We start from the raw sequence: 53,901 nt of genomic DNA, 5'->3' as shown, positions 1-53,901 counted from the left end.
GCTTCGAGCATCCCGACCACCGGGACCGGTGCGATCTCCCGCAGGGCGAGCAGGCCGGGATCGCCGAAGCAGGCGAGGAACACCGCGTCGCAGCCGCGTCCGTGCTCCGCGAAGGCGTCGAGGGCGGCGTGGCCGGCGATCGCCAGGGCCGACCGGCTCGCGATGTAGGCGGCGCCGAAGCGCGCCGTGACCGGGACGAAGGTCGCGGCCGCGCCGGCGATCTCCGCCACCCGCTCGGCCACGAGGGCCGTCACCGAAGCGCTGGTATTCGGATTGAGCAGAAGGATCCGCATGGGGCGCCCTCGCGTGGCGGTGGGGGAAATCGGCGGATGCGGCGCGGATCGTGCCGCGCCGCCGCGATGGGTGCGCAGCCCCGGCTTAGGCGGGGCGCGCCGCGAGGGCGGGCCGCCGCCGCATGATGAGGGCGTAGATCCCGAAGCCCAGGGCGCAGCCGATGAACCACGTGAAGTTCGCCACGCCCTCCAGGCCGGGGAGGATCACGCACAGCACGGGGATCAGCGCGGAGGGGATGATGGCCCCCACGGCGGCGAGGTTGTAGCCGTTCTTGTACCAGTACGTCCCGAGGGGGCTCATCGTGTAGAGATCGTCGACCACGACTTTCTCTTTCTTCACGAGGTAGAAGTCGGCGATCAGGATTCCGAACAGCGGACCGATGAAGGCGCCGAGGATGTCAAGCGTGTAGTGGATCACGGCCGGATTGTTGTAGAGGTTCCAGGGGGTGATGAAGATCGAGCCCACGGCCGCGATCATCCCGCCCATCCGCCAGGAGATCCGCCTCGGCGACACGTTCGAGAAGTCGAAGGCGGGCGACACGAAGTTCGCCACGATGTTGATCCCCACGGTCGCCGTCATGAAGGTCAGGGCGCCGAGCACCACCGCGAAGGTGCTGTCGATGCGGCTCACCGTCTCGACCGGGTCGGTGATCAGGTGGCCGAAGACCGGCACCGTGGCCGAGGCGGTGATGACCGTCAGGAGCGAGAACCCGAGGAAGTTCACCGGCAGGCCCCAGAAGTTGCCCCGCTTCACCGCCTCGAAGCTCGAACCGTAGCGCGAGAAGTCGCCGAAGTTCAGCATCGGGCCGGAGAAGTAGGAGACCACGAGGGCGACGGCGTTGATCATCACCGGCAGGGCGTCCCAGCCGGTGTACTTCACGGTGCCGAGGGTCAGCCCGATCTGGCCGATGCCGGCCTTGGCGACGAGGTACCCGGCCAGCGCGATCATCACGACGTAGACCGCCGGCCCCGCCCAGTCGATGAACACGCGGATCGCTTCCATGCCGCGCCAGAAGACCAGCGCCTGCAGCACCCAGAGCGTCATGAACGCGGCCCAGCCGAGGGCCGACAGGCCGGCGAAGCCGTAGTGCCTGAGATCGGCGTAGGTGGCGAGTTCGGGGAAGAAGCGCAAAGCCACCACGGTGAGGGCCGCCGAGGCGAGGTAGGTCTGGATGCCGTACCACGCGACCGCGATCAGTCCGCGGATGATCGCCGGGATGTTGGCGCCCTTGACCCCGAAGGAGGCCCGGCAGATCACCGGATAGGGCGTGCCGGTCTGCTGGCTCGGCTTGGCGACGAGGTTGCAGAAGACCTGCACGATCACGATGCCGACCAGCAGGGCGATCAGCACCTGCCAGCTCACGAGGCCCAGCGAGAACAGGCTGCCGGCGGTCACGTAGCCGCCGACGCTGTGCACGTCCGACATCCAGAAGGCGAAGATGTTGTAGGTGCCCCAGGTCTGCTTCCGGAGGGGGGCGAGATCCTCGTTGACGAGATTGGGGTCGTAGCTCGGCTTGATCAGAACCGTCTCGCGCTCGTCGGATACGGCCGTACTGGCTCCGGCGGCCTCGATGTGTGCGTACATCGCGTTCCTCCCTGTTCGATGCAGCCCTGTTGCCGGGCCTTCTCGTGGACGTGACGGCCTGTCCCGGCGCGCCACGCAAGACTTGTGCTCCGCTGCCTGGAAACTCTGCGCGCCTGGATCGATGACCTGTTTCGAACTGCAGAGACGGTCCGGGCCGGTCCGGAAGACGGAGTTGATCTATCGGTCGATCAAGACTTCCAGCCTGCCGCGGATCGCCCGCTCGTCGGCCGGCGCTGACGCGGCCTCGGCGAGGCGCCGGGACAGGTTCGGGACCGTATCGTCCTCCGGTCCGAGGCCGGTCGCGTATACCCGCTCCGCCGTCGCCGCGCCGGCCTCGGGCGACCCGGACACGTCGGCGCAGACCGCACCGAAGACTTCGCGGAACAGGGCCGGACCCATGCGGCTCGGGCGATAGCCGCCGCGCGGCGGGTGCGCCGCGATCCAGTGCCGGGCGATGTCGAGCCGGGTGGTCACCCAGGCACCGGGATGATCGCCAACGTAATCGAGAAACCGTTCCAGGGCGGCGGCGCGGCCCGGACGTCCGACCAGGCGGCAGTGGAGCCCCACCGACATCATGCCGCCCTGCTGCATCCCGCCCTCGCGGTACAGCACGTCGAACGAGTCCTTGAGGTAGGTGAAGAACTGGTCGCCGCTGTTGAAGCCCTGCGCCGTTGCGAACCGCATGTCGTTGGCGTCGAGGGTGTAGGGGACCACGAGTTGCTGACGACCGCCGGCCGTCACCCAGTAGGGCAACTCGTCGGCGTAGGAATCGGCGAGGTAGAGGAAGCCGCCCTCGGCCGCCCCCAGGGCGAGCGTGTTGGTCGACGTGCGGCCCTGGTAGAGGCCGAGCGGCCTGCGGCCGGTCAGCTCGGTCTGGAGGGCGACGGCGGCGTCGATGTCTGCGCGCTCGGCCTGCGGACTGTAGTCGCGGTAGTCGATCCAGCGCAGGCCGTGGCTGGCGATCTCCCAGCCGGCCTCCACCATGGCCGCCACGGCCTCGGGGTTGCGCTGCATCGCGGAGGCGACGCCGAAGACCGTCACCGGCAGGTTCCGGCGCGTGAAGGCGCGCCAGAGGCGCCAGAAGCCGGCGCGCGCCCCGTACTCGTAGATCGACTCCATGTTCGCGTGGCGCTGGCCCAGCCAGGGCAGGGCGCCCACGATCTCGGACAGGAAGGCTTCCGACGCCGCGTCGCCGTGGAGGATGCAGTTCTCTCCGCCCTCCTCGTAGTTGACGACGAACTGGACGGCGACGCGCTTACCCGCCGGCCAGCGCGGGTCCGGCCGGTGCCGGCCGTAACCCACCATGTCGCGGGGATAGTCCTGGTCGAGATCGAACATGGTGTCAGCCCTCGTCCCGACGCGTGATAAACGCCTCGGCGTTCCGTGGTCCAATATGTTGTTCGGCTCGATTGATAGGTTGCGCGTTTGAATCCCGCTGCGGCGCGGGCCGTCCGGACGGCTTCGCGTCACCGGCCCGGAAGCCGCTCCGTCCATCGCGACGCCTCCTCGCGGATCACGTCCAGGAAGTTGTCGACCACGGGATTCTTCCGCTTGTGGTGCAGGGCGTAGACGTCCGCCGACAGGAATGGCGGATCGATCGGGAGGATGACGACGTCCGGATGCCTCAGGCGACCGACGAATTCCGGGATGATGGCGAGGCCGAAGCCGGCGGCGACCAAGCTCACCAGGGATGATGCCTCCCGGACCTGCTGCGAGATGTCCGGCGTGAAACCCCTGAGGACGCAGCCCTGATAGATCTCGTCGGCGAAGCGGGAGCTATCGAGGCGCAGCGAGATGAGACGCTCGCTCCGGAAGACGTCGATCGGCACGCTGCGGCCGGCCGCGAGGGCGTGCCCTGCCGGCAGCGCCACGCACAGACGCTCCCGCCACGCAATCTGTCCGACGAGGTCCGGATCCTCGGGCGGGCTGCGCAGGAAGCTGAGATCCGTCCTGTGCGCCTTCAGGGCCGCGATCTGATCGGCCGGCGCCATCTCGTGGATGCGCACATCCACGCCCCGGCATCGCTGCTCGAAGGCGCGGATCAGGCGCCCGAGCGGTCCGACGAGGACGGAGCTCGTCATGCCGATGTTCAGGAGGCCGGCCGTGCCCGTGCCGATGGTCCGTGCCCGATCGACGGCGTCGGCGGCTTGAACGAGGATCGCCCGCGCGTTCCGGAGGAAGTCTTCCCCCGCAGCCGTCAGGGTGACGCGCCGGCTCGACCGCTCGAACAGATTGACGCCGATCTCCAGTTCGAGGTCGCGGATCTGCTGACTCAGCGGCGGCTGCGAGACGCCCAGGCTGTTGGCGGCCGCGGTGAAGCTGAGATGCTCGGCGACCGCCACGAAATATCGGAGGTGCCGAAGCTCCATGCACCGAAGCCATATGTATTTGGTATCAATGAGAACACAAAAGGTATTTGACGTCTAGACCGCGGCTGCGGATTGTCGGCGCACCCGATCCCGCTTCGGATCGCGCCGTCCCTGCGGGCGGTTGAATCTTGGGGGTGCAGGCATCCGCTTCCCCCCGGAGCCACGTGCGGCACCTGCAGCCCTGGAGCCCGTGAGAGAGCGATGACGCATTCGCCCGACAACCCGCCCTACAACCCGCCGTGCGGCGGCCTGCCCCCCCAGACGGCGCTGATGACCGGCCGGGCGGTGTTCACCGAGAGCTACGCCGTCATCCCGAAGGGCGTGATGACCGACATCGTCACCAGCGTCCTGCCGTTCTGGGCGGACACCCGGGCCTGGATGCTGTCCCGCCCCCTCTCCGGCTTCTCCGAGACCTTCGCGCAGTACCTGATGGAGGTCGCCCCCGGGGGCGGCAGCGAGCAGCCCGAGCCGGATCCCGAGGCCGAAGGGGTGCTCTTCGTGGTCGCGGGCCGCCTGCGGCTCGTCCTCGGCGGGCAGGCGCATGCCCTGCGCCCGGGGAGCTACGCCTACCTGTCGCCCGGGGCGGCCTGGAGCCTGCGCAACGATGGCGACGCGCCGGCGCGCTTCCACTGGGTCCGCAAGGCCTACGAGCGCCTGCCGGGCCTCGACGCCCCCGATTCCTTCCTGGCCCACGAATCCGACATCGCGCCCGCCGCCATGCCGGGTACGGACGGGGCCTGGGCCACCACCCGGTTCGTCGGCTCCGACGACGTGCGCCACGACATGCACGTCAACATCGTCACGCTGCGTCCGGGCGCGTCGATCCCGTTCGAGGAGACGCACGTGATGGAGCACGGCCTGTTCGTGCTGGAGGGCAAGGCCGTCTACCGCCTCAACCGCGACTGGGTCGAGGTCGAGGCCGGGGACTACATGTGGCTGCGCGCCTTCTGCCCGCAGGCCTGCTACGCGGGCGGCCCCGGCCCGTTCCGCTACCTGCTCTACAAGGACGTCAACCGGCACGCGGCCCTGCGTCCCCGGGCGTCGCGATGACCGGGCGCAGCGTCACGGCGCAGCCTCTCACCGCAGAGGCCTTTGCACCCTTCGGCACGGTGATCGACAAGGCCGCCACGGCGCCGCGTCCGATGAATGCCGGCATGGCCCGGCGCTTCCATGACCTCGCGACGGTGCGGGTGAGCGGGGACGATGCCCAGGTCGTCGTCGGCCTCGTCGAGGCCCAGCCCTACGTCCTGCCTCTCGTGGTCCGCCTCGTGGAGCGTCATCCCCTCGGCAGCCAAGCGTTCCTGCCCCTCAGCGCGGCTCCGTTCCTCGTGGTGATCTGCCCCGACGAGGCCGGCCGGCCGGGCCGCCCGCAGGCCTTCGTCACGCAGCCCTGGCAGGGCGTGTGCTACGCTCCGGGAACGTGGCACGGCGTGCTCACGCCGTTCGGGCAGGCCCAGGACTTCGCCGTCGTCGATCGCGGCGGCGCGGGGGTGAACCTGGAGGAGCACCGGTTCGACGAACCCTGGACCGTCACCCTGGCGGCGCCCGCCCGGTAGCGGCGCGGCGGGTTACGGGACCCGGCTTTGCCGCCTCGGGCTGCGCCGCGTCAGTGGAGCCAGCCTTCTCCCGTCCCCTTCGCCCGGGCGATCGTGGCACCCATCCGGGTCAGAGCCTGCCGCAGTGGCGGCGGGATCCCATGCGCATCGTCCGCCTCGATCAGGCCGTGGGCCATGAGCAGGTGATCGGCCGCGAGTTCGAGGACCGACTGAGGCGGCGCTCCGCCGTCCCGCGGCGGTGGTACATATCGTCCGATCGTCCCATCGGCGGCCAAAGCCTCCGTGCGCTCGGACCGATCCGCGTGACCGAACCGAGATAGCCCAGAAACGTCCGTTCGGGCGGCCCGAATGACGGCACCGCACCGGCCGCGACCCAGACATGCCCGCCATCCGGAGTCCGCACCCGGTAGCGGCCGTGGAACTCCGCGTGCTCGCGGACCGCACCCTGCAGGAAGGTCCGGATGATCTCGCGATCGGCGGCGTGGAGGCACGCCAACCAGCCCGATCCCACAGCCTCGCTCAAGGGCTGCCCGGTGAGGTCCGCCCATTCCGGGCCGACATAGGCCAGGGCGCTCCGCGCGTCGGTGACGAAGATCATTCGGCGCGGTCCTGGCAAGCACGTCGCACGACCGCACGCCGGGTATACAAGTCGCGGGGCAACCGATCACCCGTATGGCGCATTAACCAGTCGAAGTGCCCGCCCAGGTTGCGAGCACCGGATACCGGGCGGTGTCCGTCGACATGACTCGGTCAGGTCTGAAGTTCGTTTCGCCCCCTCCAGCGGTCGCGTGCCGACGACCGGTGCCCGGGTCGGGAGCGCGCCGGTGATGAACTATCGAGACAGCAGCCGTCAGACCCTGCAACGCATCGCCGACGCGCTCGCAACCGACGTGGCGGTCTTCTCGGATGCGGCCGTGGGTGAACGACACGACGTTCGAGAGACGCTGGAACTCCTGGCCGCGTTCGCGCGCATCGCGGACGCGAAGGATCGGCGCGCCTGCGTGGATTTCGTCCGCGCGCTGGCGACGCGTCAACGTGCTTCCTGAAGGCGTTGCTCAGTGGCGTTCGCGATCGGGCTGCGCGTCCTGCGCAGCCAATAGCCTGCCGAATTCCAGCAGCGTCGCGTCGATCAGCAGGCGCAGCACCGGCGAGCCGACTTCGGTCACCAGCGGCCGGACCGCGATCAGCGCATCCACCACGCGGTCGATCGCGCGCATCCGCCGGGCCGCCTCGGTGGCGTCGTCCCACTGGGTCTCGGTGAGGTCCAGGACCACGCCCCTGCAGCGCTGGCCGCGGCCGTGAGCGTCCGCCTCGATCCGCCCGCGCGCGGCGACGCTGCGGGTGCCACCGACGCCGCCATTGGTCTGGAAGTCGGCCTCGAAGCGGCCTGCCGTGCGGTGTGCCTCCTGGATGAGATCGGCCACACGCTCGCGATCCTCGGGATGGATGCCGTCCAGGAACGCGGAGATCGGCACGCCCGTCGCAGCCTTTTTCGCGTCGACGCCGAGCAGATCGGGGAGGGCGCCCGTCAATTCGATCGTCTGAGTCGCGAGATCCGTCTCCCAGAAGCCGACATACTCGGAGGCCGCCAGAACAGATCGAAGCGATGGCGCCATCGGCAACCCCCCGGGTTGTGTCGACTTGCTAAAACGCAACTTGAGGCTTCAACGGTAGCCCCGCGCATCTGTTCCACCCGTGATCGCCAGCCGATAAGGCCGTTCTCGTCGCCCCCGATGGGACGCGCGGAGCGCAGGACGCCGTGACGCCGGCCGTCGGGATCCCAATACGCCGCGGCCGGTCTCCGGCCCGCCGAGCGACGTCCGGAACGGGCGGCGGCACCCAGGCCGGCGAGAGGGGACCGCGAAGGAGCGACGCACCGCGCACGCCACGTAGAGGGCGGCGGACCGCGAGGACCGTGAATGGCGAGGAGCAACCCGCTGCCTCGGTGCGATGGTCATTCTGCCGCACAGCACAGATCTCGTTCTCGGCCTGTTGAATCCTGAACTGGCTGGGAGTTTTGCGATTGTGTCCCTGTCTTGCGGTATCATGCTCACGGCAGCGGTCGGCGCCGTCGCGCTCACCATTGCGGCCCTGCCGGCCTTCGATCGCTTCCTTCGGTGGTGAATCCACCGTCCGCGCGCGCCGCGCAGCATCGGTGCGACCCCGGGTCGGGGCGATCCCGCGAAGCCGGGCGGCCTCGAGCCGTCGTCCTCCTCGTGGCCGGGGCCACAGACCCCGCGGTGACCCGGAGCGAGCGCGTCGCCCGCGCGCGTGACCCCGACCGACCGGTCCGGTCAGTCGGGGGATCCGTCACTCATCGGACTGGAAATCCGCGAGATTGGCCGTCAGCTCACAGATCGCACCCTCGGGGGGGTAGGCCAGCCGCACGGACGCACTGATGATCCCGGACAGCCCCCGTTCGATCAGGCGGCTGCCGAACCCGCGCTGCTTCGGCGGCACGACGCGCGGGCCGCCCTGCTCGATCCAGCGGATTTGGACTGACGGTTCTGCGCCCTTGGCCTCGATCACCCAGTCGACGGACACGTGGCCCTCCGATGTGGAGAGCGCTCCGTACTTGCTCGCGTTCGTCGCCAGCTCGTGGAGGACCAGCGCTAGCGAGAGGGCGGCTTTGGACCCGACGCGGACCAGCGGCCCCCTCAGGCGCAGACGACCGAGCTGGGCGTCGTCGTGGATCGCCAGGGCGGCCCGGACCACCGCCTCGAGGTTGGTGTGCTCGCTGGTGCCGCTGAGCAGGATGTCGTGTGCCCGGCCCATCGCGATCAGCCGCGCCGACAGAGCCGTCCCGGCGGAGGTCAGGTCCGGCGCGGTGCGGATGGTCTGAGCGGCGATGGCCTGCACCATCGCCAGATTGTTCTTCATGCGGTGCGACAACTCGCGGTTGAGCAGTACCTGCTGCTCCTCCGCGCGCAGGCGGCCGATGCCGACCTGCACCCGATCCGCGACGTTGCGGGCGAAGGCGATCTCCTCCGGTGCCCAGGTGCGTACCTGCGGGCTGTGCACGAACAGGACGCCGACCGTCCGGCCGGCTTCGCGTACCGGCACGTTGACCTGGGCGCGGATGTTCAGGGCGACGAACCGTTCCGCATGCCCGGCGGTGCGCGAATCGGCGGTCACGTCGGGGATGGCCAGGGTCTCGCCACGCTCCAGGGCGGGCCCGAACGTGCCGTAAGTCGAGAAGTGGTGGCGCCCGACGACGCTGGTCCCGTCAGGCGCAGTCCAGTCCCGCGGGATCGTGATGATCTGACAGGCGCCGTCGACTTCGCCGTACCCCGCGCGACTGGCATTCAACGTTCGCCCGACGATCTCGGCTGCCTTGGCGGTCATCTCGGGGATCGTGGAGAGGTCGCGCAGATGGTCGCCCAGCTCGATCAGGGCCATGCGACGCGTCGCGGCGGCCTTCGCCAGCACCTCGGCGACCTGCATTTTCGCCATCTGCCGGCGCTCACGCAGCAGGATCATGATCTGCCGGGACAGGCGCCGCAGGGCATCCTGCTGCTCGTCGCTCAGACCGTCCGGTCGGGGCTGATGGTCGATGACGCAGAGGCTGCCGAGCGCGCGCCCGCGCTCGGTCCGGAGGGGCGCTCCGGCGTAGAAGCGGATGTGCGGCTCGCCCGTCACCAGGGGATTGCTGCGGGTCCGCGGATCGGCGGCGAGATCCGGGATGATCAGCAGGTCCGGCTCGTGGAGCGCGTAGACGCAGACGGATCGACTCAGGTCGGTCTCGCTGGCCTGGAATCCCACCCGCGCCTTGAACCACTGCCGGTCGGCAGCCACGAGGCTGATCAGCGCGACAGGCGTCTGGCAGACCAGCCGGGCGATCTGGGCCGCGTCATCGAAGCTCTCCTCCGGCACCGTGTCCAGGATGTCGAGCGCGTCCAGCTCATCCAGCCGGGCCGGATCGGAGGTATCTGGCCGGACGCTGGTATGGGAGACGGGAACCATCACGGGAGCTTGAGCTGGACGGCCCGGTTGTACCGCTCCCGGGACCGGCTGTCAGCAAACTTAAGTTGCCTCTCCGTTCGATGCCTCGCAGCGCGATGAAACACGGGCGATGGAACACTTGGCCCTGATGGCCGGTTCGAGCCTGCGGCGCGCCACGTCTGCGCCGGTGATGATCAGGGCTTCGCGATGGCGACAGGGACTGTGAAGTGGTTCAACGAGACCAAGGGTTACGGCTTCATCCAGCCGGATGACGGCGGCAAGGACGTCTTCGTCCACATCTCGGCGGTCGAGCGCGCGGGTATGCGCAACCTCATCGAGGGGCAGAAGATCTCCTACGACGTCGAGAACGATCGGCGGAGCGGCAAGGAGAGCGCGGCAAACCTCAAGGGCGCCTGACGGGCGCCTGAGCGCTCCCGCTTCGGGATCGCCGCCGAGGCCAGAGGTGGCTCTCAGGCACCTGCGCCTCGGCCGCGCCGCGTTCCGGGCTTGAGGAACGGCGCTCAGAGCCCCGTCCGCCCGGCATCCGATCGGGCGGCGGGGCCGCTGGCCGGCGCGCGCTGCACGCGCGCGACGATCCTGCTGTACCGGCAGGGCGCTGCGGCCGGCGCGTCCGAGCCGTGCTCCAGAACGCGCCTCAAGGCGCACCGGGTGCGACCGCGCTGGACACGGTGCGCCCGGCATCCAGGGTTCGGCCGGACAACCGGGCCGTCGGCGCCCTAGTGGCTGCCGCCGAGATACGCGGCCCGCACGGCCGGATCGTTGCGCATCTGCTGGGCCGGGCCCTGAAAGCGGATCCGGCCGTTCTCCAGCACGTAGGCGTGGTCGGCGACGCCGAGCGCCGCCATGGCGAACTGCTCGACGAGCAGCATCGTCACCTGCTCGGCCTTGAGCAGCCGGATGATCCGGAAGACCTCCTCCACCAGCTTGGGGGCGAGCCCCATCGAGGGCTCGTCGAGGAGGAGGATCTCGGGCCGCAGCATCAGGGCCCGGCCCATGGCCAGCATCTGCTGCTCGCCGCCCGAGAGCGTGCCGGCGAGCTGCGTGCGCCGCTCCTTCAACCGCGGGAACAGCTCGAAGGCCCGCGCGCGGTCGGCCGCGACATCGCCCTTCGGCCGGGATCCCGTCAGCCGGGGGAAGGCACCGAGGGTCAGGTTGTCCTCGACCGAGAGCGTCGGAAACACGCGCCGGCCCTCCGGGGAATGCGCGAGGCCGAACCGGGCGACGTCGTGGCTGTCGAGGCCGCCGATCTCGCGCCCGTTCAGGCGGATCGAGCCGGCGCGCGGGCGGATCATGCCGGACAGGGCGCGCATCGTGGTGGTCTTGCCGGCGCCGTTCGAGCCGATCAGCGCCACCACCTGTCCCTTCGGGACCGTGAAATCGAGACCATGCAGCACCTCGACCTGGCCGTAGCCGGCCGACAGACCCGTGACCTCAAGCATGGGCCGTCTCCTCGTCGGCGACCGGGCTGCCGAGATAGGCCTCGACCACCTTCGGGTCGGCCTGCACCTCGCGGGCGCTGCCCTCCGCGATCTTGTGGCCGAAATCGAGGACGCTGACGCGGTCGCACAGGCCCATCACCACGTCCATGTGGTGCTCGATCAGGATCACCGTGATTCCGGCATCCCGGATCTTGCGGATGATCGTCGTCAACTCGGCGATGTCGGGCGCGGTGAGGCCCGCGGCGGGCTCGTCGAGGAGGAGCAGAACCGGGTCGAGGGCGAGCGCGCGCCCGATCTCGAGGAGCCGCTGCTTGCCGTAGGGCAGGTTGCGGGCCTCCACCTGCGCGAGGGCGCCGAGGCCCACGAAGTCGAGGATCGCCATGGCGCGGGCGCGCTGCTCGCGCTCCTCCCGGCGCCGGCGCGGCGTGCCCAGGATCGCGTCGAACAGGGTGCCGCGGAAGCTGTGGTGCAGCCCGACCAGCACGTTCTCGAGCGCCGTCATCTCGCGGAACAGCTGCACGTTCTGGAAGGTGCGGGCGACGCCGGCGGCGGCGATCTCGGAGGGCGTGCGCCCGTCGAGGCGCTTCGAGCCCTGGCCGCGGGCCAGGGTCACGCTGCCGCTGGTCGGCCGGTAGATGCCGGTGAGCACGTTCATCATCGTGCTCTTGCCGGAGCCGTTCGGTCCGATCAGCCCGTGGATCGTGCCCGGCCGCACCGTGAGGTCGACGCCGGCCAGGGCCTTGAGGCCGCCGAACTGCATCAGGGCCTGATCGACCGTGAGCAGCGGGTCCGCGCCCGCGCCGCCGCTCTGAGCGCTGAGCGCCGCGCCCTCGGCGTGGAGGCTCTTGCCCTCGGCGGTGTGGGCGGGGCGCAGGGCCGGGATCTTCTCGCGGACGAAGCCCACGATCCCGTCCGGCAGGTAGTACACCACGAACAGGATCATCAGGCCGAACACCGTCAGGCGGAAGTCGGTGACGGATTCGAGCAGCAGGGTCGCGGGGAAGAAGGCGAGGCAGAGCCCGACCGGCACCAGCAGGGCGAACCGGTTCTCCTGGCGGCGCAGGAACGCTAGGCTGCCCACGACCAGGGCGGCGAGGGCGATGATCCCCGCCATGATCCGCACCAGCGCGATGTCGGCCAGCACGTTCGGCATCATCACGATGATCGCAGAGCCGATGATCGGCCCCGCCCGCGACTTGCGCCCGCCCATCGTGACGGCGAGCAGGAACAGCACCGTGAGTTCGAACCCGTAGGAGTTCGGCGCCACGTAGCGCTCCGACCACGCGAACAGCGCGCCCGCGAGGCCCGCCAGCGCCGCCGAGATCACGAAGGCGTAGACCTTGTAGCGGTAGACGCTGACGCCCATGCAGTCGCAGGCGATCGGCGAGTCGCGCAGCGCCTCGAAGGCCCGGCCGTAGGGCGAGCGCACCACGCGGTTGACGACCAGGATCGTCGCCAGCAGCGCGAGGCAGACGAGGTAGTAGAATTCCAGCTTGCGCCCGGCCGCGCCCCAGGGCGCCTGCATGCCGATGAGCGAGAAATCCAGGACGCGGGCCGGCGGCAGGGTGATGCCGAGGGGGCCGTTGGTCAGCGGCGTCAGCTCGTTGATGAAGATCTGAACGATGGTGCCGAAGGCCAGCGTCACCATGGCGAGATAGGGGCCGGTGACCCGCAGGGCCGGCACGGCGAGCAGCACGCCGAAGGCCGAGGTCACGCCGATCCCCGCCAGGATGCCCCACCACAGGCCGAGCTTGAAGTGCAGGAACAGCACCGCCGCCGCGTAGGCGCCGACGCCGAACAGGCCGGCATGGCCGAGGCTCACCTGCCCGGTATAGCCGACCACGATGTCGAGCCCGAGGATCAGGATCGCGTAGATCGCGATCACCACCATCAGGTGGACGTAGTACGAGCTCGTGACCACGTGCGGGAAGACGGCCAAGCCGACGACCAGCAGCACGGCGCCGAGGAGGCCCACGTGGCGTGACAGGCTCGGAGCGGCGGCCGGGGCGGGCGCTTCGGCGGGGGCGAGGGTCTGCGCCATGGCTCAGGCTGCCGTGAAGGATGCGCGGGAGGTCAAGCTCAGACCTTCTTGATGACCGCCTTGCCGAACAGGCCGACGGGGCGGATGGAGAGGACGACGAGGAGCAGGATCAGGCCCGGCACATCCTTGTAGCCGGTCGAGATGTAGAAGCCGGTCAGCGTCTCCGCGACGCCGAGGATCAGGCCGCCGACGATGACGCCGAGGCCGGATTCCAGGCCGCCGATGATCGCCACCGCGAAGGCCTTCAGCGCCAGCACGGAGCCCATCGTGGCGCCGGTCAGGGTGACGGGCGCCACCAGCACGCCCGCGAAGGCCGCCGTCATGGCGCTGATCGAGTACGACAGGGTGATCACCTTCTGGGTGTTGATGCCCATCAGGCCGGCGGCGTCGATGTCGTTGGAGGTGGCGACGACGGCCTTCCCCCAGATCGACTTGCGATTGAAGATCTCGACGGCGAGCATCATCAGCAGCGCGCCCGCGACGATCAGCAGCTCCATCGGCAGGATGCGCACACCGCCGACCTGGAGGGCGGTCTCGGGCAGCGGCGAGGGGAATTTCAGGTCGTCGCGGCCCCAGATGTTCTCGGCGACGTTCTTGAAGATGATGCCGAGCGCGATGGTCGCCATGATCCACCCGTACTCGGACTTGATCTTCACGGCCGGGCGCACGCCGAGGCGTTCGACCACGGCCCCGAGGGCGAAGCCGAAGACGAGGACCAGCGGGATCATCAGCCAGTAGCCGATGAACGGCACCAGGGTCAGGCCGAACAGGGCCCCGAGGGCCAGCGCCTCGCCCTGGCCGAAATTCAGTGTCTTCGAGGTGGCGAAGGTGAGCTGATAGCCGAAGGCGATGGCGGCGTAGATCATGCCGACCGCGACGCCTGAGGCGATGAGCTGAAGCAGGATGGCCATGGGTCTACTGTCACCGGAGGGACGGCCGATCCCGCGGCCGGGGCCGCGGGATCGTCGGGCAGTCTGCTGGCGGCCGCGCTGAGGGAGGCTCGCGCGGCCGTGCGGGACCTCAGTTCGAGGACTTCTCCTTGACGCGGACGACGCCCGCGTTCTTGGCGTCCTCGTCCTTGGCGTAGACGATCTTGCCGTCCTGCACCTTCCCGAAGACGACCATGTTGCGCGAGATCGCGTTGTGGTCCTTGGCGGTGAAGGGCTTGTCGTAGGTCGTGACCACGCCCTCGACCTTCTCGTTCAGGTTCTCGAGGGCGGTGCGGATCTTCACGCCGTCGGTGCCGCCGGCCTGCTTGATCGCCGCGGCGAGGAGGTAGATCGAGTCGTAGCCCTGGGCACCGGCCACGGGGGTCGGGATCTTCGTGACGCCGTAGGTCTTGTAGTAGTTCTCCAGGAACGCCTTGCGCTTCGGCAGGGTCTGATCCTCGATGAAGGTCTGCGGCATGATCACGCCGTTGCCGTTCGCGCCGGCGATATCGATGAAGCTCTGCATCGAGGAGGGCCAGCTGGTGATCATCGGCACCTTCCAGCCGAGCTTGGCCATGCCGTTGGTGATCTGGGCCAGTTCCGGCCCGATCCCGTAGGCGAGGATCACCTCGGCGCCGGCCTGCTGCGCCTTGAGCAGCTGGGCCGTCATGTCGACGTCCTTGATGTTGAACTTCTCGACCGCGACGGGCTTCACGTTCTTCGTGGCGAGATACTTCTCGATATCCTCGCGCCCGAGCTGCCCGTAATTGGTCGAGTCCGCCAGGACCGCGATCTTCTTGTGGCCCTGGGCGAGGGCCTCATCGACCATCAGGCCGGCCTGGAGCACGTCGTAGGCGGAATTCCGGAAGACGTAGTTGGCGTCGTAATCCGGCTCCTTGAATTGGTTGGTGATGATCGTCCCGGTGGCGACGTTGTTGAACACCGGGATCTCGGCTTCCTGGTAGAAGCGCTGGGCGGCGAGCGCCACGCCGGTGTTGATGAAGCCGACGCTCGCGACGACCTTCTCCTTGTTGATGAGTTCCTGCGCGACCTGCGCGCCGACCTCGTTCTTGGCCTCGTCGTCGCGCTCCACGAGCTGGATCGGGCGGCCGAGCACGCCGCCGGCCTTGTTGATCTCGGCGGCGGCGAGCTTGGCGCCGTCCCGCATCGAGACGCCCATCGACGAGGAGCCCCCGGTAAAAGGACCGCTCAGCCCGATCTTGATCGGATCCGCGGCCTGCGCCGGGAGCATCGCGACCGAGAGCAACAGCGCGGCGGCGACCGCGCGACCTGCGAAGACCATCGTTTCCTCTCCAAGCTTCCGCTCGTGCGGTGTGCCCTTCCCCGGGGCACTCTGTGCAGCGGTCTCTTCAACTTGCGACGGGCCGTCAAGCTGCGACCCTGATAAAGCTTCGACGATGAGTACGGATTGTCCGGAATCCGTCGTCGCGAAAGCAACATCCTGGCCGAATCCGGCCCCGCTACATAGGCGAGCGGATTACCGGCCGACCCTGTTCGTGGTGGACAATTTCGGTTCTCTGCGCCGAAACTGATCTTTCAGCTCGCCGAGCCGATGTCGCGCAGTGATCGGCCTTGCGGCGTGCTGCGCAGCCCGATGGGCCCGCACTCCCGGTGGATCCGCGGGTTCCTTCAACGGAGGACCGCCCCGGAGGACGTCCCTCCGGCCGGCAGTGAGATCGGCGGCGCCACGCGCCTCCTGGCCGCATCGCCACCACCCGCCAGCCGCGGAGGGCTGCGCGCTGCGGTTGAGGATTGCGGTCCGCCACTGGAGGCCGCAACGCAAGCGTGGATGAGGTTCCGGACGAACCTCAGCCCCTGCAACAACCGCGAGTGTCGGGGTGCCGAAGCGCAAGCTCATCCCGGTCAGACCGCCGCGACGGCGTAGCAATGGGCGCTGGATGGGGTGGCGCTAGCGGGGCCTCGGGACTGGGACAGCGTATCGGATCGGCTGCGCGCCGGACCTTCGTCGCGTTGCTGTTCAACGTCGATGCGGATCAAGCTGCCGCGGGTGTTCCCCTGTCGGCTTACATCGACGGCTTCCGCTCGCACGACCAGGAGCATGCGCACGCCCTGATCCGTCGCAGCATCGACGAGGCTATCCCGTTCGTCGCCGCGTACCGGGCGCTCTCGGCCGACGGCCTCACGCGGCGGGTCCTCGGCGGCGACGCCATCCGCGACACGGCCGGGCGTCCGGTGCGCGGTCGCGGCCGGACACCCGTACATCCGCCAACGGGGCAGGGATCATCCCGGTCAATCGTCTGGAGCACCCGGCGAGCATCGCCTGGCCGCCCAGCAGGCGATCGCCGGTTTGCAAAACCGGGATCTGAAGGCCCGCGCGGATGCGCTTCGGCTGGAGTTGGGCCGCAAGCTTGCCCAGGAGGAGGTGCCGGACCGGCGCACGCACATGAACGGGGCGGGGGCACGCCGCCCGATCGCTCAAACGCGCCGATGGCGTCCGTTCGCGACGGCGCCACCCGGCCCGCGATGCCGCTCAGGGCGGTGCGGCACCCTCGCGGGGGCCGGGTTGCGGGCGCGCACGAAACGGCCCGCCGCGGTCGGGCCGGGCGGGCCGAAGATCGCGTGGGCCGGCCTCGTCGGAGGATGGAGGCCGGCGGTCGATCGGGCGGGGGTTAGCGTTACGACTGCGTCTTCAGGTAGGCGATGACATCGTTGATCTTCTTGTCGTCGGTGTAGCCCTGGAAGATCATCTTGTTGCCCGGTACCTTCGCCTTCGGGTTCTTCAGCCATTCGTGGAGATTGGCCTCGTCCCAGGTGATCCCGGAATTCTTGAGCGCGGCGGAGTAGCTGTAGCCCTCATAGGTGCCGGCCTTGCGGCCGACGACACCCTTCAGGTCCGGGCCGACGCCGTTCTTCTGGAAGTTGTGGCAGGCCTTGCAGGGGGCGAAGGCCTTCTCGCCTGCGGCCGCATCCCCGGCTTCCTGGGCCTGAGCCGACAGGGGCAGGAGAGCGGCGAAAACAGCACCGATCACGAATGAACGCACAGATCGACTCCTAAACGCACGGCGGTAAGCGTTGCGCCTCTGACTGGGGACAGCATCCGCGCACGGAGCTGGCGATGCCGAGAATCGTCCGACGCTCGGCACATCGAAGGGGTAGACGTTGGAGCATCGACCTTAATCCACGGGTTCGTGAACGCCCGGCAGCGCCCCGGCCGCCGCGCGCAGGAAGGCCCGCCACGGCCGTGTCCCCGCGCCCGGTTGCCAGGACCCCCGGGCCGTTCCGCCGCGCATCGAGGCGCATCTCCGTCGCGTCGTGCGACAGGGGCCGCCCTGGATCGCGCCGGGCGCGGGTGCTTCACTGCCGGCAGCATAGAAAAAACCCGCCGCGGCGAGCCGGGCGGGCTGAGGGAGTGCTTGGGAGTAAGCGCGACCGTAAGTCGCCAAGCTCTGGCATACCAGATCCTGGAGCGCAGGGCAGCTCTGCAAGAACGGGGTCCCTCCGGACGCGATCTTGGCGACCGGACGAACCGACCCCCCCGGACCGGCCGCCACCGGCGAATTATTCCGTTCCAGTCAATAATGAACTGTTCAGAGCAGGCATTCTCCCAATCGCGAGGGGGCGTCACCTTACTCCTGCAGCTCGGGGCTGGTCCCGACCACGCTATCGAGGGAACGCGATCATGAAGCTCTACCATCATCCCCTTTCGGGCCACGCGCACCGGGCCCGCCTGTTCCTCTCGCTCCTTGGCGTCCCCCACGAGGCCGTGGAGGTCGATCTGAAGGCGGGCGCGCACAAGAGGCCGGAGTTCCTCGCCCTGAACGCGTTCGGACAGGTGCCGGTGCTCGACGACGACGGCACGGTCGTCCCGGATGCGAACGCCATCCTGGTCTACGTCGCCCGCAAGCTCGGGCGGACCGACTGGCTGCCGCAGGATGCCGCTGGCGAAGCCGCCGTGCAGCGGTGGCTGTCCGTCGCCGCCGGGGAGCTCGCCTACGGCCCGGCCGCCGCGCGCCTCATCACGGTGTTCGGTGCCAGCTTCCGGCCCGAGGAGGTGATCGGCCGGGCGCACACCCTGCTCAGCCGCCTCGAGGCCTATCTCGTCGGGCGGGATTGGCTGGTCGGCGCACGCCCCACCATCGCGGACGTCGCGCTCTACAGCTACCTGGCGCGCGCGCCAGAGGGCAATGTCGACCTGTCGGGCTACCCCGGCGTCGCCGCCTTCCTCCGACGGATCGAGGACCTGCCGGGCTTCCTTCCCTTCGCCCGGACGCCGGCCGGCCTCACGGCCGCCGCCTGACCCCGCTTGTCCGGACGCGCCGGGAGGCGTGCCCGATCGAACCGGATGGGAGAGCAGCATGAGCGACGGTCCGACGATGGCGAGGCTCCCGGATTCCCAGGCGTCGCCCTGGCACCCGGGCGAGAAGGCCATCCAGCAGCAGGTCGGCGTCGCCGACCGGATGGAGGCGGTGGGCCGGCGGGTGGTGCGGGACTTCATGCCCGAGCAGCACCGCGCCTTCTTCGGCCAGATCCCCTTCATCGTGGCGGGCAGCATCGACCCGCAGGGCGATGCCTGGGCGACGCTGGTGGCCGGACATCCCGGCTTCATCGCGTCGCCGACGCCGACGGCCCTCGACCTCGCGGTGCGGCCCGATCCGAGCGACCCGGCGAGCGCGGGCCTGCGCGCCGGAAACGCCATCGGGCTCCTCGGGATCGAACTGCACACCCGTCGGCGCAACCGCGTCAACGGCCTCGTCCGCGCCGCGTCGGGCGGCGTCCTGCGGGTCGCGGTCGACCAGAGCTTCGGCAACTGCCCCCAGTACATCCAGCTGCGCGACGTCGCCCTGGTCCGGGATCCGGACCAGCCCTTCGCGGGCTCCGTCGAAGAGAGCGCCGTGCCCGACGCGACGGCCCGCGCCGTGATCGAGGCCGCCGACACCTTCTTCGTCGCCTCCTTCGCCGAGGGCGACGGGCGCCGCCAGGTCGACGTCTCGCACCGCGGCGGCAAGGCCGGCTTCGTGCGGGTCGCCGCGGACGGCACGCTCACCATCCCCGACTTCGCCGGCAACCTCTTCTTCGCGACGCTCGGCAACATCCTCCTCAACGGCAAGGCCGGCCTCGTCTTCGCCGATTTCGAGACCGGCGATCTCCTGCAGATGACCGGCGACGCCGAGGTCGTCCTGTCCTCCCCCGAGATTGGCGCCTTCCAGGGCGCCGAGCGGCTCTGGACCTTCAGGCCGCGCCGCGTCGTGCGGCGGCGGGCCGCGCTGCCGCTGCGCTGGACCTTCCGGCCGGACGGCTGGTCGCCCAACGCCCTGATGACCGGCGATTGGCGAGAGGCGGCCGACCGGCTCCGGGCCGCCGACCTCGCGACGCGCTGGCGCCCGTTCCGGGTGAGCAGGATCGTGGACGAGAGCCGCGCGATCCGCTCCTTTCACCTTCTGCCGGCGGACGGGTTCGGGCTCGTCCCGCATCGGGCCGGGCAGCACCTGCCGATCCGCATCACCCTGCCGGGGTCCGACAAGCCCCTCGTCCGGACCTACACGCTCTCTGTCGCGCCCTCGGACGCGGCGTACCGGATCAGCGTGAAGCGCGATGGCGCCGTGTCGGGCCACCTGCACGACACCCTCCGGGTGGGCGACGTGGTCGAGGCGCGGGCGCCCGCCGGCGGCTTCACCCTCGACGCGCACGTCGCGCGGCCGGCCGTGCTGCTTGCCGGCGGCGTCGGCATCACGCCGCTCCTCGCGATGCTGCGCCACGTGGTCTACGAGGGCCTGCGCACCCGGGCCATCCGGCCGACCATCCTGATCCAGGCCGCCCGATCCCGGGAGGACCGGCCCTTCGCCGAAGAGTTGGCCGGCCTCGCCGCCGCGGCGGGCGGCGCGGTCCGGATCGTGCGCGTGCTGAGCGATCCGGGAGACGCCGTGGCCGGCATCGACTACGACGCCGCCGGCCGGATCGATACCGGGCTGCTCGCGCGCGTCCTGCCGTTCGGCGACTACGACTTCTATCTCTGCGGGCCGCCGGCGTTCACGCAGGCACTCTACGACGGTCTGCGCGGCCTCAATATCGCGGATGACCGGATCCACGCCGAGGCGTTCGGTCCGGCCGCGCTGATGCGGAGCGCACCGGCCGGCGCCGCGGTGCCGCAGCGGCCGCCCGCCGCGGCAGGGCCGGTTGCAGTCGCCTTCCTGAACGCCTCCAAGGAGGCGCGCTGGACGCCCGAGGCCGGTACGCTCCTGGAACTCGCCGAGGCCCGTGGCCTGAGCCCGGCGTTCAGCTGCCGGAGCGGCAGCTGCGGGTCGTGCAGGACCAAGCTCCTGGCCGGCGCGGTCACCTACGGGCGTGAGCCCACGGCGCCGGCGGCGGCGGACGAGGTCCTGATCTGCTCCGCCGTGCCGGCCGAGGGAAGCGGTCCCGTCCATCTGGCGCTCTGACCGTCGCGGCCTGCGGCCCGTCGGATGAGGGGGCGGGTCAGATCACCCGAATCCCCCGTGGCGAGGCCTCGCCGCGCAACCGGGCCGGACGTGGCCGCGGGCGATGCCGGGCGGTATTGTCCGCGCCTGCGACGGACCGCCCGGCGACCGTGGCACGGTGCGATCCGGTGAGCGGCTGTCAGCGTCACGGCGACGGAGGGGCGAGGTTATGGACCGCTGGCAGGCCATGCGCGTCTTCGCGAAGGTCGCGGAGACGGCGAGTTTCGCCGAGACGGCGCGGCTCCTGCACCTGAGCCCCCCGGCGGTGACGCGCGCCGTGGCGGCGCTGGAGGCGGCCATCGGCGCCCGGCTGTTCGTCCGCACCACCCGCTCGGTGAAGCTCACGGAGGTGGGCGGGCGCTACTACGAGGATTGTCGACGCATCCTGGCCGACATCGTCGAGGCGGAGGCCGCGGCCGCGGGATCCTACGCGACCCCGTCCGGGACGCTCGCCGTCACCGCGCCGCTCCTGTTCGGCCAGATGCACGTGCTGCCCCTGGTGACCGACTACCTGGACACCTACCCGACCATGGTGGCGCGGACGCTGTTCGTCGACCGCCCGGTCAACATCGTCGAGGAGGGCATCGACGTCGCCATCCGCATCGGCCACCTGTCGGATTCCGGATTGACGGCCGCTCGTGTCGGCGCCGTGCGCCGCGTCATCTGCGGCTCGCCCGCCTACTTCGAGCGGCACGGGATCCCGGAGACGCCGGCGGACCTCAAGGATCACCGCATCGCCCTCTCGACCGGGGCCTGGGCGTCGCCGGAATGGCGCTTCGCGCGCGACGAGCGCGTGACCATCCATCCCACCCTGCAGAGCAACACGAACGCGGCCGGCATCGCCGCGGCGCTCGCCGGCTGGGGCCTGACGCGCGTGCTGCATTACCAGATCGGCGCCGCCCTCCGCGAAGGCCGCCTGCAGGTCGTGCTCGCCGACCGCGAAGAGCCGCCGCTCCCGATCCACGTGGTCTATCCGCAGGGGCGGCAGGCGCCGGCCAAGGTGAGGACGTTCGTGGATCTGGCCGTGTCGCGGCTGCGGGCCAATCCGCTGCTCAACTGAGCGTGGACGCATCCGGGGTCGCGGGACGTCGCGCGATATCCGTGCGCGGTCGGGTCGACGCGTCCCGCGCCGCCGGCCGGCGCGCAGCGTCGCGATCCGTGCGTGAGATCGGTGCACGCACCGGCGAGCCCACGCCGGCTCGGAGGGTCCCGGTTCCGCCGGGGGCCCGGCCATCACGCAGCCCGGGCGCTCTCCGGAACGCCCGGCCGAACGCCATCGGGCGCCGCGGCGATCATCCGGCCGCCAAGGACAGCGCTTTGCGGTAAGGAGCACGGACGGGACGCGGCCATCCTCGGCGCGCCGGAGGCGCACCCGCGGCTCGGGGGAGACGACGTACGTGGTCAGGGCACAGATAGGCGATCCAACCGCCCCCGGCGGACTGGATGTCGGCCGGGACGGGTCCGTCGCGGCGATCACGCGGCGACTCGATCCGCTGCCGATCAACCGGCTCCACGTGGCGATCCTCGCCCTCAGCACGCTCGGCCTGTTCACCGATATCGCCGAGGTCGCCCTGAGCAACGCCCTCGCGGCCATCTTTCTCGCCCCGCCCCACAGCCTGCCGCGGGGGAGCCTGTCCCTGCTGCTGGCCTCCGTCTTCGCCGGCGGGGCTGTCGGTGCGCCGGTGTTCGGCCTGCTGGGCGATCGCCTGGGGCGCAGGCGCGCCCTGCAGATGTCCCTTGGGCTGATGGCGATCGGTTCGGTCGCCGCCGCGATGAGCCCGGGTCTCACGTCGCTCACGATCGCGCGGGCGGTGTCGGGCTTCGCGATCGGCGGCTTCCCGCCCCTGATCGCGACCTATCTCGCCGAGGTGATGCCGCCGCGACGACGCGGTGCCATGCTGATGGTCTGCGCCGGGATCGGCTTCCTGGGCGGTTCGGCCGTGATCCTGCTGATCCAGGCCCTCGCACCGGCCGCGCCGCTCGGGATCGAGCCGTGGCGCTGGGCGCTGATCCTCGGAGCGGTGCTGGCCGCCCTCGCGGCCGCGCTGTTCGCGCGCGTGCCGGAATCACCGCACTGGCTCGCCGCGGCGGGGCGCGCTGCCGAGGCCGACCGGGCCTGCCGACGCTTCGAATCCGCCGCGCGGGCGAAGCCGGCCGCCGCTCCGGCAGGCGAGCTCCCGGAGCCGCCCCGGCCGGTGCCGGCCGAGACCGGCGCGCTCCGGACGGAGCGGCCCGTGATGCGTCGGACCGCGCTGTTCGTGACCCTCTACACCCTCGCGCCCTGGGCGACGCTGGGCTTCCCGCTGCTGAGCGCCGTCGTGCTGCTGGCGAAGGGCTTCAAGGTCGATCAATCTTTGGTCTTCGCGGCCCTGTCGATGCTGGGGCCGCCCCTCGGGACGCTCCTGACCGCGCTGGTGATCGACCGGCTGGAACGCCGCGCCTGCCTCACCGTCCTGGCCGGATCGATGGCGATCCTCGGCACGGCCTTCGCCGCGAGCGACACCTTCCGCACGCTGGTTCTCGTCGGGATCGCGTTCAATACGGCGGCGGCGACCTATGGGGCCCTCCTGGCGGTCTACGCGACGGAATTGCTGCCCACGTCGCGTCGGGCGTCGATCCTGACCTGCGCCTGGGCGGGCGGGCGGATCGCCTCCGCGATGGCACCCTTCGTCCTGCTGCCCGCCCCTTCGGCCTACGGTCCCCACGGCATGTTCGCGGTGATCACGGCCGTCCTCATGGCCAGCATGGCGCTGCTCCTCGTCGGGCCGCGCGGGCTCTCCGGCGAAACCGTCGCTCAAAACACTTGAGGATCGGCCTCTAGGTCGAGGTGTTCCGACCGTTCGAGGGAGATGATGACGTCCTGGCGATTCCTGAAATACGATCGTCGCGTGCGCGTCTAGAGAGATCTGCGCGCGCCACGCCCGCCCGTGACTTCAGCGGAAGAGCGCCGCGCCAAAGACGACATGGGTTGCGGAGGGGCGATACAGCCTCGTGGGATTGATGCAGCTCTGAACGGCACGAGACATGGGCCGTTCACGATTGGCACTGGCGGAACCCTCTCCTGTTGTCGGTCCCGCAACATCCGGACAATAACGTCGCGCAGGCGCCCGGCCGAGTCAGCGGGCGGCGGCGGGAGCCCGATACGTGTCCAGCCCGGCGATCGTCCCGAGCCTCGTCGAGTCGACGCAGCACATCGAGCCCCAGCGCGCCTTCGAGTATTGGCGATGCACGGCCCTGGCCCGCTTCGGCGAGATCGCGCGCCCGCACCCGCGCGAGCGGTTCGCCGCCCGGCGCCTCACCGTCGCCTCGGCGCACTGGCTGCTGACCCATACGATCAGCAGCCCGGTCGGGGTGACGGTCAGGTCCCGCCACATCGACCGGAACGCCCGGGACATGGTGGTGATCGGCCTCGCGGTCGACGGCATCGGGTATCAGGAGCAGCGCGGCCGGGGGGCGCAACTCCATGCCGGCGACGTCAGCTTCCTGTCGCGGGCACAACCCCTGGTGGCCGGCACACAGAGCAACTACGAGGAGATCCGCCTCGTCGTGCCGCGGGAGACCTTCGAGGCGCGGGTCGGCCGCGCCGATGCGCTCCTGGGCCGCAGCATCGGGGCGCAGGCGGGGGGCGCCGAGTTCGGCCCACGCCTGCGGGCGATCGCCCGGTCGGTCGCCTGGATGACGGAGGAGGAAGCCCAGGCGGCGGTGGACGGGGCCTTGCACCTGCTCGGGTGCCTCGTGGGCGACCCGGCGGACCGGGCCGGCGCGAAGGTATCGCAAGGGGCCGTCCGGTCCCTCGCCCACGCGCATATCGCCCGCCGGATGCACGATCCGGCTCTCAACCCGAGCGATATACCAGTCGCGCTGGGCATATCCCGGTCCAGCCTGTACCGGGCCTTCGCGGATTCCGACGGTATCGCGGCGGCGATCCGTGACGCGCGCCTGGATCTCGCGCGACGGCGGCTGGAGACACCGCGGGACGACAAGCTGAAGATCGCCACGATCGCTTACGCGTGCGGCTTCACCGATGTCCCGACGTTCAACCGCGGCTTTCGTAAGCGTTTCGGCCTGTCGCCGCGCGACCTGCGGGCCGAGCGTGCCTGACCGCTCCGGGGGCCGGCATCGCGGGAGCCCGCGGGCCGGCCTGATATCGGGTGGCCGGCGATCATGCCGGGCGGGATGATCGGCTGCCTAAGGTCGGTCGTATCGGGCGCTCCTCCGCCTCAAGGGCGGCGCATCCTCGGCGGCAGGTCAGGCCCGCGGCGGTGCGGGGCGGCTTCCGTTGAGGGGGCCGACCCGCGCCACCGTTGATGGGTCCGGGGGAGGGCGCCCCGATCCGTCCATGGGGAGGTGCCGTCGACCGAGCGGGTGCCGCAGCGAATTTTTCTTGTCCCTGCGTCTCAGCCTCGCGGAAACCGGTCCCCCACGAGGATTCGATTGCGGCGGGGATTTCTTGCAGATACCTTTCGAGGGGCGTATGGACAATTGTTCGATGTTATTCGACCAATATTTTCGCGTATAAGTATATAGCAACGAATACATCGTTGCTGATCCCCGCTCGACGTTGACGAGGATCTGGCCGCCATATTTATAGGTGCGGCAGGCGGTGGCGCGGACCGATGTCCGCCGCGGCTGGCATGCGTCGATACCGACTGACACGACTCGATATGCACGGGGCCTGTGGCACGCTCCCGCTTGTTGCGGCGCGCCGACATCCCGGTATCGCGAATAAGGGCGTCCGCGGTTCGTCTGTGTCGGTCGTACGGGTTCTGTCACCGCGGATGCTCGGGCAAGCGGTTCTGCTGCGATTGGGAGTTCAGATGTCTGACACGCACGATGAATTCATGGCCCGCGCGATCGCGCTGTCGGAGAAGACCTCCCTGATCGACAGCGCCGGGGGCGTGTTCGGCTGCGTGATCGTTCAGGATGGCGCCATCATCGCCGAGGGTGCCAACCGCGTCGTCGCCGAGAACGATCCGACGTGGCACGGGGAGATCGAGGCCATCCGCAAGGCCTGCAAGGCCCAGGGCAGCTTCAAGCTCCGCGACGCGACGCTCTACACCAGTGCGGAACCGTGTCCCATGTGCATGGCGGCCGCCTACTGGGCCGGCATCAAGCGGGTCTACTATGCCGCGCAGGTCGAAGATGCCCTGGAATATGGCGGCTTCGACGACAGCATGATCTATGCGGAACTCAAGAAGGACGTCGGTGACCGGTCGATCCCGACCGAGCAGATCATGCGGGCCGAAGCTGTCGAGGTCTGGAAGAAGTATGCGCAGAAGCAGGATCGCGTCCCCTATTGATCGACCACGGGGGATCGGTCTTCGCGCGAGCGCTCCTCTCTGAGCGACGCGAAGCCTTCGGTCTGCGCTGCCCGACCGGACGGTCGGGGATCTGACGCGCATCCGAGGCTGGCCTGCATGGGGCCGGCTTTCGACGTGCACTGCATGGCGCTCGGGACACGGCCCACCGTCGGAGCGATCGCCCCGGCGGAGGGCATCGGCGGACCCACGGCCATGCCGGTTGCGCGGGGCGATCACGTCTCAGCGGGAGGGCGTGCGGCGCCACATCGCCGGACCATGGATGCCGCCGTGGCGGATCCCCCGCGGCCGCTCCGGCGTTCTCCCGGCCGATACCTGTGCCGTGGAGGGCCGCCGTGGGGCTTGCCGCCTTCGTCTTCTTCGTCGTTCCCTGGATGGCCGTCGCGGTCTGGATGTCGCTGCGGCCGGCCAGCGTCCGGTTGGGGACCCAGGCCACGCCCTGGCGTCCGCTGACGACTTATCCGTCGCCCCGGCGGGATCAGCAGCGCGCCGCGGAGGCGCCGAGCCTCGAATCGGCGGGCGCCCATGACGGCAAGCACGCGCTGATCCAGGCCGTGTGACTCCCCACACGCGGCACGGTCGGATCAGGCCTCGGCCTGGAGAAGGTGCAGGTTGAAGCTGCCGCCCTCGGCCTGCCAGAGGGCACGCGGCGTCCAGCCGCTCGCGGCCGCCAGCGTCCGGAACGCGTCCGCGGTGTACTTGTGGGACGTGTCGGTCCGGATGCCTTCCGCGGCCGCGAGGGTGATGGTCCGGTCGCCCAGCCGGTAGGAGGCGGCCCGGGTCGCCACGAGACGGGCCTCCACGCGCAGTGGATCGTGGCACAGGCGGATGTCGTGCCGGAAATTGTCGCGGTCGAAATCGGCGCCGAGTTCCCGGTTGAGCCGGGTCAGCATGTTGCCGTGGAACGCGGCCATCAGGCCGTCGGCGGCGCCATAGGCGCGCTGCAGGCGCTCGGGGTCGCTCGTCCCGTCCGCGCCGACCAGGAACAGGCTCGGCCCGAGGGTCTGGCGGGCGCGTTCCAGGAACAAGCCCGCCTCCCGCGGCTCCAAATTGCCGATGCTGGTGCCGGGATAGAAGCCCAGGACCCCGCCGGGCCCGGCCGAGATCGGAAGCCGGACCGGCTTCGAGTAGTCGGCGCAGACCGGCACCATGGCGATGCCCGGGTAATCCGGTGCGAGCCGCCGGATCGCGGCCTCCAGGTACTCGCCGGAGATGTCGATGGCCACGTAGGCGGACGGATCGGGCAGAGCGTCGAGGAGGGTGCGGATCTTGCGGCTCGCGCCGCTGCCGAACTCGACCACGGTGACGCCGGGCGCGACCAAGCGGGCCACGTCCGCGGCCGCCTGGGGCAGGAGGGCCGTCTCCTGGATCGTCGGATAGTAGTCGGCGCTGTGGCAGATCCTGTCGAACAGATCGGAGCCGGTCTCGTCCCAGAGATATTTCCCCGGCAGCGACTTCGGCTCGGCCGTCAGGCCCGCGAGGGCGTCCCGGAGAAACTCGTCGCTCATGGTCGCGTCACCGTGACGACGACGAGGGCGAGGCGCTCCACCGCGTCGTAGATGGGGTCCGCGAGTTCCTCGCCGTACTCGTCCGGATCGAACTCCCGGTAAGTCCAGTCCAGGCCGGCGCGGGTGCAACGCGCGGTCACGGCCTCGCGGAACGGATCCTCGCCTTCGACGATCGCCGCGCCGGTGAACAGGACGAGGCTGCCGCCCGGCGCCAACCGCTCCATGGCCTGCTCCGCCACGGCAAGGGAGAGGCCGGCGCCGAGCGGACCGCCGCCATGACGATAGGCGCGCGCGGCGGCGTCGATCATGAAGGGCGGGTTCGACACGATGAGGTCGAACCGACCCTCGACATCGCGCAGCATGTCGCTGCGGCGGACAGAGACGCCCTCGGTCCCGGCGAGCCGCGCGTTGACGCGCGCCGCCCGCATGGCCGCCGGGTTGATGTCGACCAGCACGACCTCGGCCCCCGGCGCACGCTTGGCGATGCAGATGCCGGCGGCGCCCGAGCCGCAGCCGATGTCGACGGCCCGGCGCACCGGGTTCGTGCGGCTCTCGAGGTGGTCGATCACGGCCGCCGCGAACCGCATCGTGTCGGGACCGAAGAAGACCGCATCGGCGGCGTTCGGCGGATAGGACGAGTGGGCCAGCATCTCACCGTCGAGACTGGAGAACCGGATCGTGGGCCGCAGCAGCGGGCCATCCTCGATGACGGCGCCGGCCGCCCGCATCAGGCGCAGGATCGGCTCGGGGAGCACCTCGGCGCGGAACGGCCGGCTCCAGCCGAACACGTCGCGCAGGGTCCGCGCCTCGGCGTTCCGCGGGCGGGCGTTGACGTGGGCGTGGGTCGCCGGGGTCACCGTGGTGAAGGCGTAGCCGGTTTCCCGGACGGCCCGAGCGAGGGCCAGCACGGCGGCCTCGTCCTGGGGGAACGGTTCGGATCGCGTCATCGGCCGGTCCTCAGCTGTCCATCCGGCGCGCCACGAAGGCGCCGGACGAGAGATCCTCGGCCACCTGCCTCGCGTCCCAGGCGGGTGGTGCCTCACCGCGCCGGAACGGGCAGGCCCATTCCTCGGGGACCGCGCGACCGCTGAATTGCCGGGCGGCCGAGAGCTGGCCGTGCTGGGCCAGCATCGGATTGATCGAACCGGTCCAGGCCTCGTCGCGGGCGACGATGGAGCTGCGCAGCCGCTCGTAGCGCCCCTCGGTGCGCAGTCGCTCGAACTGATCGTGCAGGTTGAACACCAAGGCCGGTGTCTCGAAGCGCCGGGCGCGGCGGCTCGCGCCGGGATGCAGGCCGACCAGGAAGAAGCCCTCGCCGCCGAGGCTCAGCGAGAAGTGCGGATCCTCCGGATCCGAGGCGACGCGGGGGTCGTAGGCCTGGCCGAGGCACCGGTCCTTGTCGGAGAGCGACTGGACCCGCTCCCACAAGGACGACTCGAAGGCCTCCTCCGACAGGGTGCGGGGGCCCTCGAACAGGACCACGAAGCTCTGGAACAGGCTCGGCTGCGCGCGGTACCGGCAGATGAAGGCCAGGAGTGCCGGATAGATGCGGGTATCGTCCCAGCCGGATGTGATGTCGCGGGCGACGATCACCTTCATTTGACCGCGGGAGAGCGCGGACTTGGCGCCCACGCAGGGGAACGGCACATGCTGGATGAAATCCCGGAAGCGCTGGGCCACGGGATGCGCATCGTCATTCGTCGGAAGTTGCATGGGAGAATTGAGTCACGCCACCGAAATCGGGCACGATCGCACGCACCGCGGCCCGATCGACCACGGTGTCGCCCCGAATTGAATGCCCTGGAAACCGGATGCTGCAGGCATTGTTCCCCAATCCGGATTGTCTGACCCCGCTATTGATCTATGTTAATTAGGTATCGGAGGTCGATAAGGGGGTCGAATACTTCGTATCGAAGCGCCTCGGACGCTGCCACCTTGAGCCGCGGACGCCGCATGGAGGCTGGCCTTGCGAGCGGTCCCTCACTCGGCCGCGGTTGGGTCATCTCCACCCCGGCGGGGAAGACCGGCCCGACACCGGTCGAGCATTGCGGCACTGCGGTCACGCCGACGCCGTCCTGCGTATCCGGCGGCGCAACGTTAACGATCTGATTACCATCAAAACCTAGCGCAACCGGCAGGAACGGCGCATCCGCGCCGGCTGAGCGCTGACGATGAACGCCCTCGATTGTCTGTATTCCTGGTCTGCTTCGGCTGTGACGCACCTGGACCTGTTCGGGTCCCTGGGTCTTTGTCTGGGCTTTACTGCGGGCATCATGCCGTGCCGGGACCGGATTCTCCTGGCGTCGGCGGCCTGCGCGGCGTGTTTCGGCGCTCATTACCTGACGCTCGGAGCGCTCACCGGCATGGCGATGTGTGCCATCTCTGTGATGCAGAGCCTCGTCTCGCTGCACTGCGTGGGCGCGCCGGGCCGTAGCCATTGGGTCCGGCCCTTGTTCGCGGCGAGCACGCTCGCGGCGGCCTGCCTGACGCTCGTCACGTGGAACGGCTGGCCGTCCACCTGCGCGGCACTCGGAACCCTGCTCGCCACCACGGCGCGCCTGAACGAGGCGCCCCAGGCCATGCGCCTGCTCTTCCTCGGCGCCTCCCTGTGCTGGGCCGGTCATAACCTCCTGGTCGGCTCTGTCTTCGGCCTGACCTGCGACGTGCTGACGATCCTCGGTCTGGCGATCGCGCTGCTGCGCGCCCTGCAGACCCGGCCGGCCGATCCGGCCGCGCCGGACTATGTGGGAGCGTAGGAGCGGGAAGAGGCGGGAAGAGGCGGGAAGAGGAGCATCTGCGTCGATCCATCCGGGAAATCCGGTGTGCCGGTTCGGGTTGTCGGGCTGGTGCGGGGGGATTTCCCTTCCCGGACGATCGACAGAGGTTTCGGTTCTTGCCCGAGGCGACCTATCCCCCCCTCGACGTGCTCAAGCCCGTGGCCGACGGCGTGTGGATCGTCGACAGCGGCCCGTTGCGCGCCCTCGGCATTCCGCTCCCGGTCCGGATGACGGTCGTCCGGCTGCACGACGGCGGGCTCTGGCTGCACTCGCCGACGCACTACGACGCGCGCCTGCACCGGGACATCGCGGCGCTGGGGCCGATCCGCCACCTCGTCGCGCCGAATATCGCCCACTGGACCTTCCTCAAGGATTGGCAGACCCACTGCCCGGACGCGGCGACCTGGGCGGCCCCGAACCTGCGCGAGCGCGGACAGGTCCGCCGCTCCGGCCTGCGCGTCGACCGGGTTCTGGACGACGCGGCGCCTCCGGAATGGGCGGCCGACCTGCGCCAAGTCGTGGTGCAGGGCGGTCTCTCCTTCCGGGAGGTCGCGTTCTTCCACGGGGCGAGCCGGACTCTGATCCTCACCGACCTCGTCCTGAACCTGGAGCCGGCGAAGATGCCGGCGCTCCTCCGGCCGTTCCTGCGCCTCGCCCGCATGACCCCGCCGCACGGGCAGCCGCCCCCCTATCTGCGCCTCGTCATCAAGCTGCGCCGGCAGGCGGCGGCGCGGGCCGCCGCGGAACTGGTGGCGCTGAAGCCCGAACGGGTCATCTTCACGCACGGGCAGTGGTTCGCCGGCGACGGGACCGCCCGCCTGCGCCATGCCCTCCGCTGGCTGGGGACATTCGGCTGATCGGCAAATGGATCACAGCCCGGGGGCGCCGCCGACCCCCGGTCGGTCGACGGGGGGCGCTGCTCGAACGCGTCCGGCGCGGTATCGGCGGCGTCGATGAGGGCTCGGTGAGGGCACCGCACCCGCCGCCCGGAACTTCAGGTCGGAGCGCCTCCACGAGGCGCGTCAGGACCGTCTGCTCCACCTGCGGATGCCCCGAACCCCGCGCGCAGCGCCAAGGGGCGGCGGGGACGTTCCTGGAGATCCTGCGAGCCGTGCGACCGATGCCGGGCGCGACCTGCTCCCCCCGCGCCGGTCCGGGTGTCGATACGGGGCCGCCAGACGGCGGCGGGCGCGGCTGATCCTTCGAGGATCGCCGCCCGGTCGATCTCAGGTCGCGTCCGCCGCAGCGGCCGCCGCGTCGGCGCCGTCGAGGGACTTGGCGAGTTCCGTGAGCACCTCCTCGACCATGGGTGGCCAGGGCGCGTTCGCCTCGTCCATGAGGCGCGCGGCGCTCACCAGGGCGGAGATCTGCTCCTCGTAGACCGGCCGCCCCACCAGCTGTGCGTAGCGCACCCGGGCGGCGAGCGCCGTCGCGAGGCGCTGTACCTCCGCGATCTTCGCGTTCGGCGCGCCGCTGCCGTCGCCGTTGCCCATCAGTCCATCCCCTTCGGATCTTCGCGGATCCTCTTAGGCCATGGCCGTTGTTCCGTCAGGGGGCTGCCGGCAGCCCCAACGACGGGGATGTCCGACCGGGCCGGAGATGGCCGCCGGCGGGAACTTCCGAAGCCCGGATGCGTCGGTTTCACGCAGACAGACGCATGCCGTTTTGGGAGATTCACATGCGCAGATCCCACATCCTCGCCCCGGCCACCCTCCTGGCCGCGACCCTCGCGCTCGGAGCCGCCCCGGCCTGGGCCGACCCGATCAGCCAGACGGGCACGGGCGGCGGCCCCGCCACGGCCGCCAAGGCACCCCACACGGCCTCGACGGGTCAGACGGTCCCGAATCCCAACGCCCTCAACCTGAACGAGACCGGCAGCATTGAACGCCGGGACGCCGTCGAGCAGCGCAACGATGCGATCACCCGCGGCATCTGCATCGGGTGCGCGCGCTAGTCTCGCCGCTCCGCCGCGCGCCGCCGGGCCGGTCGCTCCGGGGTGCCGGGCGCGCGGGATCCCGGCCCGCCCGTTCACGAAGCCCGGGCGGAGCTTCCGAGCTCCGTCCGGGTCTTGAAGATCGGCGCACGTTCGACCAGATCTGCGATCCGGCCCACACTAGGAACAGGAGTTGAAGCGTGGCAAACGAGGCTGTCGACCAAGCGACAGACAGGACCTATTTCGGCCTTACCCTTTCCCAGCATGCCGACCGGATCAGGAAACTGGCGACGGAACGCGGCCTGACCGGCGAAACCTTCGACCGCGTGACCGCGAAGGCCGTCGAGATGATCCCGACCATCAAGCTGAGCGACGGCCAGCGCTAAAGCCGCCTCACTTCTCGGCACGCAGGCTGTTGACGATGCGGCTCGCGATCTTGCGCACGGCCGCATCGTCGCGCGCCTCGCCTTCGACCTTGTCCCAGAGGTGATCGAGACTGCCCTCGAGGTCGTCGAGCAGCTCCGGATGGCGCTGGGCGAGGAAACGGATCGTCCCGAACAGCAGGTGTTCTATCGCCATCTCCCGGCGGCGAGCCTCGACGAGCGGATCCAGATGCGGCGGTCGGTTCGTGTCTGTCATGAAGACGCAACGATCCTCCCTCGGCGCGGTTCGGGACTGCCGGCGCGGTGCGACGCCGCGGAGGCTCCGGCGCCGGCCCGGGCGTCGCTCCGGCCCGGAACACCGTCATTCCACCCCCGTTAGCCTGCGGGCGCGCAAGCGTCCCCGCCGGCGGCCGCGGTCGGCCGCACATCTCTGCGGCTCGCGACCGGACCGGTTGTCATCGGAAATCGGGAGGATTCAATGGTCGATGTCGCGCAGATCCGGGAGCACGCCGAGGTCGTCGGTTCGGACGGGACCCATGTCGGCACGGTGGATCACGTGGATAAGGGCGAGATCAAGCTGACCAAGAGCGACGCCGCCTCGGGCGGCCTCCACCACTACATTCCCCTCGATTTCGTGCAGTCCGTGACAGACGGCATCGTGCATCTCGACCGGCCGGCCGAGGAGGTGAAGCGCGAGTGGTCGACCTCCTGACCGGAACGCTGCCGCAGGCTCAGCGCCGCAGCGCCCCGAACCAGGCCGTCAGCGGCTCGACGAAGGCTGCCCATGTCCGCGCCCAGAGCGTCCCGGAGCGGGCGTCGTCGGGCCGGTGACCCGACATCAGGGCCGCCACCAGCGCGTCCTCGCGGGGCTTGCACTCGTCCAGGGCGTTGCGTTCGTTCCCCGCGCGACTCTGGCCGGCGGGCTGGTGCGCGTAGGCCTCGCGCAGGCAGCGGTGCCAGGCCGACTGCAGGACACGCGGGTCGACCGGGGCGGCCATCGGGCCCGATACCACCGGAGGGGGCATCAGGACGAGCGTCGCGGACAGGCTGAACACCGGCATGCGCATGATGCTCCTATGCCCGATGCGCCGGGCCGCCGGATAGAACGGATCGGCAACACTGCGCCGCATCACGGCATCGCGGCCACTTCAATGCGGCGAGCCCGGGGACCGTCCTTCGGACCAGGGATGACCAAGCCGTCACGCGAGGCTCGACGTCCCCGCGCGGGCGCGACGCCCGCGATCCGGCGGGCGTAAGGATTTCCGAACCTGAACGGCCGTTATGCTACAGCCCGCGACCGGTCATTTCCGGGCGCGCGGGCGGTCCATGCAGTATGACGGGGCTTCGATGCCGAGATCGAACAGGCGCTGGCTCATGGTGATCCGGCTCGCGGCATGGGCGCTGGTCGCCCTCATCGTCCTCGTCACGCTGGTGCCGATCGGCCTCCGGCCGGTGATGACCGCCGATCCCAGCGTTGAGCGGATCGCCGCCTACGCGGTGGGTGGCTTGGTCATGATGGTGAGCTACCCGCGGCATTGGCTGATGATCCTGCTCGGCAGCGTCCTGGTTGCCGGCGGCCTGGAGGCGGCGCAGACCCTGACGAGCACGCGCCACGGCCGGTTCGACGACTTCCTGGTCAAGGCCGGAGCCGCGCTGGCCGGCGCCTGCGCCGGGCTCGCGCTTGCAGGCTTGGCGCGTCGCCGCCTGACCGGTCCGGCGCGCGGATGAACCACGGAGCGGTGTGCCGACTGGTCTCGCAGCGTCGGCGCGTCGTCTCGACCGGATGCAGGTTACGCCCGCACGTAGACCGCCGCGACGCCGGCGGACCCCAGTCCCCACGGTGAGGAAACGCTAGTCCAGCGTCCTTGGCCGCCGGCCGAAGCACTCCGAAAAGGGACCCGTGAGACCCAAACCGGATCGGACGGGCACGCCTGCCGGACCGGCCGTCGGGAGCATCAGTCAGGGCGCGTTCGCGCCTGTGAGACGGCGCCACGATCGCGCAAAGTCCCTGTCGCCGCCGGAAACCGCCGAGCTTTCCAAGCGTTACTGTATGGGGGCTCGCACGCGGGGTGCTGCATGTTCGGCGCGGCCAAGCTCACGGGACGGTTCTGGTTTCGCAGGACGTGGACGGGCAAGCTGGTTCTGCTCGTAGAGGAGGAGAGGCCGGCATGGTTCGGCCGCAACGGCCTGACCAAGCTGCGCTGGCGCGACGCGCGCCTGCTCGATCTGGCGGAGGCGCCGATGCGCACGCTGATGACCCTCGAGCGGACCTACCGGGCGGAATTCGGGGCCGGGCCGGCGCGGGTGCTGCAGGCCGTGGTTCCGGCCGGGAAACGGGGCGCCATCGCGACGCCGCTAGGCGATGCCGCCAGCGCCTGAGCGCGACCCGGAGGGCGCGGGCCGAACTGGGACAAAGTTCGGCCCGCCTGCCGTTCGGCTTCGTGAGGTCCCCAAGCCGCAGCGACACCGTCAGAGACCACGATGCGGTTAAGACTTTCTTAATCCGGCGGACGGCGTGGAGCCGACGCCGGTGATCAACGCACGCCCCGCGATGCCAGCTACCTCGGTGCGGCAGTTGATTGATCTATGTTGGTATTTTGACCTGTATCTGGTAGATAACAACCACAATTAGTTATATTCTTTCAGTTGCGGACTTGACGCGCGACAGGAGACGCCACGTCTATGGTCGACCCCCGCGTGAGAGGCGCCAATGGAAGACAACACTTCAGTCCCGCATCAGGACCAGGTCGATTTCGTCGAGCTGACCGCCGACATCGTTTCCGCTTACGTGGCCAACAATTCCGTTCCGGTACCTGACCTCCCGACGCTCCTGTCCGGCGTCCATGCTGCGCTGACCGGACTTGGCCAGTCCACTGCGTCCGCCGAGCCGGACTTCAAGCGGGCGACGCCCGCGCAGATCAAGAAGTCGATCACCCCGGACGCGCTCATCAGCTTCATCGACGGCAAGCCGTACAAGACGCTCAAGCGGCATCTCACCGGCAACGGCATGACGATCGAACAGTACCGGCAACGCTACGGCCTGCCGCCCGACTATCCGACGACGGCCTCGAACTACTCGGCGATGCGGGCCGAGTTCGCCCGCAATGCCGGCCTGGGCCACAAGCGACGGAGTCCGGCCGCGAAGCGTGCCGAGTCCGCGGAGACCGTGGAAGCCGCGGACACGGATGGCCGCGACTCTGCACCCGCGAAGTCGGGCCGGGGCCGCAAGTCCAAGAAGGCCGAAGCGGCGGAATGAGCGCGTCGGCCCACCGGTGACGGGTGAGGCCGGACCGGCGGTGCGGGGGCGCGCCGGTCAGTGCGTCACGGTGGCCGGGCCCTGGGCCTGCGGCCGGCCGTTCTGGCCGGCGTTGGCCTGCGCGTCGGGATCGCGGACGTCCTGCCGGACCCCGCTGCCCAGCGTTTCGGGGCGGGCTGTTCCCGAACGTGGGGCCGCCGGCCGGCGCGATCGGGCCGTACGCCTGCCCGATCGTCCGGATCTCGAGGTCGTCGGTCCTGTCGCCTGCCACGGAGGCCCTCTTGCGGTTTGCGCCGGCGCGGCGCGGCCGAGACCCGGCGAAGTGCGGGTCTCCGGCGGCGTTCACGAGGCGCGGAACGACGCCGTCCGACGACCGTTGGCCCGTAGTCATCGTCAGGAGCCGCGCTTGAACCGGTCGATTCCCGCCCTTCTCCTCACCGCCGTCGCCCTGGCTGGCCTTCCGGCCGCCGCCTGGGCGCAGGAGAAGACCGGCGCGGCGCCGAAGTCCGAGACCGCCGGCAAGCCCGCCGCCGACACCCAGGAGCCGGGCAAGACCGCGACCGACGCGGTCACCAGCCCCTCCACGGTACCGCCGACCGAGGGGGCCGTCGGCACCGGCAAACCGCCTGCGGCCGCGGCGCCGCCGGCCGCTGGGACGCCGTCGGGGTCGAACCGGTAGCTGCCCGGTGCAGCACGGCCAGAGCCGAATGGTCCGCCGGCGGACCGATGCGTCGTTCGCAAGTCTGCCCGATGCGGCCGAGACGAGGCGGTCGCAGGCAGGTTGAGCGGGAACATGCGTCAAGAACGGGTCGCCCGAAGCCTTCGCGAGCCCGCACCCCCCCATCGATTCCGCTCCGCTCCGGGTCCGCGGATCCTCCGCCGCCACCTGTCGGGGATCGCCGCGCCCGATCCCCGACTCTGGGGATTGACCGGCGCGATCATCGCAATCGATGCCGCCTGGATGGGAATGGCCGGGATCGCGGTCGAACCGGGCGGTTTCGTCCTCGCGGCGGTGCTCGTCCTCGTTCTTCTGATCGCCGCCGCCGGCCTGAGCACGGTGAAGTCGGACCCGCCGCTGCGCGGCATGGCTCTGGCGACCGCGTTCCTGATCGCGTTCACGGTGCCGGTGACGGTGCTGCACTACCTCGCCGCCGGCCTTGCGCTGCCCTTCGTGGACGGTGCCCTGGTCCGTCTGGAGGCCGGGCTGGGCTTCAACTGGACGGCCTACGTGGCCTTCATGGCGGCGCATCCCACCCTGTCCTGGTGGCTGGCCCTCGCGTACCATTCCAGCGGGCCGCAGGTCGGGCTCGTGGTGATCGCGCTGAGCGCCACCCGCCGCCTGGGACGGCTGTGGAGCTTCACGCGGCTGTTTTCCGCAACGCTCCTCTGCGTGATCGTCCTCGCCGCCCTCCTGCCGGCCCTCGGACCCTACGCCACCTACGCACCGCGCCACGTTCCCTCCGAGCCGCTCGAGACGGTCGGCGCACTCTGGCACCTCGAACCGGTGGCACGGCTGCGGGCCGGCACCCTCGACACGCTGGCCCTGGGCGACCTGCGCGGCCTCGCCACGTTCCCGTCCTTCCACGTCTGTCTGGGGATCCTGACGGCCTGGGCGCTGGCGCCCCTGCCGATCCTCGGCCCGCTCGCGCTCCTGCTCAACGGGGCCGTGATCGTCGCAACGATCAATGCGGGCGGTCACTATCTGCCGGACGTGCTGGCCGGTGCACTGCTGGCTGGGGGAGCCCTGGCGGTGCGGGCGCGTGCCCGCGGCCGCGCGCCGTCCGACCTCCTGGCCTGCCCGGCGCCGGCGGCCGTCAGCCCGGCGGACGCGTGAGACGGCGGCACCCGGAGCGCGAACCACCCCGCGCCAGCGCGATTAGCCGGAGTGTGGAGATGTGCCGGACGATGCCGCAGGCCCGTTGGACGACCCGCGACACCATCACGCCTCCGCGTCTCCGGCCGATCTCCAAGATGCTGACCGGGGTCTCCTGCACCATCGATCCGATACCCCGGCGGCGGTCCCGCTTGCCGGCCGAACCTCCCCTTCATAGATCGTCCCGATGACGGCACTCCCTTTCGACAACAGCTACGCCCGCCTTCCGCAGGGCTTCTTCGCCCGCCGCCCGCCGACGCCGGTGGCGGCGCCCCGCCTGATCCGGCTGAACCGCGCGCTGGCCGAGGAACTCGGCCTCGATCCGGACTGGCTCGCGGGCCCTGAAGGCGTGGCGGCGCTGGCGGGCAACGCCGTCCCGGAGGGCGCCGACCCCATCGCGGCGGCCTATGCAGGGCATCAGTTCGGTCAGTTCGTGCCGCAACTCGGAGACGGCCGCGCTGTCCTGCTCGGCGAAGTGGTCGACCGGAACGGGCGGCGCCGGGACATCCAGCTGAAGGGCTCGGGCCCGACGCCGTTCTCCCGGCGCGGCGACGGCCGCGCGGCGCTCGGGCCGGTGCTGCGCGAGTACCTCGTCAGCGAGGCCATGGCGGCGCTCGGAATCCCGACCACCCGGGCGCTCGCCGCCGTGGCCACGGGCGAGCCCGTCGTACGCGAGACCCTGCTGCCCGGCGCGGTGCTCACCCGCGTGGCGGCGAGCCATATCCGGGTCGGCACCTTCCAGTTCTTCGCGGCCCGGGGCGACGTCGAGGGCCTGCGGGCGCTCGCCGACCATGTTCTGGCCCGGCACTATCCGGAGGCCGCGCAGGCCCCGAGCCCGTACCGGGCGCTGCTCGAATCCGTCGTGGCCGCCCAGGCCGAACTCGTGGCGCGCTGGCTGCTCGTCGGCTTCGTCCACGGGGTGATGAACACCGACAACATGGCGGTCGCCGGCGAGACGATCGACTACGGCCCCTGCGCGTTCCTCGACGTCTACGATCCCCGGACGGTCTTCAGCTCCATCGACCAGAACGGGCGCTACGCCTACGGCGAGCAGCCGCGCATCGCCCTCTGGAACCTGACACGGCTGGCCGAGACCCTGCTGCCGCTCCTGGCCGAGGACGAGACCGCCGCGGTCGCCGAGGCCGAGGCCGCGCTCGCCGGCTACGCGCCGCGTTTCGAGGCGGCCTATCACGGCGGCTTCGCGCGCAAGCTCGGGCTCGCGGAGACCCGGGAGGACGATCCGGCGCTGGCGGGCGATCTCCTCAAGCGGATGGCCGAGAACCAAGCCGACTTCACCCTGACGTTCCGGAACCTGTGCGCGGCGGCTGAACGGCCGGAGGCGGAGACCGCGGTGCGCGACCTGTTCGTCGATCCGACCGCGTTCGACGCCTGGTCCGGCCGCTGGCGCGTGCGGCTGTCGCAGCAGGAGCGTGACCCGACCGCGACCGCGGCCGCGATGCGCGCGGTCAACCCGGCCTACATCCCGCGCAATCACCGCGTGGAGGCGATGATCGAGGCGGCCGTCGAGCGCAGCGATTTCGCGCCCTTCGCGGAGATGCTGGCCGTGCTCTCCCGCCCGTTCGCGGATCAGCCGGAACACGCCGTCTACGCGGAACCGCCCGCGGGCGGCGGAGTCGGCTACCGGACGTTCTGCGGAACCTGACGGGGCGCGAGCGGCAGTCTGCGGGCGGCCGTACCGCCGTCAGGCAATCGGCCACGCGTAGATCTCGTGCAGGCTGCCGTCGTACCGAAACCAGTGCGTCCGGGTCGCCGGGTTGAAGCCGTGGTCCCGGTACGAGGCTGCGATCACCGAGACCAGCGCTTCCGCCGCGCTTCGGTCGTCGATGTCATAGGCCAGAAGTTGTGGAGCGCGCCCCTGTGAGCGGGCAAGATCGCGGACGAAGATCGAATACGACGCTGACTGCATGGAGCTCAACCTATGGTAGAGATCGCCAGATAAAGTCGGTGCGCGCGTCGTGGTTCATCACAGATCTTTGTAAAGGTTAAAGACTTTTAACGGAATTTCGAGCATTTGATCACGTGTGCTGTTTCCCGGTTCCGATCCGGTGACCCGTCATGGTTGGCCGGATCCGGTATATCGGCGCGCGGAGGTGCGTTTCCGACGATCGCCGCCACCGCGGCGGCCAAGCCCTCCGGCACCCTCCACGACATGCAGCCGGGCGAACAGCAGCGCGCCCGCGGCACCGGCTTCGGCGTTCCGGCGCTGCGACGATCTGGCGGACCTCGTCGGCGCTCCCGTGATCGCGCAGCGGCTGCGGTCGACTCGCCGGAACGGATCCGCGTCGTCCTGCGGGTGCCTGCGGCCTCGCGGGGGTCGACGAAGGACCGGACACCGGCGGCCGGGCGCGGCGGGGAGCGCGAACGGCTCGGCGGTCGCCATACCCCAGACCGTGATCGCCACGCCGCTGCGCGCTCCCATCGGGACGACGGCGCGGACGATCGCGGCGCTCGCCGGATCGACCGGGAGCCGGCGCACGAAGGATCGATCGACCTTGATCCCGACGAGGGGGACGCGGCGGAGACAATCGGGCGCGGAGTAGCCCGTCCCGAAATCGTCGATCGCGAGGCCGATCCCGGCCGCGCAGGCGGGTCGGGGTCGCGAGCGTCCGCTCCTCGGTCGCGATGCCCGGCCGCGAGACCGACCCCGATTCCCGCGATGGCGATGAGGCCACGGCGCGTCCGACGAGGAAACCCGTCGACGGTCGCGGAGCCGGATGCGGGATGGGGCCAAGGGCGCGCCCGAGACGGGGGGATCCGATCTCCGCACCGGTCTCGGGCGTCAGGTCACCGCGCAGTGCCCCTTCGACCGTCCGGCGAAACGCGATAGGGAGCCCTGGTACGGGGCGGGCAGGGGGCGGGGCGGTGGTGAAACGGATCCTCGCGGGCCTCGTCGGGCTGCTCCTCGCCCTGTCGGGCGCGCGGGCCGCCCCCGTCGTGGTCGCCTCCAAGCTCGACACAGAGGGCGGGGTCCTCGGGTCGATCATCCTCCAGGTGCTGAAGGCGCACGGGATTCCGACGACCGACAGGACGCAGCTCGGCGCCACCGCGATCGTGCGCCAGGCCCTGATCGAGGGCCAGATCGACATCTATCCGGAATACACCGGGAACGCCGCCTTCTTCTTCGGGCAGCAGAGCCTGCCGGTCTGGAAGGATCCGGAGGCGGCCTACGAGACCGCCCGCGCCCTGGACCTCAGGGCCAACAACCTCGTCTGGCTGACGCCGGCCTCGGCCAACAACACCTGGGCGATCGCGGTGCGCGCCGACATCGCTCAGGCCCACGGGCTCAAGACCATGACCGATTTCGGCCGCTACGTGGCCGGGGGCGGGTCGATCAAGCTCGCCGCCTCCTCGGAATTCGTCTCCGCGCCAGCCGCCCTGCCGGCCTTCGGCAGGACCTACGGCTTCGCGCTCAAGCCGGAGCAGCTCGTCATCCTGGCGGGGGGCGACACCGCCGCCACGATCGCGGCGGCGGCGCGCGGCACCTCCGGAACGAGCGCCGCCATGGTGTTCGGTACCGACGGCAGCCTCGCCGCCGCCAAGCTCGTCGCGCTGGACGACGACCGGCGGGTCCAGCCGGTCTATCAGCCCGCGCCGGTGGTCCGCGCCGAAGTCCTGAGAGCACATCCTGAGATCGCCGCAATCCTCGATCCGGTCTTCCGCCGGCTCGACCTGGGAACGCTGCGGGAACTCAACGGGCGCGTGCAGCTCGGCGGCGAGCCGGCCTCCTCGGTCGCCGCGGATTTCCTTCAGCGGAACGGTTTCGTGCGCGAGCCGGCGATGCGGGCGCCTGCCGCGGCCGGACATCCTGGCCTCCCCGCGGTCCCGGACTGACGCGGTCTACGCGGGCTCGGGGAGAGGCGCCTTCCGTCCGCGATCGCCCTACCTGTGGACCGGCGCCCGCGCTCATCATCGGGATGGAGGAGCCTCTGTGACGTGGATACGCCCCGACCCGGGGGGGCGGCCGCCCGGCCTGATCCGCTCCGGCGTCGATCCGCTGGGTTCGGTCTTCGCGGCCTTCATCGCACTGAGCGTCCTGGCGCTGCCTCTGATGACGGCCCGGCCGAACAGGATCGCGGAGGGGACCTCCCTGATGGCGTGGTCGGCGCTGCCGTCCGGCCACGCCCTGGCGCTCGGGGGAGTCCTCGGGCTCGCCGCGCCGCTGCTCGCCCTGCGGGTCGCCCCCCGCCTGCGCGTCGCGGCCGGCGCCGCGGCGCTCCTGCTCCTCTGCCTCACGGCCGGCTGGGCGGCCGATCACCTGACGGCGCCCGGCGACCGGTATGCCCGCGTCTCGCCGGACGCGGGCTGGTGGCTCGCCTTCGTCTCCGCGGGCCTCGCGCTCGGCGACGGATTGGCCCGCCTGCGGCCGGGGCCGGGCGTCAGGATCGCCTTGCTGGCGGCCGGCGCGCTCCTGACGGGGCTCGCCCTGGGCTCCGGGTTCTGGGATCAACTCTCGGTGCTCCGGGAATATGCCAGCCGCTCCGACACGTTCGGCCGGGAGGTGAGGACCCACGCGGGTCTCGCCCTGTCCTCGGTGGCGGCCGCCACCGCGATCGGGATCCCGGCGGCCATCCTGGCGCGTCCGGTCCCCGCCCTGCGCACGGCGCTGCTCGCGGTCCTCAACGTCGTGCAGACCATCCCGTCCATGGCGCTGTTCGGGATGCTGATCGCGCCGCTCGCCTGGATCGGCCGGACGGTTCCCGGGGCGGCTGGTCTCGGGATCGCCGGCATCGGTGCCGCGCCGGCCTTCGTGGCCCTGTTCGCCTACGCGCTCCTGCCGGTGGCGGCCGCCACCGTCGCGGGGCTCGAGGCGGTGCCCGGCCCGGTGCGCGATGCGGCGCGGGGCGTCGGCATGACCGGGCGGCAATGCCTGTTCCAAGTGGAACTGCCCCTCGCCCGCCCGGCGATCCTCACCGGGGTCCGCATTGTCCTCGTCCAGAACATCGGTCTGGCGGTGATCGCCGGTCTCGTCGGCGGCGGCGGCCTCGGCGTGTTCGTGTTCCAGGGCATCAGCCAGAACGCGGGCGACCTCGTCCTGCTCGGGGCGCTGCCCACGGTCGCCCTGGCGGGCGCCGCCGCGATCCTGCTCGATGCCGTCATCGATGCCAGCCGCTTGCGGGAGCAGAGGCCATGATCGAGCTCGCGCAGGTCAGCCGCAGCTTCGGCGCCCGCCCCGTCGTCACGGACGTCAGCCTGCGGGTCGCGACCGGCGCGATCCTGACCGTCGTCGGCACCTCGGGATCGGGCAAGACGACCCTGCTGCGGATGATCAACCGCCTCGTCGAGCCGAGCACCGGCACGATCCGGGTGGCCGGCCGCGACGTCCGCAGCGTGGCGCCCCACGTCCTGCGCCGCGGGATCGGCTACGCCATCCAGGGGCACGGATTGTTTCCCCACCGCACCGTCGCGGAGAACATTGGAACCGTTCCGCACCTGCTCGGCTGGGACCGGCGCCGGATCGCCGCGCGGGTCGACGAGCTGCTCGGCCTGTTCCGCCTCGATCCGGCGCTCTACCGCGACCGGCTGCCCGGGGCGCTCTCCGGCGGCGAGCAGCAGCGGATCGGGGTCGCCCGCGCCCTGGCGGCCGAGCCGCCGATCCTGCTGATGGACGAGCCCTTCGGCGCCCTCGACCCGATCATCCGCGGCCGGGCCCAGGAGGACCTGCTGGCGATCCAGCGGCGCTACGGCACCACCATCGTTCTGGTGACCCACGACATGGACGAGGCGCTGCGCCTCGGCGACCGCATCGCCGTCATGGATGCCGGCCGCCTCGTGCAGGAGGCGAGTCCCGCGGCGCTGATCGGTGCGCCCGCGACCGACTTCGTCCGGTTGCTCCTCGGCGGCCGGGACCGGGCATTCCAGCTCATGGCCCTGCGCGTCGTGGATGAGCTCGTCGAGCCCGGCGCCGCGCCGGGCGAACCGATCCCGGTCGGGACCTCCGTGCGCGCGGCCCTGGCCGAGAGTCTCTGGTCACGCCGCGCCGCCCTGCCGGTCAGCCGGGACGGCGTGATCCTCGGCCGGGTCACGCGCGCGGCCCTCGAGGCCGAGGGCGCCGAGCCATGAGCCGGATCCCGCGCGTGCTGACGATCCTGCTCCTCGCCGGCCTCGGGGGCTTCCTGACCAAGCCGGAAGCCTTCGCGGCGCTGTTCAGGCCCTTCGCCCCCGGCGATACCCCGCCGATCTACGCCCAGACGCCGCTGCTGACCCTCGCGGTCAACCACCTGCTGCTGGTGGCCGCCGCGACCCTGGCGGCGAGCCTGCTGGCCGTGGGCTTCGCCGTCGTGGCGACCCGTCCGGCCGGGCGCGACGTCCTGCCCTTCGCCCGGGCGGTGGCCAATCTCGGCCAGACCTTCCCGCCGGTGGCGGTGCTGGCGCTGGCGGTGCCGGTCGTCGGGTTCGGCACCGTGCCGACCCTGATCGCCCTGGTCCTGTACGGCTTGCTGCCGATCTTCGAGACGGCGCTGACCAGCCTGAGCGGCCTCGATCCGGCACTCCGGGAGGCGGCCCGCGGCCTGGGACTGACCGGTCGCCAGCGGCTCGTCCAGGTGGAACTGCCGCTGGCCCTGCCGATGATCGTCTCCGGGATCCGCGTCTCGGCCGTCATCGGCCTCGCCACCGCCACCCTCGGCTCCACGGTTGCGGCCAGCACCCTCGGCGAGGTCATCGTCTCCGGCCTGCTCACCGGCAACACCGCCTACGTCCTGCAGGGGGGGCTCACCGTCGCCGCGCTGGCGATCGTCGTCGATGCGGGCTTTCGGGTCCTGCAGCGGAAAGCCGCGCGACGGGCTGGATTTCCTTCCTAGGGGCGACTAGAAGTCCGGCAGGATCGTACGCGCGATTCTGGGGCGTGGAACCCCCTGTCTGATGGTTGGTGCCGACCACAACGGTACCGGATCCTTGACCGTACGGTCGGGGAGCCTGCGGCGTATGTCCAGGCGTCCCGGCGCTAAAGGTCGTAGGGACCGTTCAGACACGGTTTTCCAACTCCCCGACTCGGGATGGTCGAAGGACTTGTTTGCGGGGGCGTACCGCGGACAAAAGCCAGCTGGGAGGGAGGGGCCGTGGGTTCCAGCGATCCCGACTTGCGGATGCGCCAACTCGCGAAGCTGCGTGCGGCCTACGACGCCAGGTCCGGCCTGCCGGACGACCCGGCCGGCCGGAACGCGGCCCGGCATTCGAAGGCGCTCCTGGAGCGGATCCTCGTGGCGCTCGGCGAAGTGCGGGACGGCGAGAAGGCGCGGCCCGGAGCGTAGGGCCGGGCCCCCGCACGCGGCGCCCGCCGTGGCGCAGCGGCTCGGATGGGCGAGACAGGCCCGGCGGCTCCACGCTATGACATCCCGTATGACACCCGCCGACCGAGACCGGCTCGAAAAGTGCCTTGCGCTGGCCGAGCAGGGCGCGACGCCGGGCGAGCGCGCAGCCGGTCGCGCCGCCGCCGCGCGCATCGCCGCCGCCGCCGGCCTCACGGTGGCCGAGGCGCTCCGGGCGGTCCGGCAGCCGCGGGGCCCGTCGCACGCGTCCCAGCCGCCCCCGCGGCGCACCTATGCCTGGGCCGAGCCCAAGCCGGCGGTGGACCCCATCACGGTCGAGGAACTGCTCCGCCAGAAGGCGCAGACCGAGGCGTGGCGCAAGCGGGCGGCGACGGCGGACGCCCGTCGACGCGGGCGGGAACGCGCGGATCAGGAGGCCTACGTGGCGCAGCAGCGCGCCGAGCAGGCGGAGCGCGATCGGGACTGGGCGCGCGCCCGCGCCGCTGCGGCGCCCGACGAGGCTCCGTAGGCTGTGGCGCCGTGCGCCCGGCGGTGGACCGGGTCCTCCGGCAGCCCGTCGGGGTGCCGGGTGGCGGTCCCGCACTGGGCTTTTCGCCTGCGACGGCGGATCCTTCGCTGGGCCGCCGTGTCGGTGCCGCAGCAGCAGGCGGCCCCAGCCGTCAGGCGGCTTCCAGCAGGAAGTTGGTGCGGCGGAACATCAGCTCGCGCCGATAGAAGTAGACGCTGCCTCGACGCATGGCGTCGTGCGCCCTGTCGAGGTCGAAGCCGAACGGCCTGTCCCGCGTCGTGTCGATGCAGCTCACGTAAGTCCACCGCACGCCGTCGATCATCGGCGGGATCGGCTGGTCCTGCCGGACGGCGCAGAACTGCTGTTCGTCCGAAGCCTTGACGAAGATGTAGAACGTCTTCCGCGCGCACATCCGAACCTCCAGAAGATTCCGGGGTGTATCCGCAACGCAACGGTCAAGCTATAAACTGATTCGGCCGCAATGGTCAAGCTTTTGCCATGTTTCCGCCACGGATGAGACGGTACCGGGCCGGCACGGCGCGGTACAGCACGGAGCGAAGCTGCGCCCGGGTCACTCGGCCGGCTCCTGGAGCGGCTTGCCCTTATCGACGACGTAGACCGACAGGATCTTCAGGGTCCTGTCACCGACGACCGTGTAGCCGGCATGGGGTACGCCGCGCCTGTTGATCCCGCGTTCGCCGGCGGGGCGCTCCTTCGGCGCCTGACCCTGTGCCTGGGCGAGCGCGCCCTCGAGCACGTAGAAGGCCTCCTCGCCGTTGTGGAAGTGCCGTCGCGAGGTCGCCCCGGGCGGGATCTCGACGAGCTGCATGACGATCTCCCGCCCCTCATCGCCGGAGACCGGTGAGCGGCCGAGTTCGGTCCGCTTCACCTCCTGGGCGGCGGCTGCGCCCGCAACGAGCAGGGTGCCCGCGGCCCATAGACGAGCCAGAGCAGTGGTGCGGCGGTGGGGGCCCATATCGGTCTCTCTCTTTCGTCGGGGAGCATGACACGGGCCGGCTTGGCCGGGAACGACCGGACCTTCGCTGGCCGTTACAGTCTTCGCCGGCCGCCGGTCCGGCCATCTACAGGCAGCCGGCGCGCCTCAGGGCACCGATCATCTTCCGGCCGACCCGGTATCCGTTCAGGGCCTCGGACCCGAGGATGCGGACGGTCTCGCTCCCGCCGGTCCGATTGTAGAGAAACACTTGGAAGTTCTGTTCCGGCCGGTCCGGTCCGGCGCCGCTGACCTGGCCGCAGAACGCGGCGTCCTGACCGGCCTCGGTCTGGATCGGCCGAACCTTCCGAAAGCGGACGCGCCCGGCTTCCGGGAACACGGCGGCGACCCTGGCGCGCATCTCGGCCTCGGGGGAGAGGTCGAGGCGCGGGAGGTTCAGGCCGGACAAGCCGAGCGCATCCTGTCCGTGGACGACTGCCGGGACGAGGAGGAGCGCCGCGAACGCGCCGAGCGATGCGCGCCTTATGCGGTGCCGCCGGCCGGGCGCCGGTCGCGGGTCTCGGATCGCGGCCGGACCCCCGGCCTGGCCACAGGCTGTCGGCGCATCGGATCCTGAGCGGAATGGGCACCCTGCACGGACGATATTGGATCATGAAGCCAGGCTGAGTGGAAGCAGTCCCGCGAGACCGTCATAGTTCGGGCGGTGCCGCGGAGCGTCGGGCGGCGGCCGGTCCGAACGAGCGGCGCTGTCAATGCGTGGTTGTAGCGTGCTGCGAGCGCCCGGGCGGCCGGCCGGCCCCGCCCTTGCCCGGGGCCCGACCTGATGGCGGCGCGGCGTGGTATTCATGCACTGGGGGACGTAAACCAACTTATGATAGCAAATAGGAGCCGGTGCGGGACGGCGATTCTCTAGGCGGCACGATCATGGATACCGGTTTGCATCTGAGAGAGGCTCTGATCGCCGCTGGCGTCGTCGGCACGTGGTACTGGCAGGTCGCGAACGGCGGCGTCATCCTGGATCGCGGTTCGGCGGAGCTGCTGACCGGCGACCCCGCGCTGGCCGGGAAGGTTCTGGACCTGAACACGTCGTTTGCCTGCCTACACCCGGACGACCGGGAGCGGGTGTTCGCACGGGTCGACGAGCATGAGCGGCGGGGCGGACCGAACGTGATGGAGTATCGGGTCCGCTCACCCGAGGGGCGCGTGCGCGTGCTGCTGGATCGCGGGCGCGTCATCGAGGATGCGGACGGGACGCGCGCAGGCTACGGCGTGTTGCTCGACATCACGGACCGGCTGCCGACGGGCATCGACGCGCTCTCGGATGTGGCCGATCGCTGCCTCGGCCTGCGCGACGTGCTTCTGCAGCATGGCACGACGCGGATGCAGCTGCTGATTGATCTACTGCTGTTCGAGATCGGCCGTGAGATCGCCCATCACGGGGCGGATCCGGAGGGGGCGCGTCTGCAGTAGCGCGGTGGTGGCACGGGGGCATCGCGGCCCGGCTCAACTAGCATCATGGTGCGGGCGGCCGGGACGAAGCCCCGGCCGGGCCGCGGCGGTCGACGGCGACGGTGCCCTGCGCCACGACCAGCACGGGCTGTTGGCGCTCGACGATGATCTGCGGCGCGCAGGCCGCGTCGAAGGCGACGAGGTCGGCGCGCACGCCGGGGCTCAGGGTGCCCGGCCCCAGGCCCGCGACGCGCGCCGGCACGGCGGTGATCGGCTCGAGGAGCGCCGCGAGGTCGGCATCGCTCCGGAGATCGAACCGGTAGGCGGCGAGCTGGGCGCGATCGATCATGCTGGTGACCGAGGACGGGTTCCAGCAATCGCGCACGTTGTCGGTCCCGAAGACGATCGCGACGCCGAGTTCCCGCAGGCGCGGGATCGGCGGGCAGCGGCGCCCGCCCGGCACGCTGCTCAGGATCGCGATGCCGGCGCAGCTCAGGCGTTCCGCAATCCGGCCGAGGCGCAGGTCGTCGGCGTCCGCGAGGGCGAAGGCGTGACTGATGGTGACCCGCCCGCCGAGCCCGGCAGCCGCCGTGCGGGCCAGGATCGCGTCGATCTCGTCGAGACCGGTCTCGCCCGCGTCGTGCAGATGGATGTCGACGGCCCGGTCGTGGCGCTCGGCCAGGGCGAAGACGGCGTCGAGCGGTCCGTCGCGGTCGCCGTCGATGCCGACAGGATCGAGGCCGCCGACGAGGTCCGCCCCCATCCGCATGGCCTCGTCGAGATACTCCGCCACCGGAGGGCAGCGCAGGATGCCGCTCTGCGGGAACGCGACGATCTGGATCTGCATGCGGTCCGCCCACCGCGCCCGCAGGTCGAGGATCTGGGCGAGGTGATCGAGGCGCGTGACGTCGTCGATGTCGACATGGGTCCGCAGGCTGGTCGTGCCGCCGCGGAGCATGCGTTCGAGGAGCGCCTCGGCGCCCTGCTCGGCCAGCGGGAGCCGGCTTGTGCGGCGGAAGGCCTTCTCGTCCTCGATGATCGCGCGGACCGAGCCCCGAGCCCGGTGCGGCCGCCAGCCCAGGCCGAGCATGCATTTGTCGAGATGGACGTGCCCGTCCGACAGGCCCGGCAGCACCAGGGCTCCGGCGAGATCGAGGGTCCGCGCGGCGCGCGGCAGGGCCTCGCGGGTCTCACCCGGGTCCCGGAGCGCGGTCACCCGCCCGGCCTGGATGTCGACCGCGAGGGTGCGACCGTCGGCGGTGGTCGCGTTGAGGAGGCGCAGGTCGCACGGAGCGCCCGGCGTCGGACCAGATCTCGCCATCACCCCGATCCTCCTCCCGTCACGGACGCGCCGAAGCGCGGCCCGCACCCGGCGCATCTGCGCCGCGGCCTTCAGATCGGGAGGGCATGGCTGATCAGCACCACGGCCTTGCCGACCTGATCCGCGCCCGCGATCTGCCTGACGATGAACTGGGCCACATCGGCCCGCGCGATCAGTCCGTTGCGCCAGGATGAGGGCGTATCGAGGACGCGGTAACGGCCGGTCGCGGTCCCGCCCGTGAGAACCCCTGGACGGACGAGGGTCCAGTCCAGCGGGCTGCGACGGATCCGCATCTCCTGGGCGTCCTTGTCGTCGTAGGCGCGTCCGAACACCAGTCGGAACGGAAGGCGCTGCAACGGGCTGATGGCGTCGCGGCTGTCGCCCGCGCCGAAGCCCGTGACCGCGATGAGCCGGCGGACGCCGGCCTTCTCCATGGCGGGAACGAGCAGGTTCGTCGCGTCGGAGAACAGGCGGACCGGTGCGAGCAGGTCGCGGAACGGGACGCCGAGCGCCTGAACCACGACATCCACGCCAGCGAGTGCGGCCTCGATGTCGCGCGCGTTCAGGGCGTTTCCCGGACAGCGCTCGACGCCCGGTTCCGATACCGCGATGGCGTTGGCGGACCGGGCGAAGGCGCGCACGCGGTGGCCGGCGGCCGCGGCTGCCTTGACCGTCGCCAGCCCGATCCCCTGGCTGGCTCCGATGACGAGGATATGGGCCATCGATGATCCCTGTGGCTGATCCCTGATGTCAGCGTCGACAGCAGAGCGTAGGACGCGGGCAAGCGCCATGTGGCCGCTTGCCCTGGGCGCCTCCTCGCCCGGGCGGAACGCCCCGGCGGCCGGCGCCGGTCCACCGGTGGATCGCCGGGTTTCCCAGGACGGCCGCGGTCTTGCCGCGCTGCCAGCGAAGACGGGCGGGAGCCGTCCGGTGTGAAGCATCGCATGCATGGTCCGCGATTCGAACCGCGTCGGACACGCGGGGCGAGGCGCGGCCGGACCTGACCGGACCACGCTTGCGCCTGTTCGCGACGCGCACGGGCGCCATGCGGCCGGTCGAGGGATCGAGGGAACGGCAACGATGCCCTTCGCCCATGCGGCTTCAACGACCTCGGCAATGAGCGCGGGGAACCCGCCGTTTTGGCGCCGGTGGCAGCCTGTCTGCGGCCGCTCGATTGATCTATGTTAAACGCTGGCTGAGAGCGCTCATCTGTGCGGCTGGCCCCGGAGGAGCCGATGGCAGCCTTCTTTTTCGACGTGTGCAACACGGCCGGGTATTTTTGGGACGAGCAAGCGATGGAGTGTGCCGGCCGCTCTGCCATTGAAGCGCACGCGCGTGACCTGCTGACGATTGCCGCTGCATATCACGACGGCGGCACCTACCCGGTCGCTGTCATCGTATCGAACGAGTGCCATACGCCCGTGCTGACCGCTATCAGCCTCGCAGACGGGCCCAATTTTATCTGGAACTGGCCCTCCCGGGATGCCCCGCGCCGGTAAGCTGCCGGGCGACCGGGGTAGGGGTTCCTTCCGGCCCTTCGCGGCCTACGCTCCGGCGTCGGGTCCGTTCCTGCGCTGGGGCGGTCTGGGCTGTCCCGGCCGGGATGCGCCGCCGACCTGTTTTGCGACCGCGTTGCCGGTTCAGCCCGATCGTCGGGCCGTCCAGCGGCCCGAACAGGAAGTCAGGCCGGAGAGCGTCCAGCGACCGCTGCCCCCCGTTCCGCGCAGGCGGCCCGAGACCGAGACGTTGGCGAGGCCCTGGCGGATCGTGCCGGTGATCCGTCCATCCGTAGTGGCGCGGCCGGAGGTGTCGACACCATTGGCTCCGGCATCGTCCACGTTCCCGTCCCGGATGACGATGGGATAGCGGTACGGCCCGGCGCAGCTCCCGCTGTCGGCCGTCGCCACCACCGACCACGCGCCGTCGAAGCGGTTCGCCGTCTGCGCCGCCGCCGGTGCGAGACCGAGGCCGAGAAGCACGGCGGGCACGAGAATGATGTCGTTCAGTCGGATCATGGTCTCCTCTGTAGGCAGTCTGGAGGCTGCGTCGTCAGCCGGGAGGGGAGTCGTCGGCCACATCCGCACTGAGATAGAGAGTCATGAACGCGCCGGTGGCGCGGTCGGCATAGGTATCCGGATCCTCCCCGGGCCAAGGCGGTACGACCTCGGTCGGCGGCCTGCCCCGCAGCAGGGCTTCGAGTTCGGCGACCGTGAGGCCGGCTTCCGTCGCGGCGCTCAAGGCGCGATCCGCATGGAGGCACGGTTCGGACCCGCCGCCCTCGCGACCGCCGAAACCTGTCTCAGGCACGAAGGTCCGGTCCCTCGGGATCGCCGGGCGGCACGTCGGGGCCGAGGTCCGGCTTCGGCAGGTCCGGAGGGACATCGACGGGTGCCGAGGGCTCGTCCGGTCCGAGCGGTCGTTCCCTCGGAGGCGGCTCGAAGCCGGGCGGTCGATCGACGGGGTCGGGATGGGCGGATCCCGCGGCTGGCAGACCTGGATGTGCCATGGGTTTCCTCACGGCCGGGATATCGACCCGGATGACGGAAAGGCAACGGGCCGGACGCGCGCCCGGAGTGGCACGGGCATCCGGCCTCGCGGCCGTGCCGGGCAAGAGGGCTGTCCGCCCAGCACAACCTCGAAATGTGGGCGGAGCCCGCGAGCACGCCGCGATCGGCTCCGTAGACTCGATATGGGGACCAACAGCCTCAACGCACTGAGAAAATTCTACCAGTACGCCGTTTTTTTCTTCGGGGCGGCGCGGCAGGCCCGCGCTGCCATGGCGGGAGCATCGCGCGCGTGCGAACCGGATCACGCGGCGCGTTTCTCCACCACGCGAGTGTCGGAGATCCTGTCGTCCGCGCAGAGCCGCTTGGCCAGGACGCGGGCGATCAGGACGCGGGCGATCAGGACACCGGCGATCTGGGCGCCGGCCAGAACAGCCATGGCCGGGCGCCGTACGCGTCGCCGGCGGACCGCGCCGGGCTCATCGGGGTGTTGGTCAGCGGGATCGAGATCGGGTGAATCGGCACCGGCCCGGAGCACGCCAACCGGAACAGGCCGAAGCACTCGGCGGCCGCGCGGCGTCTCAGGTCGTGGCTCAGGGTCGTGGTCCCTCAATCACGCGCCGGGTTCGGGGTCGGGTTTGCCGTCGCGGCGCGCCTCCCGGACGGGCGGCCGGCCTGGTGGGGTCGGACGGCGCGCTCGGCGACACCGGTTCCAGGCTCAGGCCTCGCCGAGTTCCCGGGCGAGCCGGTCGCGCGCCCGGCTGACTCGGCTCTTCACGGTTCCGCGGGGACAGCCGATGATCGCGGCCGCTTCCTCGTAGGACAGGTCGTCGAGCGCGATGAGCATCAGCGCCTCGCGCTGGGCCGGCTCGAGCCTGTCGAGGGCCGACTGGATATCCCGAACGTCGATCCTGCTCTCCTGGTCGGCCGGTTGGGACAGCCGGCCCGCGTGCAGGCCATCGGGGTCGGGAACCTCGCGGCGGCGCTTGAGGCGCCCATTGAGGTAGCCGTTGCGCAGGATCGTGAAGAGCCACGCCTTCAGCCGGGTCCCGGGCTGGAACCGCTCCCGGTTTTCCCAGGCCTTGAGCAGGGTGAACTGAACGAGGTCCTCGCTCTCGACCCCGTCGCGGGTCAGCGACAGGGCGAACCGGCGCAGGTGCGGCACCGCCGCGATCAGGTCGGCCTGGAATGAGGCCAAGCTCTCTGTCGCCGCCGCGGCATCGAGCGCTTCCAACAGGCGCCGGAGCCCTCTGCCAAGTCGCGAAGTTTCGTCGATGCCCACAACTTCTGGATAGTGTACGGGCCGATCCAATCCCGGATCGCGGACAACGCGCGAGACGGGGGTGCCCCCGACGGTCGGCTTTGTCAGATGTTCGTAGACGTTCAGCATGGACGGCATGCTCATGTCGGTCAGGATATGGCGCCTGTCCTCGACAGGCGGCCCTATGGCTCAGGCGAGCATTAATCTTTGGTCGGGAGGCGCCGCGTCAATGATGCGGACATACCAGGAAAAACACTTATGTGAGGGAACCGGGTTGCGCACGACCCGTTTGTGCCCCGCAACCAGCGAGCCGGTATGAACGCAGTGAGGTGAGGCGAGCCTTGGTCCGGGATTGGCGACCGGCTCGAAAGTCGGTCGATGTCCGGCTCGAGGGGGAGGCACAGAACCGCATGCGCGTGGCGCAGGATGGTCCCGGTTCGAGCAATCCGGCGGGCAAGCAGTACTTTGGCCGTCGAGGTCTATCGTACCGGTATGGAAAGATCATTGATCGCGGATGATGTGCGCGCATCTTCCGGTCGGCCAGGGTTTACTCAGGAACGACGAGGTGCCCATGACCGACAACAGGAAGACGCCCTCCACCGATCATCTCAAAGGCTCGGTGACGGAAGCCATCGGCAAGCTCACCGGCGCGGTGCGCGTCGAAGCCGAAGGCCGGCGTCAGAAGCGTGACGCCGAGGCGCCGAAATCCGGACGCCCCAAGCCCTCGGGCTCGGAGGGTGCCTGACCGGGACCGGTCGACGGGTTCCGGCCCGGGACCGCGGCGGCCGAACGAGACACGGCCGAGATCACAACCGAGATCGCAACAGGAGAACGACATGGTCGACACGGATCGGATCACGGGCGCCGCGCAGGCGCTGGGCGGCAAGCTGCAGGGCGCGGTCGGCGACCTGACCGGCTCGCGGCGGGACTCGGTCG

Annotated in this window: 60 protein-coding genes and 2 pseudogenes (1 of these 62 only partly in view); 32 read left to right on the top strand and 30 right to left on the bottom strand. The window is 70.6% G+C overall.

The window, feature by feature from the left end; translation table 11 throughout:
* From MFF58_RS21185 to MFF58_RS21170, 4 genes and pseudogenes are all read right to left on the bottom strand, one after another.
* A protein-coding gene (locus MFF58_RS21185) for an aspartate/glutamate racemase family protein (RefSeq protein WP_238290930.1) crosses the window boundary here: on the bottom strand, positions 1–293 show its 5' end (the start). 457 nt of this gene lie to the left of the window's left edge; the window shows 293 of its 750 coding nt (coding positions 1–293); the start codon lies at positions 291–293; the stop codon falls past the left edge of the window.
* An 85-nt stretch (positions 294–378) separates the two neighbouring features.
* Positions 379–1,878, bottom strand: a complete 1,500-nt coding sequence (locus MFF58_RS21180; RefSeq protein ID WP_238290929.1) for an NCS1 family nucleobase:cation symporter-1 — start codon at positions 1,876–1,878, stop codon at positions 379–381.
* A gap of 216 nt (positions 1,879–2,094) precedes the next feature.
* Positions 2,095–3,216 (bottom strand): annotated as a pseudogene (puuE, locus tag MFF58_RS21175) (allantoinase PuuE); the annotation flags it as partial.
* 128 nt (positions 3,217–3,344) lie between these two features.
* Positions 3,345–4,247, bottom strand: coding sequence for a LysR family transcriptional regulator (locus tag MFF58_RS21170; RefSeq protein ID WP_238290928.1), 903 nt, complete (start codon positions 4,245–4,247; stop codon positions 3,345–3,347).
* A 201-nt stretch (positions 4,248–4,448) separates the two neighbouring features.
* On the opposite strand from MFF58_RS21170, the gene MFF58_RS21165 reads away from it, so the two are divergent.
* Positions 4,449–5,297 carry a bifunctional allantoicase/(S)-ureidoglycine aminohydrolase gene (locus MFF58_RS21165; RefSeq protein WP_238290927.1) on the top strand — a complete coding sequence of 283 codons (849 nt, stop codon included), beginning with the start codon at positions 4,449–4,451 and terminating at the stop codon, positions 5,295–5,297.
* Complete coding sequence (locus MFF58_RS21160; protein ID WP_238290926.1) at positions 5,294–5,803, top strand: ureidoglycolate lyase; 510 nt, start codon at positions 5,294–5,296, stop codon at positions 5,801–5,803. The genes MFF58_RS21165 and MFF58_RS21160 overlap by 4 nt, the downstream gene beginning before the upstream one ends.
* A 50-nt stretch (positions 5,804–5,853) precedes the next feature.
* Here MFF58_RS21160 and MFF58_RS32325 read toward each other — a convergent pair whose 3' ends face one another.
* Together MFF58_RS32325 and MFF58_RS21155 are read right to left on the bottom strand one after the other, a co-directional pair.
* On the bottom strand, positions 5,854–5,979 hold the full coding sequence (locus tag MFF58_RS32325) for a hypothetical protein (protein ID WP_279603371.1): 126 nt from the start codon (positions 5,977–5,979) through the stop codon (positions 5,854–5,856).
* Positions 5,964–6,401, bottom strand: a complete 438-nt coding sequence (locus MFF58_RS21155) for a PAS domain-containing protein (protein WP_238290925.1) — start codon at positions 6,399–6,401, stop codon at positions 5,964–5,966. The genes MFF58_RS32325 and MFF58_RS21155 overlap by 16 nt, the downstream gene beginning before the upstream one ends.
* 229 nt (positions 6,402–6,630) lie before the next feature.
* On the opposite strand from MFF58_RS21155, the gene MFF58_RS21150 reads away from it, so the two are divergent.
* Complete coding sequence (locus MFF58_RS21150) at positions 6,631–6,849, top strand: hypothetical protein (RefSeq protein WP_238290924.1); 219 nt, start codon at positions 6,631–6,633, stop codon at positions 6,847–6,849.
* 9 nt (positions 6,850–6,858) lie between these two features.
* Here MFF58_RS21150 and MFF58_RS21145 read toward each other — a convergent pair whose 3' ends face one another.
* Together MFF58_RS21145 and MFF58_RS21140 are read right to left on the bottom strand one after the other, a co-directional pair.
* On the bottom strand, positions 6,859–7,335 hold the full coding sequence (locus MFF58_RS21145) for a PAS domain-containing protein (protein WP_238290923.1): 477 nt from the start codon (positions 7,333–7,335) through the stop codon (positions 6,859–6,861).
* Positions 7,336–8,113: 778 nt separating this feature from the next.
* Positions 8,114–9,766: a sensor histidine kinase gene (locus MFF58_RS21140; RefSeq protein WP_238290922.1), complete on the bottom strand. Its 1,653-nt coding sequence runs from the start codon at positions 9,764–9,766 to the stop codon at positions 8,114–8,116.
* Positions 9,767–9,952: 186 nt separating this feature from the next.
* On the opposite strand from MFF58_RS21140, the gene MFF58_RS21135 reads away from it, so the two are divergent.
* Complete coding sequence (locus tag MFF58_RS21135; protein ID WP_238290921.1) at positions 9,953–10,162, top strand: cold-shock protein; 210 nt, start codon at positions 9,953–9,955, stop codon at positions 10,160–10,162.
* Positions 10,163–10,482: 320 nt separating this feature from the next.
* Here MFF58_RS21135 and MFF58_RS21130 read toward each other — a convergent pair whose 3' ends face one another.
* From MFF58_RS21130 to MFF58_RS21110, 5 genes are all read right to left on the bottom strand, one after another.
* Positions 10,483–11,205, bottom strand: a complete 723-nt coding sequence (locus MFF58_RS21130) for an ABC transporter ATP-binding protein (protein ID WP_238290918.1) — start codon at positions 11,203–11,205, stop codon at positions 10,483–10,485.
* The gene (locus MFF58_RS21125) at positions 11,198–13,246 is read right to left on the bottom strand and encodes a branched-chain amino acid ABC transporter ATP-binding protein/permease (protein ID WP_238290917.1); all 2,049 of its coding nucleotides are present in this window, start codon (positions 13,244–13,246) and stop codon (positions 11,198–11,200) included. Before MFF58_RS21125 ends, MFF58_RS21130 begins: the two co-directional genes overlap by 8 nt.
* Before the next feature lie 38 nt (positions 13,247–13,284).
* Positions 13,285–14,157, bottom strand: coding sequence for a branched-chain amino acid ABC transporter permease (locus MFF58_RS21120; RefSeq protein WP_238290915.1), 873 nt, complete (start codon positions 14,155–14,157; stop codon positions 13,285–13,287).
* A gap of 109 nt (positions 14,158–14,266) precedes the next feature.
* Complete coding sequence (locus MFF58_RS21115; protein ID WP_238290914.1) at positions 14,267–15,478, bottom strand: ABC transporter substrate-binding protein; 1,212 nt, start codon at positions 15,476–15,478, stop codon at positions 14,267–14,269.
* A gap of 1,354 nt (positions 15,479–16,832) precedes the next feature.
* Entirely contained in the window at positions 16,833–17,198 is a 366-nt protein-coding gene (locus MFF58_RS21110; protein ID WP_238290912.1) for a c-type cytochrome, read from the bottom strand.
* Between the two features lie 638 nt (positions 17,199–17,836).
* Between MFF58_RS21110 and MFF58_RS21105 the strand changes: the two genes are divergently transcribed.
* From MFF58_RS21105 to MFF58_RS21075, 7 genes are all read left to right on the top strand, one after another.
* Positions 17,837–18,454 carry a glutathione S-transferase family protein gene (locus MFF58_RS21105; protein ID WP_238290910.1) on the top strand — a complete coding sequence of 206 codons (618 nt, stop codon included), beginning with the start codon at positions 17,837–17,839 and terminating at the stop codon, positions 18,452–18,454.
* Between the two features lie 58 nt (positions 18,455–18,512).
* On the top strand, positions 18,513–20,591 hold the full coding sequence (locus MFF58_RS21100; protein ID WP_238290908.1) for a 2Fe-2S iron-sulfur cluster-binding protein: 2,079 nt from the start codon (positions 18,513–18,515) through the stop codon (positions 20,589–20,591).
* A 208-nt stretch (positions 20,592–20,799) separates the two neighbouring features.
* Positions 20,800–21,690, top strand: coding sequence for a LysR family transcriptional regulator (locus MFF58_RS21095; RefSeq protein WP_238290906.1), 891 nt, complete (start codon positions 20,800–20,802; stop codon positions 21,688–21,690).
* Positions 21,691–22,027: 337 nt separating this feature from the next.
* Positions 22,028–23,437 carry an MFS transporter gene (locus MFF58_RS21090; protein WP_238290904.1) on the top strand — a complete coding sequence of 470 codons (1,410 nt, stop codon included), beginning with the start codon at positions 22,028–22,030 and terminating at the stop codon, positions 23,435–23,437.
* Between the two features lie 337 nt (positions 23,438–23,774).
* A complete protein-coding gene (locus MFF58_RS21085) occupies positions 23,775–24,731 on the top strand; it encodes a helix-turn-helix domain-containing protein (RefSeq protein ID WP_238290902.1) in 957 nt (318 codons plus the stop codon).
* A 716-nt stretch (positions 24,732–25,447) separates the two neighbouring features.
* Positions 25,448–25,930, top strand: a complete 483-nt coding sequence (locus MFF58_RS21080; protein WP_238290900.1) for a nucleoside deaminase — start codon at positions 25,448–25,450, stop codon at positions 25,928–25,930.
* Between the two features lie 353 nt (positions 25,931–26,283).
* Positions 26,284–26,508, top strand: a complete 225-nt coding sequence (locus MFF58_RS21075; RefSeq protein ID WP_238290899.1) for a hypothetical protein — start codon at positions 26,284–26,286, stop codon at positions 26,506–26,508.
* A gap of 24 nt (positions 26,509–26,532) precedes the next feature.
* Here the strand turns inward: MFF58_RS21075 and egtD are convergent, their stop codons facing one another.
* Genes egtD through gntA form a run of 3 tightly spaced genes read right to left on the bottom strand, consistent with a single transcriptional unit; the run spans position 26,533 to position 29,169 of the window.
* A complete protein-coding gene (egtD, locus tag MFF58_RS21070) occupies positions 26,533–27,456 on the bottom strand; it encodes an L-histidine N(alpha)-methyltransferase (protein ID WP_238290898.1) in 924 nt (307 codons plus the stop codon).
* Positions 27,453–28,403 carry a methyltransferase gene (locus MFF58_RS21065; protein WP_238290897.1) on the bottom strand — a complete coding sequence of 317 codons (951 nt, stop codon included), beginning with the start codon at positions 28,401–28,403 and terminating at the stop codon, positions 27,453–27,455. The genes egtD and MFF58_RS21065 overlap by 4 nt, the downstream gene beginning before the upstream one ends.
* Positions 28,404–28,413: 10 nt before the next feature.
* Positions 28,414–29,169: a guanitoxin biosynthesis heme-dependent pre-guanitoxin N-hydroxylase GntA gene (gene gntA / locus MFF58_RS21060; protein WP_238290896.1), complete on the bottom strand. Its 756-nt coding sequence runs from the start codon at positions 29,167–29,169 to the stop codon at positions 28,414–28,416.
* 458 nt (positions 29,170–29,627) lie between these two features.
* Here gntA and MFF58_RS21055 point away from each other — a divergent pair, with 458 nt between their 5' ends.
* Both MFF58_RS21055 and MFF58_RS21050 read left to right on the top strand, forming a co-directional pair.
* Positions 29,628–30,212: a YgjV family protein gene (locus tag MFF58_RS21055; RefSeq protein ID WP_238290895.1), complete on the top strand. Its 585-nt coding sequence runs from the start codon at positions 29,628–29,630 to the stop codon at positions 30,210–30,212.
* Between the two features lie 137 nt (positions 30,213–30,349).
* A complete protein-coding gene (locus MFF58_RS21050; RefSeq protein WP_238290894.1) occupies positions 30,350–31,090 on the top strand; it encodes a DUF4336 domain-containing protein in 741 nt (246 codons plus the stop codon).
* Between the two features lie 369 nt (positions 31,091–31,459).
* Here MFF58_RS21050 and MFF58_RS21045 read toward each other — a convergent pair whose 3' ends face one another.
* Entirely contained in the window at positions 31,460–31,726 is a 267-nt protein-coding gene (locus MFF58_RS21045; protein WP_238290893.1) for a hypothetical protein, read from the bottom strand.
* A gap of 185 nt (positions 31,727–31,911) precedes the next feature.
* On the opposite strand from MFF58_RS21045, the gene MFF58_RS21040 reads away from it, so the two are divergent.
* Together MFF58_RS21040 and MFF58_RS21035 are read left to right on the top strand one after the other, a co-directional pair.
* A complete protein-coding gene (locus MFF58_RS21040; RefSeq protein ID WP_238290892.1) occupies positions 31,912–32,187 on the top strand; it encodes a hypothetical protein in 276 nt (91 codons plus the stop codon).
* Positions 32,188–32,366: 179 nt separating this feature from the next.
* Positions 32,367–32,552, top strand: coding sequence for a hypothetical protein (locus MFF58_RS21035; protein WP_238290890.1), 186 nt, complete (start codon positions 32,367–32,369; stop codon positions 32,550–32,552).
* Positions 32,553–32,559: 7 nt separating this feature from the next.
* On the opposite strand, the gene MFF58_RS21030 is transcribed toward MFF58_RS21035, so the two are convergent.
* The gene (locus MFF58_RS21030) at positions 32,560–32,805 is read right to left on the bottom strand and encodes a hypothetical protein (protein WP_238290888.1); all 246 of its coding nucleotides are present in this window, start codon (positions 32,803–32,805) and stop codon (positions 32,560–32,562) included.
* Positions 32,806–33,027: 222 nt separating this feature from the next.
* Here MFF58_RS21030 and MFF58_RS21025 point away from each other — a divergent pair, with 222 nt between their 5' ends.
* Positions 33,028–33,261 carry a DUF2171 domain-containing protein gene (locus MFF58_RS21025; protein ID WP_238290886.1) on the top strand — a complete coding sequence of 78 codons (234 nt, stop codon included), beginning with the start codon at positions 33,028–33,030 and terminating at the stop codon, positions 33,259–33,261.
* A 19-nt stretch (positions 33,262–33,280) separates the two neighbouring features.
* On the opposite strand, the gene MFF58_RS21020 is transcribed toward MFF58_RS21025, so the two are convergent.
* Entirely contained in the window at positions 33,281–33,679 is a 399-nt protein-coding gene (locus tag MFF58_RS21020; RefSeq protein ID WP_238290885.1) for a hypothetical protein, read from the bottom strand.
* Positions 33,680–33,896: 217 nt separating this feature from the next.
* Here MFF58_RS21020 and MFF58_RS21015 point away from each other — a divergent pair, with 217 nt between their 5' ends.
* The 6 genes from MFF58_RS21015 to MFF58_RS20990 all read left to right on the top strand — a co-directional run bounded on the left by MFF58_RS21015 (position 33,897) and on the right by MFF58_RS20990 (position 39,341).
* Positions 33,897–34,277, top strand: a complete 381-nt coding sequence (locus MFF58_RS21015; protein ID WP_238290884.1) for a VanZ family protein — start codon at positions 33,897–33,899, stop codon at positions 34,275–34,277.
* Between the two features lie 348 nt (positions 34,278–34,625).
* Positions 34,626–34,928 (top strand): hypothetical protein, encoded by a 303-nt coding sequence (locus tag MFF58_RS21010; RefSeq protein ID WP_238290883.1) that lies wholly within the window; start codon positions 34,626–34,628, stop codon positions 34,926–34,928.
* Between the two features lie 331 nt (positions 34,929–35,259).
* Positions 35,260–35,805 carry a Ros/MucR family transcriptional regulator gene (locus tag MFF58_RS21005; protein WP_238290882.1) on the top strand — a complete coding sequence of 182 codons (546 nt, stop codon included), beginning with the start codon at positions 35,260–35,262 and terminating at the stop codon, positions 35,803–35,805.
* Positions 35,806–36,211: 406 nt separating this feature from the next.
* Positions 36,212–36,484, top strand: coding sequence for a hypothetical protein (locus tag MFF58_RS21000; RefSeq protein WP_238290881.1), 273 nt, complete (start codon positions 36,212–36,214; stop codon positions 36,482–36,484).
* A gap of 288 nt (positions 36,485–36,772) precedes the next feature.
* Complete coding sequence (locus MFF58_RS20995; RefSeq protein ID WP_238290880.1) at positions 36,773–37,639, top strand: phosphatase PAP2 family protein; 867 nt, start codon at positions 36,773–36,775, stop codon at positions 37,637–37,639.
* Positions 37,640–37,865: 226 nt separating this feature from the next.
* Positions 37,866–39,341 (top strand): protein adenylyltransferase SelO, encoded by a 1,476-nt coding sequence (locus MFF58_RS20990; RefSeq protein ID WP_238290879.1) that lies wholly within the window; start codon positions 37,866–37,868, stop codon positions 39,339–39,341.
* Positions 39,342–39,380: 39 nt separating this feature from the next.
* Here MFF58_RS20990 and MFF58_RS20985 read toward each other — a convergent pair whose 3' ends face one another.
* Positions 39,381–39,605 carry a hypothetical protein gene (locus tag MFF58_RS20985; RefSeq protein WP_238290877.1) on the bottom strand — a complete coding sequence of 75 codons (225 nt, stop codon included), beginning with the start codon at positions 39,603–39,605 and terminating at the stop codon, positions 39,381–39,383.
* Between the two features lie 147 nt (positions 39,606–39,752).
* A complete protein-coding gene (locus MFF58_RS20980) occupies positions 39,753–40,466 on the bottom strand; it encodes an EAL domain-containing protein (RefSeq protein ID WP_238290875.1) in 714 nt (237 codons plus the stop codon).
* A gap of 95 nt (positions 40,467–40,561) precedes the next feature.
* Here MFF58_RS20980 and osmF point away from each other — a divergent pair.
* The 6 genes and pseudogenes from osmF to MFF58_RS20950 form a co-directional block, all read left to right on the top strand.
* Positions 40,562–41,467 (top strand): annotated as a pseudogene (gene osmF / locus MFF58_RS20975) (glycine betaine ABC transporter substrate-binding protein OsmF); the annotation flags it as partial.
* 160 nt (positions 41,468–41,627) lie between these two features.
* Positions 41,628–42,830 (top strand): ABC transporter permease, encoded by a 1,203-nt coding sequence (locus MFF58_RS20970; protein ID WP_238290874.1) that lies wholly within the window; start codon positions 41,628–41,630, stop codon positions 42,828–42,830.
* Complete coding sequence (locus MFF58_RS20965) at positions 42,827–43,759, top strand: ABC transporter ATP-binding protein (protein ID WP_238290873.1); 933 nt, start codon at positions 42,827–42,829, stop codon at positions 43,757–43,759. The genes MFF58_RS20970 and MFF58_RS20965 overlap by 4 nt, the downstream gene beginning before the upstream one ends.
* Positions 43,756–44,499, top strand: a complete 744-nt coding sequence (locus MFF58_RS20960; protein WP_238290872.1) for an ABC transporter permease — start codon at positions 43,756–43,758, stop codon at positions 44,497–44,499. The genes MFF58_RS20965 and MFF58_RS20960 overlap by 4 nt, the downstream gene beginning before the upstream one ends.
* A 258-nt stretch (positions 44,500–44,757) precedes the next feature.
* Positions 44,758–44,949 carry a hypothetical protein gene (locus MFF58_RS20955; RefSeq protein WP_238290871.1) on the top strand — a complete coding sequence of 64 codons (192 nt, stop codon included), beginning with the start codon at positions 44,758–44,760 and terminating at the stop codon, positions 44,947–44,949.
* A gap of 88 nt (positions 44,950–45,037) precedes the next feature.
* On the top strand, positions 45,038–45,475 hold the full coding sequence (locus MFF58_RS20950) for a hypothetical protein (RefSeq protein ID WP_238290870.1): 438 nt from the start codon (positions 45,038–45,040) through the stop codon (positions 45,473–45,475).
* 151 nt (positions 45,476–45,626) lie between these two features.
* Here MFF58_RS20950 and MFF58_RS20945 read toward each other — a convergent pair whose 3' ends face one another.
* The 3 genes from MFF58_RS20945 to MFF58_RS20935 all read right to left on the bottom strand — a co-directional run bounded on the left by MFF58_RS20945 (position 45,627) and on the right by MFF58_RS20935 (position 46,878).
* Complete coding sequence (locus MFF58_RS20945) at positions 45,627–45,887, bottom strand: hypothetical protein (RefSeq protein ID WP_238290869.1); 261 nt, start codon at positions 45,885–45,887, stop codon at positions 45,627–45,629.
* A gap of 159 nt (positions 45,888–46,046) precedes the next feature.
* Positions 46,047–46,451 (bottom strand): cupin domain-containing protein, encoded by a 405-nt coding sequence (locus MFF58_RS20940; RefSeq protein WP_238290868.1) that lies wholly within the window; start codon positions 46,449–46,451, stop codon positions 46,047–46,049.
* 106 nt (positions 46,452–46,557) lie between these two features.
* On the bottom strand, positions 46,558–46,878 hold the full coding sequence (locus tag MFF58_RS20935) for a hypothetical protein (protein ID WP_238290867.1): 321 nt from the start codon (positions 46,876–46,878) through the stop codon (positions 46,558–46,560).
* 443 nt (positions 46,879–47,321) lie between these two features.
* On the opposite strand from MFF58_RS20935, the gene MFF58_RS20930 reads away from it, so the two are divergent.
* The gene (locus MFF58_RS20930; protein WP_238290865.1) at positions 47,322–47,900 is read left to right on the top strand and encodes a PAS domain-containing protein; all 579 of its coding nucleotides are present in this window, start codon (positions 47,322–47,324) and stop codon (positions 47,898–47,900) included.
* A 43-nt stretch (positions 47,901–47,943) separates the two neighbouring features.
* Here the strand turns inward: MFF58_RS20930 and MFF58_RS20925 are convergent, their stop codons facing one another.
* A complete protein-coding gene (locus MFF58_RS20925; RefSeq protein WP_238290864.1) occupies positions 47,944–49,200 on the bottom strand; it encodes an amidohydrolase in 1,257 nt (418 codons plus the stop codon).
* Positions 49,201–49,271: 71 nt separating this feature from the next.
* Positions 49,272–49,922 (bottom strand): NAD(P)-dependent oxidoreductase, encoded by a 651-nt coding sequence (locus tag MFF58_RS20920; RefSeq protein ID WP_238290862.1) that lies wholly within the window; start codon positions 49,920–49,922, stop codon positions 49,272–49,274.
* Positions 49,923–50,435: 513 nt separating this feature from the next.
* Between MFF58_RS20920 and MFF58_RS20915 the strand changes: the two genes are divergently transcribed.
* Complete coding sequence (locus MFF58_RS20915) at positions 50,436–50,699, top strand: DUF6894 family protein (RefSeq protein WP_238290861.1); 264 nt, start codon at positions 50,436–50,438, stop codon at positions 50,697–50,699.
* 141 nt (positions 50,700–50,840) lie between these two features.
* Here the strand turns inward: MFF58_RS20915 and MFF58_RS20910 are convergent, their stop codons facing one another.
* From MFF58_RS20910 to MFF58_RS20900, 4 genes are all read right to left on the bottom strand, one after another.
* Positions 50,841–51,215, bottom strand: a complete 375-nt coding sequence (locus MFF58_RS20910) for a hypothetical protein (RefSeq protein ID WP_238290860.1) — start codon at positions 51,213–51,215, stop codon at positions 50,841–50,843.
* Between the two features lie 34 nt (positions 51,216–51,249).
* A complete protein-coding gene (locus tag MFF58_RS20905) occupies positions 51,250–51,438 on the bottom strand; it encodes a hypothetical protein (RefSeq protein ID WP_238290859.1) in 189 nt (62 codons plus the stop codon).
* Positions 51,439–52,008: 570 nt separating this feature from the next.
* Positions 52,009–52,143: a hypothetical protein gene (locus MFF58_RS32320; RefSeq protein ID WP_279602928.1), complete on the bottom strand. Its 135-nt coding sequence runs from the start codon at positions 52,141–52,143 to the stop codon at positions 52,009–52,011.
* A 279-nt stretch (positions 52,144–52,422) separates the two neighbouring features.
* Positions 52,423–52,902 carry a sigma-70 family RNA polymerase sigma factor gene (locus MFF58_RS20900; RefSeq protein ID WP_238290858.1) on the bottom strand — a complete coding sequence of 160 codons (480 nt, stop codon included), beginning with the start codon at positions 52,900–52,902 and terminating at the stop codon, positions 52,423–52,425.
* A gap of 634 nt (positions 52,903–53,536) precedes the next feature.
* Here MFF58_RS20900 and MFF58_RS20895 point away from each other — a divergent pair.
* Positions 53,537–53,710 (top strand): CsbD family protein, encoded by a 174-nt coding sequence (locus MFF58_RS20895; protein WP_238290857.1) that lies wholly within the window; start codon positions 53,537–53,539, stop codon positions 53,708–53,710.
* 91 nt (positions 53,711–53,801) lie between these two features.
* Positions 53,802–53,901, top strand: a 100-nt coding sequence (locus MFF58_RS32490) for a CsbD family protein (protein WP_505744320.1), incomplete at its 3' end; no start/stop codon positions are given.

This window comes from Methylobacterium longum, assembly GCF_022179385.1.
Taxonomy (GTDB): Bacteria; Pseudomonadota; Alphaproteobacteria; order Rhizobiales; family Beijerinckiaceae; genus Methylobacterium; species Methylobacterium longum.
The sequence above is the reverse complement of the archived record's forward strand: the minus strand, read 5'-3'. Positions and strand labels throughout refer to the sequence as shown.

Excerpts from the sequence above, each read along its gene's own strand:
- MFF58_RS21180 (WP_238290929.1), bottom strand. The coding sequence starts at position 1,878 with ATGTACGCACACATCGAGGCCGCCGGAGCCAGTACGGCCGTATCCGAC.
- MFF58_RS21170 (WP_238290928.1), bottom strand. The coding sequence starts at position 4,247 with ATGGAGCTTCGGCACCTCCGATATTTCGTGGCGGTCGCCGAGCATCTC.
- MFF58_RS21165 (WP_238290927.1), top strand. The coding sequence starts at position 4,449 with ATGACGCATTCGCCCGACAACCCGCCCTACAACCCGCCGTGCGGCGGC.
- MFF58_RS21160 (WP_238290926.1), top strand. The coding sequence starts at position 5,294 with ATGACCGGGCGCAGCGTCACGGCGCAGCCTCTCACCGCAGAGGCCTTT.
- MFF58_RS32325 (WP_279603371.1), bottom strand. The coding sequence starts at position 5,979 with ATGGCCCACGGCCTGATCGAGGCGGACGATGCGCATGGGATCCCGCCG.
- MFF58_RS21155 (WP_238290925.1), bottom strand. The coding sequence starts at position 6,401 with ATGATCTTCGTCACCGACGCGCGGAGCGCCCTGGCCTATGTCGGCCCG.
- MFF58_RS21150 (WP_238290924.1), top strand. The coding sequence starts at position 6,631 with ATGAACTATCGAGACAGCAGCCGTCAGACCCTGCAACGCATCGCCGAC.
- MFF58_RS21140 (WP_238290922.1), bottom strand. The coding sequence starts at position 9,766 with ATGGTTCCCGTCTCCCATACCAGCGTCCGGCCAGATACCTCCGATCCG.
- MFF58_RS21135 (WP_238290921.1), top strand. The coding sequence starts at position 9,953 with ATGGCGACAGGGACTGTGAAGTGGTTCAACGAGACCAAGGGTTACGGC.
- MFF58_RS21130 (WP_238290918.1), bottom strand. The coding sequence starts at position 11,205 with ATGCTTGAGGTCACGGGTCTGTCGGCCGGCTACGGCCAGGTCGAGGTG.
- MFF58_RS21125 (WP_238290917.1), bottom strand. The coding sequence starts at position 13,246 with ATGGCGCAGACCCTCGCCCCCGCCGAAGCGCCCGCCCCGGCCGCCGCT.
- MFF58_RS21120 (WP_238290915.1), bottom strand. The coding sequence starts at position 14,157 with ATGGCCATCCTGCTTCAGCTCATCGCCTCAGGCGTCGCGGTCGGCATG.
- MFF58_RS21115 (WP_238290914.1), bottom strand. The coding sequence starts at position 15,478 with ATGGTCTTCGCAGGTCGCGCGGTCGCCGCCGCGCTGTTGCTCTCGGTC.
- MFF58_RS21105 (WP_238290910.1), top strand. The coding sequence starts at position 17,837 with ATGAAGCTCTACCATCATCCCCTTTCGGGCCACGCGCACCGGGCCCGC.
- MFF58_RS21100 (WP_238290908.1), top strand. The coding sequence starts at position 18,513 with ATGAGCGACGGTCCGACGATGGCGAGGCTCCCGGATTCCCAGGCGTCG.
- MFF58_RS21095 (WP_238290906.1), top strand. The coding sequence starts at position 20,800 with ATGGACCGCTGGCAGGCCATGCGCGTCTTCGCGAAGGTCGCGGAGACG.
- MFF58_RS21080 (WP_238290900.1), top strand. The coding sequence starts at position 25,448 with ATGTCTGACACGCACGATGAATTCATGGCCCGCGCGATCGCGCTGTCG.
- egtD (WP_238290898.1), bottom strand. The coding sequence starts at position 27,456 with ATGAGCGACGAGTTTCTCCGGGACGCCCTCGCGGGCCTGACGGCCGAG.
- MFF58_RS21065 (WP_238290897.1), bottom strand. The coding sequence starts at position 28,403 with ATGACGCGATCCGAACCGTTCCCCCAGGACGAGGCCGCCGTGCTGGCC.
- gntA (WP_238290896.1), bottom strand. The coding sequence starts at position 29,169 with ATGCAACTTCCGACGAATGACGATGCGCATCCCGTGGCCCAGCGCTTC.
- MFF58_RS21055 (WP_238290895.1), top strand. The coding sequence starts at position 29,628 with ATGAACGCCCTCGATTGTCTGTATTCCTGGTCTGCTTCGGCTGTGACG.
- MFF58_RS21045 (WP_238290893.1), bottom strand. The coding sequence starts at position 31,726 with ATGGGCAACGGCGACGGCAGCGGCGCGCCGAACGCGAAGATCGCGGAG.
- MFF58_RS21040 (WP_238290892.1), top strand. The coding sequence starts at position 31,912 with ATGCGCAGATCCCACATCCTCGCCCCGGCCACCCTCCTGGCCGCGACC.
- MFF58_RS21030 (WP_238290888.1), bottom strand. The coding sequence starts at position 32,805 with ATGACAGACACGAACCGACCGCCGCATCTGGATCCGCTCGTCGAGGCT.
- MFF58_RS21025 (WP_238290886.1), top strand. The coding sequence starts at position 33,028 with ATGGTCGATGTCGCGCAGATCCGGGAGCACGCCGAGGTCGTCGGTTCG.
- MFF58_RS21020 (WP_238290885.1), bottom strand. The coding sequence starts at position 33,679 with ATGCGGCGCAGTGTTGCCGATCCGTTCTATCCGGCGGCCCGGCGCATC.
- MFF58_RS21015 (WP_238290884.1), top strand. The coding sequence starts at position 33,897 with ATGCCGAGATCGAACAGGCGCTGGCTCATGGTGATCCGGCTCGCGGCA.
- MFF58_RS21010 (WP_238290883.1), top strand. The coding sequence starts at position 34,626 with ATGTTCGGCGCGGCCAAGCTCACGGGACGGTTCTGGTTTCGCAGGACG.
- MFF58_RS21005 (WP_238290882.1), top strand. The coding sequence starts at position 35,260 with ATGGAAGACAACACTTCAGTCCCGCATCAGGACCAGGTCGATTTCGTC.
- MFF58_RS20995 (WP_238290880.1), top strand. The coding sequence starts at position 36,773 with ATGGCCGGGATCGCGGTCGAACCGGGCGGTTTCGTCCTCGCGGCGGTG.
- MFF58_RS20990 (WP_238290879.1), top strand. The coding sequence starts at position 37,866 with ATGACGGCACTCCCTTTCGACAACAGCTACGCCCGCCTTCCGCAGGGC.
- MFF58_RS20985 (WP_238290877.1), bottom strand. The coding sequence starts at position 39,605 with ATGCAGTCAGCGTCGTATTCGATCTTCGTCCGCGATCTTGCCCGCTCA.
- MFF58_RS20965 (WP_238290873.1), top strand. The coding sequence starts at position 42,827 with ATGATCGAGCTCGCGCAGGTCAGCCGCAGCTTCGGCGCCCGCCCCGTC.
- MFF58_RS20960 (WP_238290872.1), top strand. The coding sequence starts at position 43,756 with ATGAGCCGGATCCCGCGCGTGCTGACGATCCTGCTCCTCGCCGGCCTC.
- MFF58_RS20950 (WP_238290870.1), top strand. The coding sequence starts at position 45,038 with ATGACACCCGCCGACCGAGACCGGCTCGAAAAGTGCCTTGCGCTGGCC.
- MFF58_RS20945 (WP_238290869.1), bottom strand. The coding sequence starts at position 45,887 with ATGTGCGCGCGGAAGACGTTCTACATCTTCGTCAAGGCTTCGGACGAA.
- MFF58_RS20940 (WP_238290868.1), bottom strand. The coding sequence starts at position 46,451 with ATGGGCCCCCACCGCCGCACCACTGCTCTGGCTCGTCTATGGGCCGCG.
- MFF58_RS20925 (WP_238290864.1), bottom strand. The coding sequence starts at position 49,200 with ATGGCGAGATCTGGTCCGACGCCGGGCGCTCCGTGCGACCTGCGCCTC.
- MFF58_RS20920 (WP_238290862.1), bottom strand. The coding sequence starts at position 49,922 with ATGGCCCATATCCTCGTCATCGGAGCCAGCCAGGGGATCGGGCTGGCG.
- MFF58_RS20915 (WP_238290861.1), top strand. The coding sequence starts at position 50,436 with ATGGCAGCCTTCTTTTTCGACGTGTGCAACACGGCCGGGTATTTTTGG.
- MFF58_RS20910 (WP_238290860.1), bottom strand. The coding sequence starts at position 51,215 with ATGATCCGACTGAACGACATCATTCTCGTGCCCGCCGTGCTTCTCGGC.
- MFF58_RS32320 (WP_279602928.1), bottom strand. The coding sequence starts at position 52,143 with ATGGCTGTTCTGGCCGGCGCCCAGATCGCCGGTGTCCTGATCGCCCGC.
- MFF58_RS20895 (WP_238290857.1), top strand. The coding sequence starts at position 53,537 with ATGACCGACAACAGGAAGACGCCCTCCACCGATCATCTCAAAGGCTCG.